This is a genomic window from Frankia alni ACN14a, from assembly GCF_000058485.1.
Taxonomy (GTDB): domain Bacteria; phylum Actinomycetota; class Actinomycetes; order Frankiales; family Frankiaceae; genus Frankia; species Frankia alni.
Genome location: NC_008278.1, coordinates 863,028 through 920,698 on the forward strand (window position 1 = coordinate 863,028; position 57,671 = coordinate 920,698).

The 57,671-nt window shown below is 71.9% G+C and carries 42 protein-coding genes, 1 tRNA gene, 1 pseudogene and 1 riboswitch (2 of these 45 cut by a window edge); of the genes and pseudogenes, 18 read left to right on the plus strand and 26 right to left on the minus strand.

What is annotated here, in order from left to right; translation table 11 throughout:
• Nucleotides 1-688 carry the 5' portion of an ABC transporter substrate-binding protein gene (locus FRAAL_RS03420; protein ID WP_041938772.1) on the minus strand. Its footprint begins 548 nt before the window's first position, so 688 of the gene's 1,236 nt are visible here — the first part of the coding sequence; its start codon is at nucleotides 686-688; its stop codon lies beyond the left edge, outside the window.
• Between the two features lie 147 nt (nucleotides 689-835).
• On the opposite strand from FRAAL_RS03420, the gene FRAAL_RS03425 reads away from it, so the two are divergent.
• The 6 genes from FRAAL_RS03425 (at nucleotide 836) to thiC (ending at nucleotide 12,958) form a co-directional block, all read left to right on the plus strand.
• Nucleotides 836-2,992, plus strand: a complete 2,157-nt coding sequence (locus FRAAL_RS03425; protein ID WP_041938773.1) for a branched-chain amino acid ABC transporter permease — start codon at nucleotides 836-838, stop codon at nucleotides 2,990-2,992.
• 20 nt (nucleotides 2,993-3,012) lie between these two features.
• Nucleotides 3,013-4,659 carry an ATP-binding cassette domain-containing protein gene (locus FRAAL_RS03430; protein WP_011602030.1) on the plus strand — a complete coding sequence of 549 codons (1,647 nt, stop codon included), beginning with the start codon at nucleotides 3,013-3,015 and terminating at the stop codon, nucleotides 4,657-4,659.
• 828 nt (nucleotides 4,660-5,487) lie between these two features.
• Nucleotides 5,488-7,494 carry a glycosyltransferase family 2 protein gene (locus FRAAL_RS35715; RefSeq protein WP_011602033.1) on the plus strand — a complete coding sequence of 669 codons (2,007 nt, stop codon included), beginning with the start codon at nucleotides 5,488-5,490 and terminating at the stop codon, nucleotides 7,492-7,494.
• 83 nt (nucleotides 7,495-7,577) lie between these two features.
• The gene (locus tag FRAAL_RS03440) at nucleotides 7,578-9,026 is read left to right on the plus strand and encodes an acyltransferase family protein (protein WP_011602034.1); all 1,449 of its coding nucleotides are present in this window, start codon (nucleotides 7,578-7,580) and stop codon (nucleotides 9,024-9,026) included.
• A gap of 139 nt (nucleotides 9,027-9,165) precedes the next feature.
• Nucleotides 9,166-10,749, plus strand: a complete 1,584-nt coding sequence (locus FRAAL_RS03445) for a glycoside hydrolase family 30 beta sandwich domain-containing protein (RefSeq protein WP_085949655.1) — start codon at nucleotides 9,166-9,168, stop codon at nucleotides 10,747-10,749.
• Between the two features lie 139 nt (nucleotides 10,750-10,888).
• Nucleotides 10,889-10,995: riboswitch (TPP riboswitch) on the plus strand.
• Complete coding sequence (gene thiC, locus FRAAL_RS03450; protein ID WP_011602036.1) at nucleotides 10,988-12,958, plus strand: phosphomethylpyrimidine synthase ThiC; 1,971 nt, start codon at nucleotides 10,988-10,990, stop codon at nucleotides 12,956-12,958. (Overlaps the previous riboswitch by 8 nt.)
• Before the next feature lie 132 nt (nucleotides 12,959-13,090).
• On the opposite strand, the gene FRAAL_RS03455 is transcribed toward thiC, so the two are convergent.
• Nucleotides 13,091-14,725, minus strand: coding sequence for a toll/interleukin-1 receptor domain-containing protein (locus tag FRAAL_RS03455; protein ID WP_041938775.1), 1,635 nt, complete (start codon nucleotides 14,723-14,725; stop codon nucleotides 13,091-13,093).
• A gap of 482 nt (nucleotides 14,726-15,207) precedes the next feature.
• On the opposite strand from FRAAL_RS03455, the gene FRAAL_RS03460 reads away from it, so the two are divergent.
• A tRNA-Arg gene (locus FRAAL_RS03460) sits at nucleotides 15,208-15,280 on the plus strand.
• Nucleotides 15,281-15,340: 60 nt separating this feature from the next.
• Here FRAAL_RS03460 and FRAAL_RS03465 read toward each other — a convergent pair.
• Nucleotides 15,341-15,610, minus strand: coding sequence for a hypothetical protein (locus tag FRAAL_RS03465; RefSeq protein WP_041938776.1), 270 nt, complete (start codon nucleotides 15,608-15,610; stop codon nucleotides 15,341-15,343).
• A 414-nt stretch (nucleotides 15,611-16,024) separates the two neighbouring features.
• Here FRAAL_RS03465 and FRAAL_RS03470 point away from each other — a divergent pair, with 414 nt between their 5' ends.
• Nucleotides 16,025-16,432 carry a helix-turn-helix domain-containing protein gene (locus FRAAL_RS03470; protein ID WP_011602040.1) on the plus strand — a complete coding sequence of 136 codons (408 nt, stop codon included), beginning with the start codon at nucleotides 16,025-16,027 and terminating at the stop codon, nucleotides 16,430-16,432.
• Between the two features lie 687 nt (nucleotides 16,433-17,119).
• Here the strand turns inward: FRAAL_RS03470 and FRAAL_RS03485 are convergent.
• Nucleotides 17,120-17,563, minus strand: a complete 444-nt coding sequence (locus FRAAL_RS03485) for a hypothetical protein (protein WP_041938778.1) — start codon at nucleotides 17,561-17,563, stop codon at nucleotides 17,120-17,122.
• Between the two features lie 801 nt (nucleotides 17,564-18,364).
• Here FRAAL_RS03485 and FRAAL_RS30190 point away from each other — a divergent pair.
• Genes FRAAL_RS30190 through FRAAL_RS32730 form a run of 3 tightly spaced genes read left to right on the plus strand, consistent with a single transcriptional unit; the run spans nucleotide 18,365 to nucleotide 20,824 of the window.
• Nucleotides 18,365-19,507 (plus strand): P-loop nucleotide/nucleoside kinase family protein, encoded by a 1,143-nt coding sequence (locus tag FRAAL_RS30190; protein ID WP_011602045.1) that lies wholly within the window; start codon nucleotides 18,365-18,367, stop codon nucleotides 19,505-19,507.
• Nucleotides 19,497-20,084 carry a guanylate kinase gene (locus tag FRAAL_RS03495; RefSeq protein WP_011602046.1) on the plus strand — a complete coding sequence of 196 codons (588 nt, stop codon included), beginning with the start codon at nucleotides 19,497-19,499 and terminating at the stop codon, nucleotides 20,082-20,084. The genes FRAAL_RS30190 and FRAAL_RS03495 overlap by 11 nt, the downstream gene beginning before the upstream one ends.
• Nucleotides 20,085-20,089: 5 nt before the next feature.
• A complete protein-coding gene (locus FRAAL_RS32730; protein ID WP_041938779.1) occupies nucleotides 20,090-20,824 on the plus strand; it encodes a beta/alpha barrel domain-containing protein in 735 nt (244 codons plus the stop codon).
• Nucleotides 20,825-20,962: 138 nt separating this feature from the next.
• Here FRAAL_RS32730 and FRAAL_RS34130 read toward each other — a convergent pair whose 3' ends face one another.
• From FRAAL_RS34130 to FRAAL_RS03515, 5 genes are all read right to left on the minus strand, one after another.
• Nucleotides 20,963-22,351, minus strand: a complete 1,389-nt coding sequence (locus FRAAL_RS34130) for a S8 family peptidase (protein WP_197537243.1) — start codon at nucleotides 22,349-22,351, stop codon at nucleotides 20,963-20,965.
• Nucleotides 22,352-23,183: 832 nt separating this feature from the next.
• Entirely contained in the window at nucleotides 23,184-24,350 is a 1,167-nt protein-coding gene (locus tag FRAAL_RS31290; protein WP_011602053.1) for an AAA family ATPase, read from the minus strand.
• A gap of 675 nt (nucleotides 24,351-25,025) precedes the next feature.
• Entirely contained in the window at nucleotides 25,026-25,385 is a 360-nt protein-coding gene (locus FRAAL_RS03505; RefSeq protein ID WP_231861490.1) for a hypothetical protein, read from the minus strand.
• 201 nt (nucleotides 25,386-25,586) lie between these two features.
• A complete protein-coding gene (locus tag FRAAL_RS03510; protein ID WP_083866697.1) occupies nucleotides 25,587-26,366 on the minus strand; it encodes a response regulator transcription factor in 780 nt (259 codons plus the stop codon).
• Entirely contained in the window at nucleotides 26,363-28,195 is a 1,833-nt protein-coding gene (locus FRAAL_RS03515) for a sensor histidine kinase (RefSeq protein ID WP_050997001.1), read from the minus strand. The genes FRAAL_RS03510 and FRAAL_RS03515 overlap by 4 nt, the downstream gene beginning before the upstream one ends.
• A gap of 219 nt (nucleotides 28,196-28,414) precedes the next feature.
• On the opposite strand from FRAAL_RS03515, the gene FRAAL_RS03520 reads away from it, so the two are divergent.
• From FRAAL_RS03520 to FRAAL_RS34555, 5 genes and pseudogenes are all read left to right on the plus strand, one after another.
• Nucleotides 28,415-29,449: a hypothetical protein gene (locus FRAAL_RS03520; RefSeq protein ID WP_011602061.1), complete on the plus strand. Its 1,035-nt coding sequence runs from the start codon at nucleotides 28,415-28,417 to the stop codon at nucleotides 29,447-29,449.
• A 764-nt stretch (nucleotides 29,450-30,213) separates the two neighbouring features.
• Nucleotides 30,214-30,516: a hypothetical protein gene (locus tag FRAAL_RS34550; protein ID WP_041938782.1), complete on the plus strand. Its 303-nt coding sequence runs from the start codon at nucleotides 30,214-30,216 to the stop codon at nucleotides 30,514-30,516.
• Nucleotides 30,517-31,246: 730 nt separating this feature from the next.
• Nucleotides 31,247-31,522 (plus strand): annotated as a pseudogene (locus FRAAL_RS03535) (DUF1152 domain-containing protein); the annotation flags it as partial.
• A gap of 908 nt (nucleotides 31,523-32,430) precedes the next feature.
• The gene (locus FRAAL_RS03545; protein WP_041938784.1) at nucleotides 32,431-32,868 is read left to right on the plus strand and encodes an ATP-binding protein; all 438 of its coding nucleotides are present in this window, start codon (nucleotides 32,431-32,433) and stop codon (nucleotides 32,866-32,868) included.
• A gap of 395 nt (nucleotides 32,869-33,263) precedes the next feature.
• Complete coding sequence (locus FRAAL_RS34555) at nucleotides 33,264-33,656, plus strand: type II toxin-antitoxin system PemK/MazF family toxin (protein ID WP_231861491.1); 393 nt, start codon at nucleotides 33,264-33,266, stop codon at nucleotides 33,654-33,656.
• A 754-nt stretch (nucleotides 33,657-34,410) separates the two neighbouring features.
• Here FRAAL_RS34555 and FRAAL_RS34135 read toward each other — a convergent pair.
• From FRAAL_RS34135 to FRAAL_RS30915, 7 genes are all read right to left on the minus strand, one after another.
• The gene (locus FRAAL_RS34135; protein ID WP_041938785.1) at nucleotides 34,411-34,911 is read right to left on the minus strand and encodes a universal stress protein; all 501 of its coding nucleotides are present in this window, start codon (nucleotides 34,909-34,911) and stop codon (nucleotides 34,411-34,413) included.
• Between the two features lies 1 nt (nucleotide 34,912).
• Nucleotides 34,913-36,370, minus strand: a complete 1,458-nt coding sequence (locus FRAAL_RS03560; RefSeq protein ID WP_231861492.1) for an MFS transporter — start codon at nucleotides 36,368-36,370, stop codon at nucleotides 34,913-34,915.
• 785 nt (nucleotides 36,371-37,155) lie between these two features.
• A complete protein-coding gene (locus tag FRAAL_RS30195) occupies nucleotides 37,156-38,202 on the minus strand; it encodes a hypothetical protein (protein ID WP_011602072.1) in 1,047 nt (348 codons plus the stop codon).
• Nucleotides 38,203-38,454: 252 nt separating this feature from the next.
• Nucleotides 38,455-39,120 carry an FHA domain-containing protein gene (locus FRAAL_RS03570; protein ID WP_162137455.1) on the minus strand — a complete coding sequence of 222 codons (666 nt, stop codon included), beginning with the start codon at nucleotides 39,118-39,120 and terminating at the stop codon, nucleotides 38,455-38,457.
• Nucleotides 39,117-39,872, minus strand: a complete 756-nt coding sequence (locus FRAAL_RS03575) for a 4Fe-4S single cluster domain-containing protein (protein ID WP_197537244.1) — start codon at nucleotides 39,870-39,872, stop codon at nucleotides 39,117-39,119. Before FRAAL_RS03575 ends, FRAAL_RS03570 begins: the two co-directional genes overlap by 4 nt.
• Nucleotides 39,859-41,931, minus strand: coding sequence for an AAA family ATPase (locus FRAAL_RS03580; protein ID WP_050997003.1), 2,073 nt, complete (start codon nucleotides 41,929-41,931; stop codon nucleotides 39,859-39,861). The genes FRAAL_RS03575 and FRAAL_RS03580 overlap by 14 nt, the downstream gene beginning before the upstream one ends.
• A gap of 286 nt (nucleotides 41,932-42,217) precedes the next feature.
• The gene (locus FRAAL_RS30915) at nucleotides 42,218-43,849 is read right to left on the minus strand and encodes a glycoside hydrolase family 3 N-terminal domain-containing protein (RefSeq protein ID WP_063822595.1); all 1,632 of its coding nucleotides are present in this window, start codon (nucleotides 43,847-43,849) and stop codon (nucleotides 42,218-42,220) included.
• A gap of 86 nt (nucleotides 43,850-43,935) precedes the next feature.
• On the opposite strand from FRAAL_RS30915, the gene FRAAL_RS03590 reads away from it, so the two are divergent.
• The gene (locus FRAAL_RS03590; RefSeq protein ID WP_011602078.1) at nucleotides 43,936-44,712 is read left to right on the plus strand and encodes a hypothetical protein; all 777 of its coding nucleotides are present in this window, start codon (nucleotides 43,936-43,938) and stop codon (nucleotides 44,710-44,712) included.
• A gap of 38 nt (nucleotides 44,713-44,750) precedes the next feature.
• On the opposite strand, the gene FRAAL_RS03595 is transcribed toward FRAAL_RS03590, so the two are convergent.
• The 4 genes from FRAAL_RS03595 to FRAAL_RS03610 all read right to left on the minus strand — a co-directional run bounded on the left by FRAAL_RS03595 (nucleotide 44,751) and on the right by FRAAL_RS03610 (nucleotide 50,516).
• Nucleotides 44,751-46,409 carry a hypothetical protein gene (locus FRAAL_RS03595; RefSeq protein ID WP_011602079.1) on the minus strand — a complete coding sequence of 553 codons (1,659 nt, stop codon included), beginning with the start codon at nucleotides 46,407-46,409 and terminating at the stop codon, nucleotides 44,751-44,753.
• The gene (locus FRAAL_RS32310) at nucleotides 46,406-47,224 is read right to left on the minus strand and encodes a hypothetical protein (protein WP_011602080.1); all 819 of its coding nucleotides are present in this window, start codon (nucleotides 47,222-47,224) and stop codon (nucleotides 46,406-46,408) included. Before FRAAL_RS32310 ends, FRAAL_RS03595 begins: the two co-directional genes overlap by 4 nt.
• Nucleotides 47,211-49,175 carry a protein kinase domain-containing protein gene (locus FRAAL_RS33450; RefSeq protein WP_011602081.1) on the minus strand — a complete coding sequence of 655 codons (1,965 nt, stop codon included), beginning with the start codon at nucleotides 49,173-49,175 and terminating at the stop codon, nucleotides 47,211-47,213. The genes FRAAL_RS32310 and FRAAL_RS33450 overlap by 14 nt, the downstream gene beginning before the upstream one ends.
• 354 nt (nucleotides 49,176-49,529) lie before the next feature.
• Complete coding sequence (locus tag FRAAL_RS03610) at nucleotides 49,530-50,516, minus strand: hypothetical protein (RefSeq protein ID WP_011602082.1); 987 nt, start codon at nucleotides 50,514-50,516, stop codon at nucleotides 49,530-49,532.
• Nucleotides 50,517-50,926: 410 nt separating this feature from the next.
• On the opposite strand from FRAAL_RS03610, the gene FRAAL_RS03615 reads away from it, so the two are divergent.
• The gene (locus FRAAL_RS03615) at nucleotides 50,927-51,448 is read left to right on the plus strand and encodes an RAD23 family protein (protein WP_011602084.1); all 522 of its coding nucleotides are present in this window, start codon (nucleotides 50,927-50,929) and stop codon (nucleotides 51,446-51,448) included.
• A 34-nt stretch (nucleotides 51,449-51,482) separates the two neighbouring features.
• Here FRAAL_RS03615 and FRAAL_RS03620 read toward each other — a convergent pair whose 3' ends face one another.
• The 6 genes from FRAAL_RS03620 to FRAAL_RS03645 all read right to left on the minus strand — a co-directional run.
• Nucleotides 51,483-52,973 carry a hypothetical protein gene (locus FRAAL_RS03620; RefSeq protein WP_157891979.1) on the minus strand — a complete coding sequence of 497 codons (1,491 nt, stop codon included), beginning with the start codon at nucleotides 52,971-52,973 and terminating at the stop codon, nucleotides 51,483-51,485.
• Complete coding sequence (locus FRAAL_RS03625; protein ID WP_011602086.1) at nucleotides 52,970-53,755, minus strand: hypothetical protein; 786 nt, start codon at nucleotides 53,753-53,755, stop codon at nucleotides 52,970-52,972. The genes FRAAL_RS03620 and FRAAL_RS03625 overlap by 4 nt, the downstream gene beginning before the upstream one ends.
• 86 nt (nucleotides 53,756-53,841) lie before the next feature.
• Complete coding sequence (locus FRAAL_RS03630) at nucleotides 53,842-55,581, minus strand: hypothetical protein (protein ID WP_157891980.1); 1,740 nt, start codon at nucleotides 55,579-55,581, stop codon at nucleotides 53,842-53,844.
• The gene (locus tag FRAAL_RS33455; RefSeq protein WP_011602088.1) at nucleotides 55,578-56,228 is read right to left on the minus strand and encodes a ubiquitin-conjugating enzyme E2; all 651 of its coding nucleotides are present in this window, start codon (nucleotides 56,226-56,228) and stop codon (nucleotides 55,578-55,580) included. Before FRAAL_RS33455 ends, FRAAL_RS03630 begins: the two co-directional genes overlap by 4 nt.
• A gap of 70 nt (nucleotides 56,229-56,298) precedes the next feature.
• Nucleotides 56,299-56,853 (minus strand): hypothetical protein, encoded by a 555-nt coding sequence (locus FRAAL_RS35515; RefSeq protein WP_041938789.1) that lies wholly within the window; start codon nucleotides 56,851-56,853, stop codon nucleotides 56,299-56,301.
• A protein-coding gene (locus FRAAL_RS03645; RefSeq protein WP_011602090.1) for a ThiF family adenylyltransferase crosses the window boundary here: on the minus strand, nucleotides 56,853-57,671 show its 3' portion. The gene runs 378 nt beyond the window's last position; the window shows 819 of its 1,197 coding nt (coding positions 379-1,197); its start codon lies off the right edge, out of view; its stop codon occupies nucleotides 56,853-56,855. Before FRAAL_RS03645 ends, FRAAL_RS35515 begins: the two co-directional genes overlap by 1 nt.

Sequence of the window (57,671 nt, forward strand, 5' to 3'; positions counted from 1 at the left end):
GTGCCGGCGCGAAGTCCGCCGCGTCCGATTTCTCAGCGATCAGCCGGACGTCGGTGACACCTTTCTTGCGCAGGATGTTCTGGGATCCCTTGATGGCGGCGGTGAGCAGCCCGGGGAGATCGACATACAACGCGTGTGCGCTGCGGATGTGTCGGGTCGCGGTGAGGTAGTCGGTGATGCCGAGCAGCTCGGCCACGCTGCCACCGGAAAGCGCGAACGCGTTCTTGGAGTCGAGTTCCCCGCTGAGCTGCGGAGAGCCGGTGACATAGGGGATGCGGGCCGCCTCGTATATCGGCATGGCGGCCTGCGTACCGAAATCGATGCCGCCGACCACCGCGATCGGCTTTTCGGCGACCAGTCGGTTGGCGCAGTTCTGGGAGGATTCTGGGGAACCGTCGGTCACACAGGTCGCCAGCCGCAGGGGTCGCCCGCCGACGCCGCCGAGCGCGGCATTCGCATGGTCCACGGCAGCCTGCGCCGCGCGCCGGGTCTCCGGGTATGACCCGAGAGTGCTGTTCTCGACGGTGACGAAGCCCAGGGTCACCGGTGGCCCGCTCAGGGGGGTCGACGAGGCGCCGGCTGCTGCGCCACCCGACGAGCCACCGCGTTGGCTCGTGCATCCGGCGCCGGCGACGGCGACGGTCAGGGCGACGGAGAACGCGAACAGGACGCGGGAAGCTTGTCTCACGGGCGCTCAAGCTACACTCCATCTCACCCGGTTCCTGGGTGAGACCGCCGGCCGGCGGGACGGGAGTGATTCGGTGACCGCGCGCCCACACTTCCGAGCCACCGCCCGGCCGTCGGCTTCGATGCTGGACATGTGCTCGGGAGCCCCGTGACCACCTATGTAGCCGCAATGCTGCTGGGCCTTGGCCCGGGCGCGGTGTACGCGGCGCTCGGACTCGGCCTGGTGCTCACCTACCGAGCGTCCGGTGTCGTCAACATCGCGCACGGTGCCTTCGCCATGTACGCCACCTATCAGTATGCCGAGCTGCGCGAGGTCGGTGATCTCGTCCTGCCCGTCGTCGGCCTGCCACCGCGAATTCACCTTACCGACACCCCCACGTTCGGGTTGGCATTGTCGGTATCCCTCGCGATGGCCGCCCTGCTGGCATTGGCGTCCTATCTGCTGGTCTTCCGGCCGTTGCGGCGCGCCCAGCCGATGATGACCGTCGTCGCGGCCGTCGGCCTCACCATCGCGTTGCAGGCCGTCGCCGTCGTCCAGTTCGGTTCGGACAACCGCTTCCTCGCCCCCGTACTGGCCCAGTCGCCGCTGCACCTGCTGGGCGTCACCGTGCCGAGTGACCGGCTGCTGCTGGCGGGCCTCGTCGTCGTGGCCGCGGCCGGCCTGTGGGCGATGTCGCGCTGGACCATGTTCGGCCTCGCGACCCGGGCCGTGGCGGACGATGCGGAGACCACCGCGCTGCTCGGCCGCCGGCCGGGCTGGATCGCCGCAACGAACTGGATGCTGGCGGCGGTGCTCGCCGCCCTGGCGGGCATCCTGGTCGCCCCGATCAGCGCGTTGAACCCGACGAGCTACTCGCTGTTCGTCGTGCCCGCGATCGCCGCGGCCCTGCTCGGCGGGCTGTCCTCGTTCGGCCTGACCGTCGCCGGTGCGCTCGGCCTCGGCGTCGCGCAGGGGTTCCTGCTTCCGTTGCAGCAGGACGTGGGCTGGCTCAACCAGCCGGGGCTGCGGGCGCTGCTGCCGATGATCCTCGTGCTCGCCGTGGCGGGTCGGCGCGGGACGCTGATCCCCGGCCGCGCGGCCGCGGCGGTCGTGTCGGTGCCGCTGCCCGTGGTCGAGCCCGCGCGGCGTCCGCTGGGCGGGCTGCTGCTCGGCGTGCCCGTCGGGGTCGTCGCGCTGCTTCTGCTCACCGGCTCGTGGCGGCTCGGGCTCGAGCGCAGCCTCGCCGGCGCCGTGGTGTGCCTGTCCTTCGTGGTGCTGACCGGCTACGTCGGCCAGCTCTCGCTGGCGCAGATGTCGCTGGCCGGCGTCGCCGGCTTCCTGCTGGCCCGGCTGGAGGGTGAGCTCGGCGTGCCCTTCCCGATCGCTCCCCTGATCGCCACGTTCGCGGCCGCGGTCGCCGGACTGTTCCTCGGGGTGGTGTCGCGCCGGCTGCGCGGCGTGGACCTGGCCCTGATCACGCTCGTCGCCGGGGTCGCGATCCAGGAGGCGGTATTCGGCAACCCGCTGGTCACGGGCGGGCTCGCCGGCTCGTCCGTGCCCAATCCGAAGATCTTCGGTCTTGACCTCGGGCTGTCCGGGGCCGGCTTCCCCCGGGTCCAGTTCGGCCTGCTGGCGCTGTCCGTGCTCGCCGCCGGCGGCTACGGCGTCGCCCGCCTGCGCACCGCCGATCTCGGGCGGCGGATGCTCGCGGTGCGGGCCAACGAGCGCTCGGCGGCCGCGGCCGGGATCGACGTGCGCCGGACGAAGGTGCTGGCGTTCACGTTGTCCGCGGCGCTCGCCGGTCTCGGTGGCTGCCTCATCGGGTACGGCCAGGGCCGGTTGTCCTTCGACTCGTTCGGGGTCACCGCCTCGCTGTTCTTCCTCGCCATCGCGGCCGTCGGAGGGGTGACCAGCGTCGGCGGGGCCCTGGTCGGCGGCCTGCTCGCCCCGGGCGGGCTGGCCTTCACGGCGCTGGACCGCGTCGCCGGCCTCGGCGAGTACCAGCAGTTGCTGTGCGGTCTGGCGGTGGTGGTGCTGGCCGTCCTGCGGCCGGCCGGGCTCGTCTACCGGCCCGGCCGCGCCGGCCGCCCGGCGCGGCCGGGCCAGCCCCGACGCAGCACCGGCCGGACCGGCGGGAGCCTTCGGAGACCGCGCAGGCTGGCGCCCGGCGGGGGTCGGCGGCCCGGCGGGGACGGGGGGCCTGGTGGGGACGGGGGGCCTGGTGGGGACGAGGCCGAGGGCGTCGACGGCAGGCCGCCGCGTCCCGCGGAGGGGAACCGGCCGGGCCTGACCGCGTTCCCGGTCAACCCCGGCGGTGTGCCGTGACCGCAAGGCTGTCCGTCGACATGCTCGCCGCCGGGCAGGGCGGCACCCGGATCGTCGAGGACGTCTCCTTCGGCCTTGCGGCGGGCAGCGTCACCGGCCTCATCGGGCCGAACGGGGCCGGCAAGACGACGCTGATCGACGCGCTCACCGGCTTCGCGACGATCTTCGCCGGCAGCGTGAACCTGGACGGCACCGCGCTGACCGGCCTGCCGGCGCACGAGCGGCAGCGGCTCGGGCTCGCCCGTACCTTCCAGGCCCTGGAGCTGTTCGACAGCCTGGCGGTGGCGGAGAACATCGCCGTGGTGGCGCGTCCGACGTCCGGGTCGATGGATGCCGATCGGCTGGGACTCGCGGCGATCGCCGACCGTCTGCCCGCGACGCTCAGCCATGACGAGCGAGCCGCGGTGGCCCTCGGCCGCGCAATGGCGGCCACGCCGAAGGTCCTGCTGCTCGACGAGCCGGCCGCGGGGCTCGATCCCGGGGACCGGCGCGAGCTCGCCGCGCGCATCCGGCGCATCGCCGGCCACGGCGTGGCCGTCCTGCTCGTCGATCACGATGTCCAGCTCGTCTTCGACGTCTGCGACCAGGTTCTCGTCCTGGACGGCGGTCGGATCGTCGCCCGCGGGCTCCCCGCACAGGTCCGGGCGGATCCGGCCGTTCGCGCGGCCTACCTGGGCGGCTCCGACGGCCCCGAGCCTGCCGCGCCGGTCGAGCCTGCCGCGTCGTCCGAGCCTGCCGCGTCGTCCGAGCCTGCCGCGTCGTCCGAGCCTGCCGCGTCGTCCGAGCCTGCCGCGTCGTCCGAGCCTGCCGCGCCGATCGAGCCTGCCGCGCCGCCCGAGCCGACCGCCTTGGCCGCGCCGGGCGCGGTGACCTCCCCGGCCACCTCCTGGATGCCCGCAGGGCCGCCGGGGGCGGCCACGGCGCCGGCGGCAGGCCCCGAACTGCTCGTGTTCGAGCGGGTGAGCAGCGGCTACAACGAGGGACCGGTGCTGCGGGAGGTGTCGCTGGTCGTCCGGGCTGGCGAGATCGTGGCGCTGCTGGGGGCGAACGGCGCCGGCAAGACGACCCTGATCCGCACGGCCGCCGGCCTGGTGCCGGCGAGTGCGGGCCGGGTCGGGATGTTCGGCGAGTGGTTCCGGCGTCCCGCGCCGAGCACGCTGGCCCGGCGGGGGCTGGCCGTCGTTCCGCAGGGGCGGGGGGCGCTGGGCCGGCTGACCGTCCGGGAGAACCTGCGCCTGGCGGCCGGCCGCAGCCACCGCGGCGAGATCGAGCGGGTCCTGGGCTGGTTCCCGGCGCTCGGCGGCCTGCTCGACCGGCCGGCCGGGGAGCTTTCCGGCGGCGAGCGCCAGCGGCTCGCACTGGCCGTCGCCCTCGTGCGCCGGCCGCGGTTGCTGCTGGTGGACGAGCTGTCGTTCGGCCTGGCGCCCGGCGTCGCGCCGCGGCTGCTCGAGCTGCTGCGCGAGATCGCGGCCGAGACGTCGACCGGTGTGCTGCTCGTCGAGCAGTTCGCCGCTCTCGCGCTGCGGGTGGCCGACCGCGGCTACGTGCTCGACCGCGGTCGGGTCGCGCTTGCCGCGCCCGCCGCGCAGCTCGCCGCCCGCCCCGACCTCATCGAGGCGAGCTATCTCGGCGAGGCACCGGCCGCGCCCTGCGAGTCGCCCTCGTAGGACGTGTCCTTACCGGTGCTCAGGGGCTGGTGTGTGGGCGCCGCGTGGTGGCCGGTTTCTGTCGTGGTTGCGTCGGCACGTGCAGGACGGCTGCCCCCTGACGGCCTGCGCCTGCCGCCGGCCATGACCGGTCGGCCGCAGTCGTCCTACCATGCCTGGGCCGCGGCCGTCAGCGACAACCGTATCAGAATCAGTACCCTGATCAATCCGTCATACCTGCCCAGTTCGTGGACGGCCTAACGTTCATCCAGAGTGACGACGGCCATATGAAATATCTGGGTGCCGGCCTCGGCGGCCTCGTAACGACATGGGAACCGCGGGCAGTAGACGCGTCCGTCCCGGTCGGCACGAGGAAGGTGCTCGGAACGAATATCTGACGAAAAGCAAAGGATTCTCGCCGGGGTGCCCGGCTGGTTCCTCCCTTCTTTCTGCATGGCAGCGATCGCCGAGATCATCCGGGGCCGCCGGAAACGTGCGCGGACTCCCGCCGGGGTGCGCTGTCGTCGACCTCATCACCTGCGTCGAGCCACATCACCTGCGTCGAGCCACATCACCTGCGTCGAGCCACATCGTCCATGTCGACCTCGCCAACTGGTCGACAAGGGTTCGACACCGGCGTCCCTAGCGAAGGTCAGATCGATGGCTGTCAATTTTGCCAACCTGTTCACAAGAAAGTCCACCCCGGCTGACGACAGATCCTCGGAGGCGCGTCACCCGCCGTTCGCGGAGCAAACCCGGAGGCGAACGTCGGGCGCCGCCGAAGAAAGCCGGGACGGCGCGTACGGACCAGATCAGGCGGTCCGCCCGCCCGGCTTCCGCCGGGATCGCGTGGACCCCGATGACGCGGCGGTCGAGACGCTGCGGGAGGGCCGCCGCCGGCTGCGGCCGCTCGGTGGCGACTGCATCGTGGGTCTGTTCTACCTGCCCGAACTCGACCCGCCCGACGGCGACCCGCCCGACGGCGACCCGCCCGACGGCGAGCTGCCGGACAGCGACAGGACGAGCGGCGACCGGGCGCGCAGTGACGTCCCGCGGGCGGCGCCGACCTCGGCCGGGCAGCGGGCGCTGCTCGACCAGGTCATCGCCCTGGTGGGCGCCCGCCACCGGCGGCGCGGCGCGACGGTCGGCCGAGGCGGCCCCGGCGAGGTGATCGTGGTCCGGCCCGCCCGGGCGGGCCGGTCGGCCGAGGGGGCGCTGGACCAGATCGTGCGGACGATCGCCGGCCACGAGTTCGCCGTCGAAGGCCGGCGGCTGCGCGTCACCCCGGCCCCGGGCTACGTCCAGGTCGACGAGGCCGCGGACGACGTGATGGTGATCCGCCGGGCCCGGCTGGCGGCCCAGCACGCCGCCCGGCAGCTCGACCTGGTCCCCGTCGGCTACCACCCGGCGATGGAGGCACGGGCAGGGCGGTTGCGACGCCCGCTGCGGGATCGGCTTCGGCCCGGCGAGGGCCTGCAGATCCTCCTGTCGACCGCGCTGTGCGTCGGCGTGCCGTTCCTCGTCTACAGTGCGCTGTTCGCCCACGGCATCGACCCCACCGCGGTGGTCTTCGGCTTTCTCGTCGTCGCCCTGGTCGGCACCGCCCTGACGATCTACCTGGAGCAGTTGGCCGCGCTCGAGGCCGAGCGGTGCCCGGCCGCGCCGGCTGCGCCCTTCCCGCCGGCCAGCGCCGTCATCGCCGCCTACCTGCCCAACGAGTCGGCCACGATCGTCGACACCGTCCGAGCGTTCCTCCGGCTCGACTACCCGGGGCCCCTGCGGGTGATCCTCGCCTACAACACCCCTCGGCGGCTGCCGGTCGAGGACGTCCTGCACCGCATCGCCGCCGCCGATCCCCGCCTCCTGCTCGTGCACGTCGCCGACAGCACATCCAAGGCGCAGAACGTCAACGCGGCCGTTCCCCTGGTCACCGGCGAGTTTGTCGGGATCTTCGACGCCGACCACCATCCCGCGCCGGACTCGTTCGAGCGGGCCTGGCGCTGGCTGTCGAACGGCGCCGCCGTCGTCCAGGGCCACTGCGTCATCCGCAACGGCTCGGACTCCCGGGTCAGCCGCACCGTCGCCGTCGAATTCGAGTCGATCTACGCGGTCAGCCATCCCGGCCGGGCGCGCATGCACGGCTTCGGCATCTTCGGCGGTTCCAACGGATACTGGCGTACCGACCTGCTGCACCAGATCCGCATGCGTGGCTCGATGCTCACCGAGGACATCGACGCCAGTCTGCGCACGGTCCTGCGCGGTGGGCGAATCGTCTCGGACCCGGAGCTGGTCTCCTACGAGCTTGCCCCGACGACGGTACCGGCGCTGTGGCGCCAGCGAATGCGCTGGGCGCAGGGCTGGTATCAGGCGTCGCGGCGGCATCTGCACCGGGCACTCGGTTCGGGCGACCTCAACGCCCGCCAGAAAGTCGGCCTGTTCTGGCTGCTCGGCTGGCGGGAGATCTACCCCTGGCTGTCGCTGCAGATCTATCCGCTCATCGTCTTCAGCCTCCTGCACCCGAAGGCCGGGCAGGGCTTCCGGCTGAATATTTCCCTGTATGTCGTGGCCGCCTTCTTCTCCACCCTGGTAGGCCCGATCCAGGCGGTGTTCGCGTTCGCCCTCGCCGATCCGTCGATCCGGCGCCATCCGGGCTGGTTCGTCAGGTTCGCCATGGCGAACATCGTGTACAGCGAGTTCAAGAACGTGATCGCCCGGCTCGCCCCGATCAAGGAGTTGCTGCGAGATCGGGAATGGCATGTCACACCCCGTACCGAAGCGGCGCCGCACGGGGCCGGCGAGGGCGCCGGGTTCCCGTACGCCGACGAGGCCGAGCGGTACGCGCAGGCCCCGTCGTGACCGCCTCGTGGCCGCCGCCACCCCCACCGCCGCCACCGCCGGGGCCGGGGCCGGCTGCCCGCGGCGAGACGGAGCGGGCCACGGTGGCGACGGCGCACGGCGATCGGATCCCGCCGCGACCGCGCACGCCGCCTCCCTCGGAACGCCCGTCCACGCCGGACGCGGCGCACGGCGATCGGATCCCGCCGCGACCGCGCACGCCGCCTCCCTCGGAACGCCCGTCCACGCCGGACGCGGAGGTCACCGGCGGGGACGGCGCGGCGCCGAGCACGCGGGTCGCCGCCGGAGACGGCGCGCAGCCGGGCAACGCCGCGGCGGAGCTGGCGGACCTGGGCGGCTTCCGTGGAGTCGCCGCCGTGTCCGTGATCGTCTTTCACGCGTACCAGTTCTGCCGGGGAGGCGGCCGGACCCCGTACCAGGGCACGTTCTTCGGCCACGTCCTGGGCGCCTTCGACGGGATGATCAGCTGGTTCTTCCTGGTCTCCGGCTTCCTGCTGTTCCTGCCGATGGCCACCCGCGTCCGGGACGGGCGCACCCAGCGCTCCGCCCGGCAGACGCTGCTGCGCCGGGGCCTGCGGATCCTGCCCCTCTACTACACGGCGCTGATCGTCGTGTGGGCCGCGCGGAACCCGGGTCTGCCGGGCGACTGGCTCGACCTGCTCGAACATCTCACCTTCACCCAGGTGTTCGACAGCAGGCGGGTGTTCTACACGATCGGCCCGGCCTGGTCGCTCGCCGTGGAGGTCTTCTTCTACCTCTACCTGGCCCTGGTCGCCGCCTGGCTGCGCCGCCGGCGGACCCACCGGGTGCCGCTCGAACACCGCTGGCGCCTGCTCCGCCGGCCGGCGTACGTGCTGATCGCGGTGTCCGCGGTCTGGCTCGGCTACGCGGCCTGGATCGTGCACGCGCAGCACGATCAGTGGGCGTACTGGTTCTGCCCGCAGAACTATGCCGACAACTTCGGGTTCGGGATGCTCACGGCGATCGCCTACGTCCGGTGGGGCCGGGAGCGGCCGCTGCCGGCGGACCTGGCGTGCGCCCTGCGGTTCGCCGCCGGCGGGATCATCATCGTGGCGGCGTTGGTGCGGGGGAACGACGCGGCGTCGTCGGCGGCGTTCTCGACGCTGAACTCGGTCGGCTTCGCCCTCCTGTTCGCCGCGTCGGTGCTGGCGCCGCGCGAGTCGCGGTGGCGCCGGTTCTTCGCCACCCCGGTCTTCGTCTGGCTGGGCATGATCAGTTACAGCGTGTACCTGTGGCACGAGCCGATCCTGTTGCTCGTGCTCGACCGGTACGGCCTGGTCAGCCACGCGCCGTCCGCGTTTCCCTGGGTGGCGGCGGTCCTGGTGGCGGCGGGCGTCCTCGGCGGCTGGCTGAGCTACATCGTCCTCGAACAGCCGGGACGGCGACTGGCCATCCTGGTGAGCAGGCTGCGCTGGGGCCCGCCGAGCGGCAGGTCCGGCCCGCCGAGCGGCAGGTCCGGCGCGGCGGTCGGTGGGGCAGGCGGCGCGAGACCCGTCCAGCCCGTCTCCTGACGTGCGCCGTCCTGGTGGGCCTCGTGCCGGTGGGCCTCGTGCCGATGGGCTTCGTGCCGGTGGGCGTCGTGCCGGTGGACGTCGTAGTGGTGGACGTCGTGGTGGTGCGCGTCGTCGCCTCGTCCTCGCCGTCGTGCCGATGGTGCTGTTCGCGGTCGCGCTGACGGTCACCGTGGTCGTCCGCCGTGGGGGAAGCTCGGTCGGCCCGACGCCCCCGCCGCGGCCACTCGGCGCCGCCGATGCCGGCGGACCGGCGTTTCCCGCGGCCCGGCCGATCGCGGCGGTACGCGGCCTGGCCGGCTGGTCGACAGCGCCGGACGGCAGGCGGCTGGCCATCCTGGACGCTGCCCAGGTCACCGCCGACGGGGTTGCCGCCGGCCCGGGCACTGCCGGCCCGGGCACTGCCGGCCCGGGTGCTGCAGGAACGGGCACCAGTGTCGGCGCCGGCGGGGCGGGCGGCGGGTCGGGGGTGCGGCTGGCCGTCGATCCCGCCGCCCGGGGGCAGCGCATCGACGGCTTCGGTGCCGCACTGACCGAGTCCTCGGCGCGGCTGCTGTGGGGGCTACCCCCCGACCAGCGGGCCGCGGTGCTGCGCAGCCTGTTCGACCCGGTCGCGGGTGCCGGCCTGAGTGTGGTGCGGGTGCCGATGGGCGCCAGCGACTTCGCCACCGGCCAGTACACCTACGACGACGTGGCCGCCGGCACCGCCGACCCGCGCCTGGCCCGGTTCTCGGTCGCCCGCGACGACCGGGTCGTGGTGCCCGTGCTGCGGGAGATTCTCGCGGTCGACAGCCGGGTCCGCATCGTGGCGAGCCCCTGGAGCGCACCCGCCTGGATGAAGTCCTCTAGTCGGCTCGGCGGCGGTTCGCTGCGGCCGCGCTGGTACAGAGCCTGGGCCGAGTACTTCGTGCGGTTCGTCCGGGCCTACGCCGCCCGCGGGATCACGGTGTCCGCGGTGACGGTCCAGAACGAGCCCGGCCACGGCGACCCGTCCTACCCGACGATGACCATGTCCGCGGCCGAGCAGGCGCGGTTCGTGGCCACCGCGCTCGGGCCGGCGTTCGCCGCCGCCGGGCTGACCACCGACATCGTCGGCTACGACCACAACTGGGACACCCCGGCCGTCCCGACGCAGGTGCTCGGCGACGCCGCGGCCGGGCGTTACCTCAGCGGCATCGGCTGGCACTGCTATCGGGGTGACCCGTCCGCGCAGTCCCAGGTGCACGCGGATTTTCCCGGGAAGGCGACCTGGCTGACGGAGTGTTCCGCGGGGGACTGGCACGGCCGCCCGGCGGACGGGTTCGGCTGGTTGGCGGACGTCGTGGTGGACGCGCTGCGCAACTGGGCGTCGACGGCCCTGCTGTGGAATCTCGCGCTGGATCCCGCGGGCGGCCCGCACCTGGGGGGCTGCGGCGGCTGCCGCGGGGTGGTCACGATCGCGCCCCGGGCGGGGACGGACCTGCGCGAGGTCGATCGGTCGCCGGAGTTCGACCTGCTCGGTCTCGCGGCCCGGGCGGCGCCGCGCGGGGCGGTGCGGATCGGCGCGCGGGCATCCTCCGGGGCGGTCGGTGCGGTCGCCTTCAGCCTGCCCGACGGCCACCGGTCGGTGCTGGCGCACAACCGGACCGACGACGAGGCCGTGCTGACGGTGGACGACGGCGGCGGCGCGTTCACGGTGCGGCTGGCCCCGCACGCGCTTGCCGCGTTCCGCTGGCGGCGCTGACCGGCGCACCGGCGCACGGGCGCACGGGCCACGCCCACCGGCCCTCGGCCCTCGGCGCATGGCGCATGGCGCATGGCCGCGGCGCGATGGGCGCAATCGACTGACGGCCGATAGTCGGGTGGTTTATGGTGACCATGCGCGAATTGATCGCGGGAGCTCCACCGAGGGGCTGAGAGGGTGGCTGGGGCCGCCGACCGCAGAACCTGTCCGGGTAATGCCGGCGTAGGGAGTTCCAACGATGTCGCCATTCAACCGTGATGTGTCGTCCCCTTCTTCCGGGAAGGGCCCCGATCTCGACGGGGAAGATTCCCGGCCGGAATCCGAGCCCGTCTCGGTGGAAATCCCGAGTGTTTTTCCGGCGGCCTCGCCAGGCGGGACACCGGGCCAGCCCGCGTCCCAGGCGGCGCCCGGCGCGCCCCAGGGGTCGCCTGCCGCGCCCCGGGCGACGGCCGTCTCGACCGGGCCGCTGGCGGGCAGTCGCAAGACCTGGCTCGTCGGCGCGGATCCCGACCTGCGGGTGCCGATGCGGGAGGTCGTCCTCACCACCGGCGACAGCGTCGTGCTCTACGACACCTCCGGCCCGTACACGGATCCGGCGGCGGACGTCGACGTGCGCCGGGGCCTGCCGCCGCTGCGGGCACGGTGGATCGCCGAGCGGGGGAACACCGCCCCGGCCGGCGGGCGGGGCGCGCTGCGGGCCCGGCCCGGCGGGGGAGCGGTCACCCAGCTCTCCCACGCGCGCCGGGGCGAGATCACCCGGGAGATGGAGTTCGCCGCCCTGCGTGAGGGGCTGCCCGTCGAGACCGTGCGGGCCGAGATCGCCGCCGGGCGTGCCGTCCTGCCGGCGAACGTGAACCATCCCGAGTCCGAGCCGATGGTGATCGGCCGGTCCTTCCTGGTGAAGATCAACGCGAACCTCGGCAACTCGGCCGTGACCTCCTCCATCGAGGAGGAGGTCGAGAAGATGGTCTGGGCCACCCGGTGGGGTGCCGACACCGTCATGGACCTGTCCACCGGCGCCGACATCCACCGGACCCGCGAGTGGATCCTGCGCAACGCCCCGGTCCCGGTCGGCACGGTGCCCATCTACGAGGCGTTGGAGCAGGTCGGCGGCCGGCCCGAGGCGCTGACCTGGGAGGCCTACCGGGACACCGTCATCCGCCAGTGCGAGCAGGGGGTGGACTACATGACGGTCCACGCCGGGGTGCTGCTGCGTTACGTGCCGCTGACCGCGCGGCGGCGGACCGGGATCGTCTCGCGCGGCGGTTCGATCCTGGCGTCCTGGTGCCTCGCCCACCACGAGGAGAACTTCCTCTACACCCACTTCGCCGAGCTGTGCGAGATCCTCGCCGCCTACGACGTGACGTTCTCGCTCGGCGACGGCCTGCGGCCCGGCTCGATCTCGGACGCCAACGACGACGCCCAGCTCGCCGAGCTCGCCACCCTGGGGGAGCTGACCCGCGTCGCGTGGGAGCACGACGTGCAGGTGATGGTGGAGGGGCCCGGCCACGTCCCGCTGCACCGCGTCGAGGAGAACGTCCGCCTGCAGCGGGAGATCTGCCACGACGCGCCGTTCTACACGCTCGGGCCGCTCACCACCGACGTCGCGCCCGGCTACGACCACATCACCTCGGCGATCGGCGCCGCGGTGATCGGCTGGCACGGCACGGCGATGCTCTGCTACGTCACCCCGAAGGAGCATCTCGGTCTGCCCGACCGCGACGACGTCAAGGCCGGCGTCATCGCCTACAAGATCGCGGCCCATGCGGCGGACCTCGCCAAGGGGCATCCCGGCGCGCGGGCCTGGGACGACGCGCTGTCGGACGCCAGGTTCGAGTTCCGCTGGGCCGACCAGTTCCACCTGGCGATGGACCCGGACACCGCCCGGTCCTACCACGACGAAACCCTGCCCGCCCCCGCCGCGAAGACGGCCCACTTCTGCTCGATGTGCGGACCGCACTTCTGCTCGATGAAGATCTCCCACCAGGTGCGGGCCGCCGGGGACGGCGCCGCCCCGGCCGTCCGGACCGGTCCAGCCGCCGTAACCGGTCCGGCCGCTCTGACCGACCCGGCCGCTCTGACCGACCCGGCCGCCCTGGCCCCGCACCCGGCCACGGCGGACGAGGAGGTCGCCGCGGGACTTCGGGCCAAGGCCGCGGAGTTCGCCGCGGCCGGCAACCGGATCCACCTCCCGATCGCCGGCCCCTGAGCGTCGCGGCGGCAAGCCGGGCGAGCGACCGTCGCTCTGGGTCGTCGCCGCGGGTCGTCGCCGCGGGTCGTCGCCGTTGGCGGTCGCCATCGGGCGGTCGCCATCGGGCGGTCGCCACTGAGTCGCCGGGGGTCAGGTCCGCGCGGGCGAGCCGGGGAAGGGCGGCGGCGTGGTCGGCCGGTAGCTGCCCTGGATCGCCCGCTTGATCTGCTCGACGAAGGTGCGTCGCGCCGTCTCGTCGTCCAGGTTGACGAGGTCGATGTAGCTGATGCCGCGCAGCAGCCCCTGCGTTTCCGGGGGGCACACGGCGACCCGCACCGGAATCAGGCGCCGCTTCATTCCGGTCGGGTCCGCCCACCATGCCGCGTGCCACTCGGCCTGGACCTTCGCCGAGGCCAGGTAGTTCTCGGAGAGGACCACGAGGGTCCGTTTCGAGTGGGACACGGCCTCGTTGAGGCGCGCCACCAGATGATCCCCGGCGACGACGTCCCAGGTGTCGAGATGCACCTGGAAGCCCTGCTGTTCGAGCAGCCAGGCACACCACTCACCCCAGGCGCCGTCCTCCTCCGCGGCCGAGACGAGAAAGTCCCATCCGGCCGTGGTGCGCGGCTCCTCGGCGACGATCGGCGCCGCCGTCGGCGGAACCGACTGCTGCTCCGCCTCGGGCACCCGAGGGTCGCCGGCCGCCCCGTCGCCCGCTGCCCGGTTGTCCGCCGGGGGCAGCTGGACCCAGGCGGGGCCGGTAAGGCCGGGAACGTCGGTCTCGACCCGCCGGAACGAGTCGGGATCCAGCTCGCGCTGCCGCTGCTGCCGCCGCCGATCGACGGCGGTCGCGAACAGTGCGCCCGAGATGATGACCCCCATCTCCGCGGTGGGGAACTCCCCGAGCAGGCGGCTGAGGGCGGGCGTGTCGACGAGGCGCGAGGCCGCCTGAGCGGCGTCACGCAGGGCGGCGTCACGCAGGGCGGTGGTACCTCGGGCGGTGTCACCTCGGGCGGCGCCGGAAGCGGCGGGAGCGGCGGCGGTGTCGTCGGCGACGGCCCGCCCCTGGTGCAGCGCGACCCGCAACCGCACGCGACCGCTGTCGTTGCGCGGCCGGTTGTAGGCGTGCAGCATGCCCCCCAGCTCCCGCACGAGATCCGCGACGACCCGTTCCGCCGGCACGTCGTCGCGGACCACCCCGAGCAGCCCGCCGCCCCGGTCCTGGACGCGGACCGCGTCGGCCGGCAGGTCGCAGCGCTGCGCGGCGAGGCCCACGAGCTGGCGCAGGCCATCCCGCCAGGCCACGGGCACCCCCACCCCCGCCGGGCCGAACCGAACCGGATCGATGGCGAACAGGACACTGCCCGCCGGCGCCCGGACCCCCTCGGAACCCGTCCCGGACGGGCCCGCCGCCGGCGCTGCCTCGACGCTCGGGGAGCCCGCGCCGGCCGCCGATCCGCCCGCCGCCGTTCCAGCCGTCGCCGACCCGGCCGCCGCCGTTTCGCCCTCTGCCGTTCCGGTCGGCTTGGTGGCCGCGGTGAAGACCTTGTTGGCGGGGTAGGCCGCCGCCGCCGCGGCCAGGATGTTGACCCGACCATCCGCCAATATGCCCAGGTGAAGGTAGTGGTTGATCTCGTCCCAGAACTCCAGCGGGGTCTGCGTCGTCCAGGACGGCTGCCGCCCACGTTCCAGACCGGCCCGTTCGAGTATCGCCATGGCGTTGGATGGACGGTAGAAGGCTCGCGCGAGCATCTCCACCTCGATGTCGGTCAGCCGCTCCGTCACCGCTCCCCCAGAACCGTCCCGCCGCACCGGCAGCCAGACCTGACGAGCGCCGCGCCGCCGCCGTCCGCACCGGGTTCCGCGACTCCCGCCGGATGCTGCTGGCCGATCTTACGTTGCGACCGACTCGGGCGCGCATAGCGTGCGTTCACCGGCACAATCGGTCAGGCGTCAGGCGTCAGGCGTCAGGCGTCAGGCGTCAGGCGTCAGGCGTCAGGCGTCAGGTGGCGGTCGGCGCGGTCCTCGCGTGCGCGGGTTCCGCAGAGGGGACCCACCGATGCCACGCCGGCGTCGTGCCGTGCGCCGCAGGAACAGCGCGAAGCGACCCGCGGCTGCGTCCCGGCACCGGCCAGGCAGGGATGCCCCACGACCGCCACTCACCACGAGCATCAGACGAACTACAGATGGTCCCACCTCGACGCGGCCCGTGAGTCGCTCCGGCGGTGCTGTAAGCTGGCACCGCCGGCCACCACGGTGGCGGGCGCGCGCTCGTAGCTCAACGGACAGAGCATCTGACTACGGATCAGAAGGTTGGGGGTTCGATTCCCTCCGAGCGCACGCAAGGTTGAGACAGGCCGGAGCCCCGCACCCCCATCCAAGGTGCGGGGCTCTGCCGCTTCAGGAGCCAGAACGACCGGCCATGCGCCCGAGCGCGACCAGCGCCAGGCCGCCGAGCAGCAGGCCCAGGCCGAGCAGGCCGAACCAATCCACGAACAGCAGCACGCCGATGGTCGCGGCGACCACGCCCCGATGCCGCCAGCAGCCCCGCACCGCCAGCCACAACCCCTTTCCGGCCACCGCCGCCACCAGCATCCACACCGGCACGTGTATCTCCTCGGCCCGTGTCGGCATCCGCTGGAAACGCTGGTCACCGTCGATTCTGGACATGGCAACACCACCCGCTTTTCGGACGTGCGAAATCAAGGGCAGGAGAGGTAGGGAAATCTCGGGCGGCCCGGATCCCGGAGAAACGATCCGGCTCCCCCGATTGGACCGGCGGGGTCGAGCTACGACGCCCGCGGACCCGTCACGCCGGCGGCATCCTCAGCGGCGAAACGGATTTGCTCCGCCACGGATCCCCCTTCCTGAGATCGTCCCCACCGGCCGGACCAGCCCCACCGGTTGGGTACGGATCGAGAATGCTCCGCCAGAAGAGCGCTTTTCAAGCGGTATATCGGCGGTGCATGAGCAGTCGGGATCGAAAAAGGCCGTGACGGCATGAAGCTATGCACGCCATGCCGGGTCGATATGGCCATTGACCAGGTCAGCTACGGGCAATGCGAATTCGCTAGCATGCCGTGCATGACTGATCGTTCCGGTCCCGTCCGTGTTCCCGATTCCGGTCGGGACTCCGACGGCGAGGATTGGACGGCCGTAGCGCAGGCCATCAACACCAGGATGACCACCCGCCGTATCGGGCAACAGGAGCTCGCCGACCGGGCCGGCATCGCTGTGTCCACGCTGCGGCTGGTGCAGCACGGCGCGACCCGCCGCGTGCGTACCAAGACCCTGTCGGCCATCTCCCGGGCTCTCGACTGGCCCGACGATCACCTTGTGCGTGTTCTGACCGGTGACCACGTGGCAGCGCCCGCGGCAGTGGACGAGACCGCGGCGCTGGGGCGGCAGATCCTCGAAGGCGTCCGCGACATCCGCGACGACCTACGGGCACTCGTTCGCCGCCTGGACGACCTCGACGGGCTCCAACGCTGACGTGCCGCCGCGGCGCTCACTCCCGTGGACTTGTTGCCCGCCGGAGTCCTGGCGCACCGCGGACGTCCGCGCACAGGCGAAGACCCCGGACCTCGGTCGGAGGGGAGAGGCCCGGGGTCTTCCTGTGGCCGGCGGTGTGCGACCCGTCGGATCACCGGCCACGTTCAGGGTGGGAGGACCCCACCGCCCCCGGATGGGAGGAGGTGGAAGGGCAGGGCCCTCCCGGGTGACAGGTCGGACGGTCGATTCCGGCCGGTTACCGGCTCAGGTGGGGAGTGTCAGCTCCCACACGGTGTGTTCGGTCCAGGACCCGGCGGCGCTCACCCGCACCTCATGCGGTCGGCCTCGATACCCACGCTGAAACCGGGACGCGGCGACGACGGGAGCGCGTTGGCCGATCGGACCGCGTCGGATCGATGGCAGATCCTGGGCGTAACACAGCGCCACGGTCGTGCTGGCGAACGGGGTGCCCTTCCGGTGGATCGTCACGGTCGCGGCGGTCCCCAGGACCGCGGCCGCACCGCGGCATCTTCCAGGAACGGCGCTATGACGGGCTGGAACTCGGCCACGAGAGCCACCAACGGCCCGCCCCGCGTGGACTCCACGGCCTCTGACGGCTCCGCGATCAGCAGCCCGTCCACGTCCGGCACGCCCAGCGGGGGTAGAGGGCTCCCCAAAATCATGATCTTAGGCACCGGGCAGCAGCTCCCACGCCGTGTAGTCCACGGTCCGACCGCCGGTCTCCATCCGCATCCGGTGCGGCACCGGTGTGACGGCAACATCGAGATCCTCCGGCCCGGGGGCCACGCCGACCGTCACCACGGTCAGATCCCGATCACCGGCCCACTCCCGCTCCCCGCGGATGTACCGGCCGATCAGGAACGCCACCCCGGTCTCCATCACCGTCGCCCCCGACGGCCACACCGTCACCGTCCCCCCGCCGGTATCGGCCACGGTGCTCAGCGCCCAGCCGACCAACCGCCTCCCACCACGCGCCGGCAGGAAGTCGGTGTGCACGCGACCGCCGCTGTCACGGGCCACCAACGGCCCGGCGACGAGCAGCCCGGCGCGGCCGGGATGGAGCAACCGGGGGATGTCCTCGGCCGGCACCTCCCACGTCCGCGGCCCCACCCGAGCTCCACTCACCGTGCCGTCCCCGCGGCAACAGACAGGCCCGGCAGCACGAGCGCGTTCGCATAGCCCTGTTCCCGCGCGTAGTCTCTCGCCTCTGTTCCGGACAGAAACCAGCCGATCACGCCCGCCAGGGTTCCGCGGGGACTGCGCACCACCAGCGCCCACCGGATCCGGTGCACCCTGGACGCCGCGTCGGCGGTGTTTTCCCGGCCCCGCCGTCCTCCCTGTGGCCGGCTTCCGCGGCAGGAACAGGTCCCGCCTGGAACACGTCGAGCTCACCCGGACGGGCGTAGGCGCGGCATCCGCAGCCGCATCGCTGACGCTGCCCGCCTCGCCACACAGATCAAGACGCGGCAGCGCGGCAATCGGCGTGCCCGTCCCGCGTGCCCGTTGCCTGCCGTTCATCGCTGTCCCCTTCGTCGTCTCCTCGCCCACGCCACCCACCCCGACGGGTCGGACGCCCGCAGGGTCGCCCGGCGACCAACCACGGATCGGCGCGGATGTCGTGACCGGCACTGGTGTCGACGCCGCCCGCGGAGGAACACTCGGCACGGACGGCGCCGACTGCGGACAAGACTCACCGGAACCGGGCAGCCACGGAATGTCGAGACGGCATGGAGCGACGGCATTCCAGCGCCGCCGTCTCCGCAGCACTATGGGCAGCTCAGCGCCGGTCCGGCGCCCTTTGACCGCTCGAGCCGGACTTGTGATGCCGAGACGACATCGGCCCAGCTATGCTCACCGTGCTGATCTGCTTACGCGGCTTGCCCTGATCTGCCACCGACCGAAGAGCGATGCATGACCGCCGATCCCGAATCCGCCTGGCAGCGCTACACCGTCTCCGCGGAGCTGCTGCACCGCGACGACATGGCCGACGCCCTGCGCGGCCGGGACTTCGGCGCCGCGTTCCTGCTCATGCGCAAATGGGATCACGTCAGCCAGGACCGCATAGCCTCCTCGATCGAGGGCTTCAGCCAGTCCAGGATCAGCCGCATCGCCGGGGGCAAGGCGAAGGTCGAGGAAGTCGAGGTCGTCGAGCGCATCGCCGACGGCCTACGCATCCCCGGTGCCATGGTCGGCCTGGCGCCTCGCCCCTGGGAAGTCCCCGGCGCCGCAGGCGTCGCACCGCGACCGCCGCGGGAGACGCTGCGGGTGCCCACCCACCTTCGGGAACAGGCGGGTGGGGCGTTCGGGGCGCCGCCGGTGATGCCCCGGCGCGACGAGGTCACTGACTCCATCCGCCAGCTTCTCGCTTGCATCGAACCCCCCGCTGCCAGCCGAGGCCGCCGGGTCGAGCTTCCCCCGATCGACCTCGAAGCGAAGATCCTCAATGCGTGGAGTTCGGGTCGGCCGCGGGAGGGCTCCCCGGTCCTGGTGATGGTGGCGGGGTTTCCTGGGTCGGGGAAGACGGAGTTCGCCCGGTTCATCTGCGAGATCACCGGCTGGTCGCTGCTCGACAAGGACACGATGAGCCGCCCGCTGACCGAGTCCCTGTTGCTGTCGATGGACACCGACCCGAACGACCGCCAGGGCGAGGTCTACACGGGCCGGATCCGCCCGTTGGAGTACCGGGCGATGTTCGACACCGCGTTCGACAATCTGCGCTTGGGCCTGCCCACGGTCGTGACCGCCCCGTTCGTGCGTGAGCTGACGGACGCGGCGTGGATGGAGCGGATGAAGAAGCGGTGCGCGAAGGCCGGCGCGGCGATCGCCGTGGTCTGGCTACGCTGCGACATCGACTCCCAGCGCGACTACCTCGAATCCCGCGACGCCGCCCGCGACACGTGGAAGCTGTCCTACTGGGACGAGTACGTGGCCACCATCGACCCCGACCAGCGTCCCGTGTGCACCCACTATGTGGTCGACAACAGCCGCCACGCCCGCAGCAACCTTGCCGAACACGCCCGCCGCCTGGCCAGCCGGATCCGCGATGCGTCCTGACGCCGTCATCCTTTACGGCCCCCCCGCCGCAGGGAAGGACACCGTCACCGCCGCCCTCACCGCGCTGGACGATCGGTATGTGCACTTCGACCGGCTGAAAGTCGGTGCCAACGCCGGTGCCCCCTACCGGGCGGCATCCGCCGACGAACTTGACCGCCTCCAGGCCGAGGGGGCGATTCTCTATGCGAACGAGCGGTACGGGAACGTCTACGCCATCGACCGGCCCCGCCTCGACGACCTCACCACCGCCGGCCGCGTGCCAGTCGTGCACCTCGGCCAGGTCGCCGGCATCCACACCCTGCATGCCGAATATCCAGCCCGGTGGGTGACGGTCCTGCTTTGGTGCCCCCGCGAGGTTACCGCCACCCGAGCCCGCCAGCGCGGGAGCACCGACGTTGCCGAAAGACTGACCGTCTGGGACGAGACGAAAACCGATCTCGCCGCCGCGGACATGGACGTGTTCGACGTGGTGCTACGCACCGACCAGCGACCGCCCGACGAGGCTGCCGTTCACATCCACCGCGCTCTGACGGACCGGGCCCGAGCCGTCCCGCCGGTATGGGACAAGGTGGACTGACCGCGATGCAGCTTGTCCTTCCCGCCCTCACCTTCCGCACCCCCGACGGCGCCATCGACACCGCCGCCACCGTCGCCTACGCCCGGCGTGCCGCGGGAACATGGGCGCACCGCTTCATCCTGTCCGGCACCACCACCGGCGGACACCAGGCCAGCGAAGCCGACCGCGCCGCGGTCGTCGACCTGTGGGCGGACACGATCGGAGTGGACCGGCTCACCGCATGCTGCTGGACTCCCGCCGACATCACCCACGCCACCCACGCCGGTGTCGTCCCGATGGTCGTCCTGCGAGACCTCGCCAACGACGCCGAGGCCCTGAGCCTGTTCGCCGCTTTGCCGAGGCCGAGCTACCTGTTCAGCCACCCGGAGTTCAGCCCGACCACCCTGACACCCGAGCTTGCCGCCGCCGCCCGCGCCGCCGGTGTCCTGCCCGCAGCCGCGAAGGTCTCCAAGGTCCCACCAAGCGGCATCGCTGCTCTCCGCACCGCGACCGGCCCGGACTTCACCCTGTGGGACGGCACCGCCCGCCACATCAGCGCCAGCCTCGACGCCGGAGCCGACGGCATCGTGACCGCACCCCTCAGCCACCTACCCGACCCGTTCCCCGCCACCCAGGCCGACCAGCTCCAAGCCGCCATCGACGCCGCCCAACACCACCTCGACACCCAGACTGGCCGAGACGCTCGGACCGCCGCCCTGTTCGTGATGGCCACGGCTGGACACCCGAGCATCGGCACCTGACGTCGTGTCTGCCGAATTGCTCGTTTTAGGATCAAGTCGCGGTGCGGGCCCGCGCCGCGCGGCCGCCTGCGCGCGGCCGTGAACGGCCGTGCTCGCCGGGCGCGTCGCGGCCCCCCCAAAAATCTCCCTAAGCCAAGTTCACGTACGAACAGAGATCTCCACAACAGGCTGGAGCACCTCAAGCCTTCCAGCATATGCGCGAATTACGGCATCATAAATGTCGGTCTTAGTGCTGCGAACTGCAACAACAAGTGCATACCTAATCTTATTAGCCGAGTTAGTGATTCCACCACCCATGCGCGCATTATAGTGAATATCGAACATGGGGCGATACAGGGTGTTCCCGCGAAATCTCTGCTTTGCGTTGAGGACCGTGTCCCACTTCTGCGCATCCCGGCGCAGAGTTTGCTCCGAATCATAATTAGTACGTTTAAAGAAGGACTTACTCTGAGGATCGGTACTTTCGTCCTTCGCGAAGCGACGAGCATCGGGCCGGAACGTCACCTCGAGCCCACTCCGGGTGTAGCTTCCTGGATCTTGTGGATCTACAGCTGTCGCATAGCAGAAAGTTGCGCTAATTTCTACCATTCCATCCAGCTGCTCATCGGGCATCGGAATCAGCGCGCGAAGATACTGGCTCGGCTCCAGCTCGCCCTGATAGATCACGCGTACAGTGTTCTCTGGGCAGGTGACAAGGCTTTCCAAATCGCCTCTTAGTCGGCCCCAACCGACCTCAGACCTATCGTTCATAGCCCCGTCTGCACCATGGATAAGGAGGGCCTTCAGCGCAAGAGGATTCAAACGACTACCAAAGTGTGCGCGAATTCCGGAGGCCAGACGTAGCGCCGCAGGTGCTGCGAACGACGTGCCGCATGTCGACGCTATTTGCGGAGAACGATCCGTGGCGTAGACCATGAAAGGCTCACGATCTTCGCCCCCAAAATGTAGGAGATCCGGCTTCACTCTACCGGGGCTGCGACCAGGACCAAACGCGCTGTAGCTGGCGCGCTGCCAACCCTCTCGCACACTATCCGCAGCGCCTACACCAAGGGCATTGACGCAATCAGAGGGTACTTGGATCTGCGCCTCACCAAGGTCGGAGTCGCCCTCCCCATTGTTTCCGACCGCTACCGCTGCTAGTGCGCGACCGTCGGCGAGATACTCATCCAAAAGCGCCGTCCATGCATGAACTTCGTCGTCCTCAACGGGGAGAGCTGGACCGATGCTGAGGCTGAAAAGTTCATAGCACTCCTGCTTCAGCACACTCTCAATCCGTTTCAATACATCGTAAAGCTCGTAGGGGTCACTATCAGTCTTCTCGTCAAGGACCCGATAATGATCAATTCGACTGTACGGCCGCGGCGCCGGTTTACCGACCACAAGACAGCCGAAGAGAGCAGCTGAAGTGACATCATGGCCGTGTTGTAGAAGCATAGGTCGGGAGGTAGACACCCCTTGAGTGTCTAGAGCGGTTACCCATCTACCAAGCTCACTCGTTTCGTCAAATCCTCCATCGAAGATCGCCATTCGGAGATCGGGGTCAACCGGTCCCTCGGACGGCAAGGGGGAAATCGGTGAGTTCGGGAGTGGGACCGATCGTTCTATGGGCATCAGCCTGCGCAGTCGAGGCATAGCGCGTACAACCCGGAGAAACGAAAATCGTGCAAGATCGGAAACCGCATGAATCGGGGCCTCGACAGGCATGAAGCACAGACCACCTGCGTACACTCTACGATCTAGATCGGGCTGTACACCAAGCGACAACGCGTATTCTTCGAATGCCAAAATAATGTACTGTGCCGCAGGAGAGTTACTTGCATGTAGGCCGACTTCGAGTACAATTGCTTCGGCCGAATTTATCTGGGGAGCTCCAGAAGTGTTGCGTATCTTCTCAACACTGGTGGGCGCACGGAAGTCTTCCAATCGTTGGATCTGTTCACTAATTCGATGTGGGGAATGACCAAGATCGATGGCCCAACGCTCGAATGATTCACGTTTCCCTGCGACAAATATATCCGTGCTTGGCAGCGGCTGAGGATTCCCCTCTCTAGTCCATCTTTCCGGCTGGACAGTGACAGGACGGCTTCCTACTTGTCTGAGATTAAACTCGTCGAATAGCTGCTGCGGATGATACGATTTTGCGATAGACTGAGGATGGAGTGTTACTATTCCGATAGCTTCATTCTCCGGACATGCCGAGCGTGGCAATGCATCCAAGATCGCTGCAGCTTCCCTAACCCTCGGGTGCAAACGCTCTATTGCCTCCTGGTAAGAGTAAGCGGGTTGCGGACCCCCGCCGCCACCAGGCGGAGGGATACGTTCCGTCAGGCGCTCACCGTAACCGAGGAGAAAGCGCGGCTCATCCGGCATCCCCAATTTCCTCTCTTTTAGCGCTGCTACTTGACTGATTTGCCATATATTTACGAATCGTATCCCTACTTACGCCAGTCATTTCACTTGCTCGCCTTTGAGACATTCCTGTACTTCTGATTATTTCGGCTACAAAGCGTCCGCGCTGGGCGGCTGGCAGCGTTCGGATGCGAATCTGGGCTATCTGGAAAAGCGCCTGCTCGATGGAGGTCCCGTCCAAGACGGCCGCTCGACGGGCTCGCATGACCTCACGTTCTACGTCATTGAATGACGATCCCACATAAAGTTGTGCAAGCATGGAAAGTGTTTCGTTCCCGATTTCATTTCCGTCAAGATAGCGCTGAATCGCCGCTGCAAGTTTCTCTGGCTCAGGTAGAGGGAATTCGACGAGAAGCTCAAATCTTCGCCACACTGCCGGGTCGAGTAGTTCGGGGTGGTTAGTCGCGGCTAGAAGAAGAGATCCCCCCGGCCAGGAATCAACTTCCTGCAGAAGTACCGTAACCAACCTCTTTAGCTCACCGACATCCGTTACGTCATCACGCTTCTTTGCAATAGCATCAAGCTCATCGAGAAGTAGAATACTCTTCGTGCTCTTGGCGTAATCAAGAACCTTGCGAAGATTATTTCCTGTCCGACCCAGCAAACTACTAATAACGGTCGAAAGATCGAGCACTATCAAGGGGACGCCAAGTTCCCTGGCTAGCCAACGCGCAGCGAGAGTTTTTCCAACACCAGGAGGACCCGTAAAAAGTGCAGTTCGGGTAGGAGCTATACCCGCCTCGAGTAGAGGTTCGGGCATTCGATATTCCCGAAGAAGTTGTTGCAGCGAGGCATTTGTTTCCGTATCAAGTACTGGCTCAACCGAGAGTACTACATGCTCCTCTTCGCGAACGAGAGGAAGGCGTGACTCCGTGTCGATCGGCTCCGCCATTACCGTTGCGCGACCAGCACTACTTCTAAGGGGGCTTTCGCGAAGGAGCATGACGAGGTCCGATGCCAGCGCCGGCCTTCTGTCCCTGTATCGCCGAGCAAGGCGCCGGAGCGTGACCTGCGCGTGGGAGGAGTTCGAGGCGAGGGCAAGTCGCGCCACATGGACTAGATCTGTCTCTACCTCCGAGAGCTCGTCCGTCTGAGGGTTGGATGGGTTCGAGGGCATGGCATCAGCCTACCGGGCTGGTGGACTAGCAAACAGGGTCAGGACAACAACTAGTCCACATCGTAGCAGTCTCCTTGTGATCCGGTGACGATCACCTGACCCTGCCGATACGGCGGGCACTCACTGCACGGCAAGGATCAAGACCTTCCTGATCTTTGGCGCGAACGAGACGCCCCCGGCGCTGTGGCGTGACAGTCGGGCAGCCAACACTTAATGATCTTCAGGTGATCGCGTCAGCGAACGCTCGGTGACTGCAACAGGCAGACGATCCGTACTGCAGTCGTACTGCAACCGGGACAGACACCCGCAGACGTCCGTGGACATCACGCAGCCTCTGACCTGCTCCGATGGACACCTGTGGACGTCCGTGGACGGTGCGCCGAGGGCTACGGATCAGAAGGTTGGGGGTTCGAGTCCCTCCGAGCGCACGCAAGGTTGAGACAGGCCGGAGCCCCGCACCCCCATCCAAGGTGCGGGGCTCTGCCGCTTCAAGAGCCAGAACGACCGGCCATGCGCCCGAGCGCGACCAGCGCCAGGCCGCCGAGCAGCAGGCCCAGGCCGAGCAGGCCGAACCGATCCACGAACAGCAGCACGCCGATGGTCGCGGTATCAGAAGCGGCCCGAGCGCCAAGAAAACCGCCGGTACGTTAGGGTTCGCGGAAAACGAAGGAGCGGCTAGGACTGCGCTGCCATCCCGAACTTCTCCACGGCCAGACGGCGGGATTCATACTCGTCGAGCCACCGCAGGTGGTAGATTTCGCCGACGAACCTGAGGCGCCCCAGATCCCAGTCGTCGAGCTCCTCAGGGAGGTCGTCGGGTATCACGATCGTGTCCGTGAACGAGATCTCGCTTCCCGGCAGCACCAGGTACAGCATGGCTGCATGGCGGCCCGCTGACCACCGACGCCACCATAGGGCGCCGCCGGTCTGCTCCGAATAGACCTCCGGCACGACAAGCAGGAGTCCGATCTCGACCGGGCCATCGCAGATCCGCGCCACGCGGTGGCTGTACCGTTCCAGCCGCGGGTCAGCCACAAGGGACTCACGCGGCGGGCGCCAAGGCACCGGCTGACCTTCCTTCCGGATCGGATGAGAGACAGGCCGTGGACAATCCTCGGACGAACCGGTGACTGCCGCCAGCAGGCCGAGCGGCGGGAGCGTACGCCCCGAGACATCCGACTTCCGGACGGCTGGAAATGGAGAGGTTCCAGTGGGGCCTCATCAGGACGACCGACGTCACGGGTGGGCTCGCAGGTAGGCGAGGACCGCAAGGACCCGGCGGTGATCGTCAGCTTCCAGGTGCAGGCCCAGCCGGGTGAAGATGCTGCGCACATGGGAGTCGACCGTCTTCTCCGCGAGGTGAAGCCGCCGGCAGATTCCCTGGTTGGATCGACCCTCGGCCATCAGGGCAAGGACCTCGCGTTCCCGCCGGCTCAGACTGCCGAGCTCGCGGCGCCGGGCCCGCATCAGCAGGTCGACGATCGCGGGGTCGACGACATGGCCGCCCCGGGCGACGCGGCGCACTGCGCCCACGAAACCCATGCTGCTGACCCGCTCTTTGAGCAGGTAGCCCACGGACCGCGGGTCGTCGCCGAACACCGCGTCGAGATAGTCCGACTCCAGGTACTGGGAGAGCATGAGCACGGCAGTGCCGGGATGGGTCCGGCGGATCTCGACCGCCGCCTGCAGCCCTTCCGTCGTGCCGGTCGGCGGCATGCGGACGTCGACGACGGCGATGTCCGGCCGAACCGAACCGACCGCTGCCAGCAGGCTGACCGCATCGCCGACCTGCGCCGCCACGTCGAAGCCGTGGTCGCGCAGCAGGACAGCCACCGACGCGCGGATCAGCTCCGCATCGTCGGCGAGCAGCACTCGGATCGGCCCGTCCGGCGGTGTGGGCGGCATCAGGTCATCATCGGGTGTCACCGTGACGGACGCCGTCGGGTTGCGGGGCGCCGTCGGGTTGCGGGGCGCCGTCGGGTTGTGGGACGCCATCGGGGCCGGGTACGTCGTCATGTCGCGCGTCCCCTCTGTCGTGGCTCGGATTCCCGGCGTGCCGGCTGGACTTGGGCGCAGGGGATGACCGCAGCGATGCGGGTGCCGGCGCCAGGTTCGCTGCGGACGGTCAACGTCCCGTCCAGGGCAGCGACGCGATCGCGCAGGCCGAGCAGGCCGGAACCGGAGCCGGAACCGGAACCGGAACCGGCGCCGCCGACCCCGTCGTCGGCAATCTCGACCCGCAGAGCACCGCAGCTGTAACCAACGGTAATCCACACACCGGTCGCCTGGGCGTGCTTCAACGTGTTGGCCAGCGCCTCGGCGACCACGAAGTAGGCAGCCGCCTCCGCCGACGGGTCCAGCCGTCCGAGCACCGGTGGAGGCGCGGGACGCAGGTGGACGTCCAACGGGCATCGCTCCGCCAGGCCGCGCAGCGCGGGTAGCAGGCCCGCGTCGGTGAGGATGGCGGGGTGCAGGCCGCGGGCGAGTTCCCGCAGCTCGCCGATCGCCGCGTCGAGTCCGTCGGCGCAGTCGGCGAGAAGCTGTGCGGCGCCCGGGTCGGTGGTGCCACCGAGGCGGTGCCGTGCCCGCATCAACGTCAGCGCGACCACCACCAACCGCTGTTGCGCGCCGTCGTGCAGGTCGCGTTCCAGTTCGCGGCGGGCGGCGTCGGCGGCCGCGACGATCCGCCCGCGAGACGCCCGCACCTCCACCAGCTGGGCGCGCGCCTCGGCGGTCAGCCGCTGGTTCTCCAACGCCAGGCCCGCGACCGACGTCACCGCGTCCAGCAGGGCGGTGTCCTCCCGCAGCGCCGGGTCGTGCAGCAGCACGGCGACCCGTCGGCCGCCGCGCTCCACCATCCGGGTGCAGCGCTCGGCGTCCGCCGCGGGCAGCGTCATCGGCTGGCCGTCGCCGTCGACGAATGTCCCCGTCTCGGTCTGGGCGTACCCGACCTGCAACGACAGGTCGCCCAACGCCTGGGCCAGCTCGGTGCGCAGCTGCGCGGCGCTGACCGGCTCCCGCAGCCGGACGAGCAGCCTGTCGACCGGGCTGCGCCCCATCCGCAGCCGCAGCACCCCGACGACGAACCCCAGCGGCAACAGCCACAGAGCCACCAGGGAGATCCACATCGACTGTCCCCGCCACGGGTGGCCAGGGCCGAGCAGGCCACCGGCGGCCGTCGCCGCGCCGCCCAGCGCGGTGGCCAGGTAGACCGGCGCCAGCACTCGCCGCAGCGGCCGGCCGGCCCCCGCCCATTGACGGGCCAGCATCACCAGCACGGCGACGGCCACGGCGGCGGTGAGCAGGCTAGCGGCCCGGTCGAGCTGCCCGCTGAGCTGCTCGCTGTCGACGACGAGCAGAAGGTTGCGCCGTGGGATCGGCAGCCCCTCGTTGTTGGTGAACAGTGCCCGGATCGGCGTGAGCCCGAAGGCCACGGCGTAGGCCGTCGCGGCCAGTCCGCGCCGCGTCCGGGTGGTGAGCCTTCCGGTGGGGAACGCCAGCACCAGGTGGGTCAGCACCGCACTGGACGCCCGGGGGAACAGCAGGCCGGCGGTGTGCACCCACGGGGTGGTCGACAACTGCAGGTCCTCCGCGGGCAGCGCGACGCCGACGAGCACCATGAGCAGTCCCATTCGGGTTTCCGGCCGGCGCAGATGCGCGACCACGCCGGCGCAGAGGAAAAGCATTCCGCCGGCGCCGCTCGCCACCGTGTCAGCCGCCGAATGATAGTGCTGGTCGACCTTGAACGTCAGCGCGGCAGCGGTGAGCGGCAGACCGACACCGGCCGCCAACCACAGCGGCGCAACGCCCCACCACTGCGATTGCCCCCGCGACTGCACCTGCATTCCCGCACATTCACACCGGGCCGGACGCGGTGTCAACGGGCCCTGCCCGGTCTGGTTGGTCTGGTCAGACTGATGGGTCTGGCCGGGAAACGGCCGCGGAAGACCGCGACCGCGCGGACGTTTTTCAGGGCCAGCCCTGATGCCGGGCGCCGTCTCCGCCGGCACGCTGAATCCGCATCCCAGCCGTCCTCCGCATCCCGTGTTCCCGGAAGGTGACAGATGGAGCTTTCCCGCAGGCAGTTACTGACCGCCGCATCCGTGGCGACGGCAGGCGCGTTCGTCTCGACGGCCGGACTCACCCCGGCAGCGGCGGCAGCGGCGACGGCGACGCTCATCGGGACGACCGTCGCCGCTCCCGCCATCGTCGGCCCCGGGCCGTCCGGGCAGCCGTTCCAGATCGCCTTCGCGGGCGGCGGCGGCTATGGCGCAGGCGCCCCCAACCATCTGATCAACATTGCTCACGGCAACGACCTGGCGCATCCACGGGTGCTGCCCTACCGGACCGGCGACGCCCTCGGCCTCGCCTGGGACGGCAGTGGCATGAGTACCAGCCTCACCCTCGCCTGGACGCACTACTACGACCGCACCCGGCGGCTCAACCTCGGCCGGTCGGCCAACGGCGCGACCTTCGACCTGTTCCCCGCGAGCAGTCACACGTGCCTCGGTGGGGTTGCCCTCACCCGGCACGACAACGCCGTCATCGTCGGGTGGGCCGGCGGCGGTGGTCCCGGTGGCGGCGCGCCCGACGGCCGGGTCAACGTCGCCGCCCTGGGCGGACGTCCGGTGACCCTGCCCTGGCGCACCCCGTCGGCGCCCGCCCTGGCGGGCGACCCGGGCGTCTTCTGGCCGGACGGACGGCCACGGCTCTACGTCTGCTGGAGGGACGCCGAAGGCTACCTGTACTTCACCTACTGTGGCTATCGCGATTTCGGCGAGTTGCTGGACCGCAGGCGCGTTCAGCGGGTGGAGACCCGCGGGAAAGCCGAACGGAGCTCCCAGAGCCCCGCCCTGGCATTCAGCGGTGACCGCCTGTATCTCGCCTGGCCAGCCGTCGACCGTGCACATCACATCAATGTCAAGATTATCGCCGGTGCCGGCGCCGGGCAGAAGATGACCGGATCGGAGACCGCCTCCTCCGCCATCGCTGTGCAGTCCCACTACCGAGGGTCGGCGAGGGGATGGACAGGACGATACGTCTACCGCGGCACCGACCGGATCGGCGGCGTCTACCTGACTGACGCGATGCCCCTGTGATCCACCGACCGGCCAGAACGGGCACGGACGTTGCCGAAGCCGCGGTCGGGGGTGAACACGACCACCCAGGCGGCGGCACCAGGTGAGGGAGGCGTTGTCGCCACCTCGGGTGCCTACGGCGGTTCGCGACCCCTGACGATGAGGCCGTGGCCGCCCGCGTCCGTCTGGACCACTACCTTCAGCTCGTCCGCGCGGAACTCCACCAGGCCATCAACGTCGGGAGGTCCATCGCCGACTGCGTGGCCCACGCCCGGGGTCGCGTCCCGTTCTGGTCCGACGACACGATCGCCGACGCCCTCACCGACCGCGGAGCCGACCCCCTGTTGCGCTGTCACCGCCGTCCTGCGCACCGCCTACCACCAGCCCCTCACCCTCGCCGACCTCGCCGAACTCTGGCCGGGTGGCCCGGTCCCGGGCAGCTCAGGCCCATGAACCGAATGACCGGGCGACGAAGCCGAAGACGTGCCAGCGGCAAGATTTTCCATGCCTACTCCGCGGAAGCAGCGACTATCCACAGCCTGTGGATAGTCGCTGTGCGTAATGAAAATCGATGGGATTGGGCGGGATGGTGCAGCGAACCGCCTATACAACGGTTGGCGGAGAGTGGCGCCGGTACTCGGAATTTCCGATTTAGAAAAAGTGCCGCGTGTGGTCAGTATCCACGCCGACTCGATGGCCTGACCTGCGTTCCGTGAACCCACTGGCTAGGGTTGCCCTCGCGCCATCACCGCACGAATAGCAATCATGACGAAAGGGTTCACGAGATGACTCAGCAGGAGCAGCAGCAGCAGCGTCAGCAGGTTGAGCAGCAGCTCCGCCAGAACTGGCGGCAGCTTCGCTACCGTCTGCTCGACCAGTTCGGTCAGGTCAGCAGCTCCGACCTGGACGCAGCGAGCGGCATCAACGACCTCATTGCGCGGATCTCCGACAAGACGAACCACAGCGAGCGGTACGTCGAGAACCGTCTCCGGGAACTGGTTGGCGTTGGCGCTGGCCAGGGCGGGCAGTTCGGTGAGCGTCTCGGCGGGCAGCAGGCCGGTCAGGGCCAGCCTTTCGGCGCCCAGTAACAGCCACTCTCCACCGGGCAGGCGCAAGCAGGGAAACCACGGCCCCCACCCGGCGCGCCTGCCCGGCCTTCGCCCGTTGAGAGCAGCCGGGTGCTGACCCGTCCCGAGTCGGCGGCGGGTCGGAACCGATGCTGACGGATGGCAGCCACAACGGCAGTCAAGGCCACGCCCGGCGGTGGACGGGCGACGGCACTCGGCGGACGAGGCTGAGCGTGCGACCGCAGCGGCGGACGCTGGCGGACGAACCTCCGACGATGAGCTGGCTCACGAAATGACGGGGCAGCCCAACCGGATGTCTCGCTCGAAAGCCGCTCCAGGAGGGACGCGCACGGTTGAGAAAGGCCAGAGCCCCGCACCCCGATCCAAGGTGCGGGGCTTTGCCGCTTTGGGATCTTCGGTACTGCAATCAGGGCTGCAATGGCGGCACGGTAGTCAGCCGTCCTCGCGGCGGATGCGGAGCAGACCGCCTCGATCGCCGAGATCACCGTGCGGGCTGCCTGGTCGTCAACGCGGAATACCACGATCCCACGATGGGACCCGGGCGGATAGGCACGGACGTTGCCGAAGCCGCGGTCGGGGGTGAAACAATCCGGCCATCGTCGCCTGCAGCGGCGAGCATCTCAGGGTTCGTCCGTCCCGCACGCTGCTCGCTGAACACGGTGTCGGCGTCGATTTTGAACGTGGCGAGCCGTTCGGCCAGCGAGACCGGTAGGGCGAGCAGGCCGCCCCGGCGGCCGACGTGCTTGTCTGGCATCCCTCCGAGGCAACAGCCCTGGCCACCGCGGCGGCAATGGGCGCACGGGGCCGGGTCGAGATCCGTGACAACGGCACACCCATCGACCTGACCGACCGCAGCGCAGGCATCGACTACCTGACCTTCCGCCGTCTCGCCGAGGCACTGAACGTCAGCCCCGGCAAGCTGGACCAGCTACGCGCCGAGCTCCACCAGGGCCAGCCCGCCGACGAACGCTTCCCCCTCTGGCCAGTCCAACCCCGAATATGCTGAGAGCGGGCTGGAGCCGGTGGAAAGACCGCGGCCGAACAGAAGGCCACTGTCATCGCAACGCCGCTACCAGGCCCCCTCAAAACAGGCGGCCGGCAGGTCACAATCGGCCGGCAGGTCACAATCGGCCGGACGTCTTCCGGTCATCGCGTGAAACGCCGGCGGGGGACCTGGAGACGTACCGCCGTAGCCTTTCCGGCCCGCGAAGGACAGGGCTCCCGGAGCCCAACCGCCAGGACTCTGGACCTGAGCAGGGCCGCCGACGACCCTACAACGGGTCACCAGTCATGACGGCGAGCTACCTTGCCGAGGCCCTGGTTTGTACTACCTTCGGTGGGCGCCGTCGTGCCCAGGTCGGGGTTGGTGCAGTTGAGACGAGAGGCGCAGAGTGAGAACTCGTGTCGGTACCCTCGCGGCGAGCGCACTTCTGGTGTGGTCGGAGCCGACTTCCTGGCCGGTCAGGACATGGCGCTGGAGGCGCCCGGTGTTCTCCTGGCAGCGATGGGGCCTCAGTGTCGTCGTCGGATGCGCTCTCCTCGGTGGGGCCATGGCGCCGGCGGGCGCCCGTTCGAGCCGGCAGGCGACGTGATCAAGCGATGAGGAGTGCGGGTACGCAGCAGGAACCGGATCCCGAGCGGGGACTGACCGAGCACCAGCGCGAGTTGTTCCAAACCCTGGTCGACAGGTGCATGGATTTCGGCATGCCGACCGACGAGACCTTCCAGGCGCTCCGAGCCTGCGTGCTCAGCATCAGGACCGACATTCAGGGAATGACTCGCTACCAAGTCACGAAAAGTGACCGGTAGCGGGAAATGCCACGGCTGCCACCCGAGGGGTGGATAGGGGACGACTCGAACTCAACGCCGGCGACGAGTCTCGGAGCCGGAACGACCCAGCACCGGGGGTAGAACGTGGATCCGACGCCTGCAGTCGATGGCACCGGCGACTCCGGCGATGCTCGAGGTGGCGGCCTACGCGACGTCGTGCGGCTCACCATCCCCGCCGCCGGCGCCTACCTGGTCGTCCTGCGCACGGCGACCGCGTCTCTGGCCGCGCGGGCGGACTTCACCCTCGACGACATTGAGGACCTGCGGATCGCGGTGGACGAGGCCTGCGCCCTGCTGCTGGTCTCCGCGGTCCCGGGATCGGCCCTGGAGTGCGTCTTCACGCTGTCGCCAGGCCTCCTGCGGGTGACCGTCTCGGTCGACAGCTTCGACGGCGAGCCGCCGTCGAAGGACACGTTCGCCTGGACCGTGCTGAGCGCGCTGGCCGGCGAGGTCGCCAGCTCCACCGGGCCGGGCCGGCGAGTCACGATCGCGCTGGCGAAACGGCGCGGCGACCGTGGCTAATAGCTGATCCCGCGGCTGCCGTCCAGCTTCCCGGTCGCCGTCGCGGCCTCGCTCGCTCGCGCGAGCCGGCGACCTGACGGCGTTGAGCTGCGAAGGCGGCAGCGCCGTCCGATTATTGTGGCGGCATGGGATTGCTGGGGGATCTGGTCAGGATCGTGTCCGACCTGGTGACGGGCGGCCGGCGCCAGGGTGAGGCACCCCCGCGGGAGGCGGGACGGGAAGGCCGGCGGCGGTCGGTACCCACATCGAAGGCCCCTTCCCCCGCCCCTTCCTCCGCTTCGCCCTCCCCTTCGTCCTCGGGGGCGGCCGCGCGCAGTCACCCGGCCCGGGAGCGGGCGCGGTCGTCTCGCGCGAACGAGGAGGGCTCGCCGGGTGAGTTCGGGCCGGATGCGACCGTGGAGGTCGATCCGGGGCGCATCGGGTCGGTACGGATGAGCTACGCGCCGCAGTCGGACGGGGCCCCGGATCCCGGTGAGATCGTCTGGACGTGGGTGCCGTTCGAGGAGAACGACGGGCGGGGCAAGGATCGGCCGGTGCTCGTGGTGGCCGTCGAATCCGCGGGCACCTACCTGGCCGTGCAGCTCACCAGCAAGGAGCATGACGGCGAGGGCGACTTCGTGCCCGTCGGCGCGGGCGGGTGGGACAGCGAGCGCCGACCGTCCTGGGTCAACCTGGACCGGGTGATCCGGGTGCACGAGGGCGGGATGCGCCGAGAGTCGTCGGCCCTGCCGCGCGAGCCGTTCGAGCGGGTCACGGACCGGCTGCGTCAGCGCTACGGCTGGCGCTAGGCGCTGTCGGGTTCTCGGCCGCCAGGTCACCCTGACAGCCTTACCCCCGAGTCATTTTCGACTCAGTATTAAGGATTGTCTCCCTTTGTCCAGAAGACCTGAGGTGTTATCGGCGCCGGTCGACTTACGACGATGCCACTGACATAGTTCAAGCAGCCTTCCTGTCGGATGCCGACGTGCAGACTCGCCACCATGAGGTAGCTGCCCGCCGAGGGGTGCCTGGCGTGGAGTCATTATGGCCGAAGTGGCCGCGAGCTGGCACAGCGGCTGAATCCCCGGGCCGCATCGTGATCTCCTCGCCGAGCGCGAAGAAGCCGCCGGCGCCGGCCACCACGCAATCACCGCCGACGGAGAGCAGCGTCACGGTGGCATCGCGGGCACGAACGACGCCCATTGCCCTCGAATTCCGGCGAGGTCGTCGGAACATCGCGAGCACCTCCGTCGGCCATCGTCACTCTCGGAGTTCGACTGATCGCTCCTGTGGTGTGCCGTACGTCTGCGGCGTATCTGAGATCACGAAAAGGTACAGGGGTGCAGCGAACAAGGCGTGCCGTCCCTTCACGCCAGACCCTGAGCGGGGACGTGGAGAGACGCACCACGAGGACTCCCTCGCTCGGGCCCGGACAGCACTTGCGACACAACTCGGTCGCAGTCAGTTTGACCCTGCCTTGGACGCCGCTACCCGCTTTGACAAGCCATACGATCCGGCGCAGGCAACAGTGCGTCCTGGACTGCCTGCACCGACCGGCCCGGATCAGTCGCGCTGGTGGACGACCAGGACCGCGCCGGGGGCGTGGGCGACGACGGAGGTGGCCACGCTGCCGAGCAGGTGGCCGGCCAGCCGGGAGTGCCGATGGGCGCCGAGAACGATGAGGTCCGCCTGGCGCTCGGCGGCGGTGGCGATGATGCCCTTCCAGGTCGGTGCCGCCTGGACGGTCGCGCTCTGGGCGCGGAGTCCGGCGGCGTTCGCGAGGTGAGCACCGTGCGCGGCGATCTCGGCCGCGGCCTTCTCGACCTCGGCGGCGCTGTTCGCGTCGAAATGCTGCGAGCCGACCGGGGTGAAGCCGACGTCGGCCGGCTGCCAGGCGCACACGATGAGCGCCTCGCGTCCGGGCGGAAGCTGCGTCGCGGCGAACTGGATGGCGTGGCCGGCGACGTCACTGCCGTCATAGGCGAACAGCACCGGACCGGGGCGGCCGGCTCGAGCACCGGGCTGCACGGCGTCGGCGTTGGAGTCGGCGTGGGGTGAGGACATGTCAGTCGACGCTTTCCGGGACGGGGAGGGCGATGTCCAGATCATCGAGATGGGGGGTTCGGCGGACTCTGGCCAGCAGCGGGGGAGAGTACCAGGCCGGACGCAGGGCCCCCAGGAACGTGTCGACGTCGGGAGTCTGCGGGCGGGCACCGCTCAGGGCGTAGATTGCCACGCCGATGGCGGCGCCGGCGAGGGCCAGGCCAAGGCCGATCCACAGGGCGATGTTCGTTCCCTCGTTGAGGTCGCCGGTCACCGTGGCCGCGAAATGGGCGAAGATCGGCGCAATCATGAAGGCGGCGACCGCACGTAGCAGTTCGACCAGGGCGAACACGCGCTGAAGGTTGGCGGACGGCAGGGAGAAACCGGCCACGAACAATGCCGGGGCGACCGTGGCGCCGAGGGCGAGCCCGGTCAGTCCCGAAGCGACGAGCGCCAAGGGCTGGCTCGCCGGCATCGCGAACCAGAAGACCAGGATTCCGGCGGCGAGCAGGACCATGCCCACGAGCGGCATGTAGTGCACGGAACGCCGGGTGACGACGAAGCCGAACGTGACCGCGGCAATGACCGCGCCGCCGAGTTCGGGCAGGTAGAGCAGCCCGACGCGCACCGGGCCGTAGGTCTCCGCGAGCACCGAGGCGGTCAGTCCCGTCGCGGACACCGACGCCGCCGCGGCGAACAGCGCGATCACCACGCCCGCGACCGGAATCGAGCTGGTGAGCATCTCCCGGACCATCAGCAGCGGCTGCGTGGCCCGGTACTGGTAGACGACGAGGACGACGATCAGTGCCAGACCGCCGAGCAGCGGTGCGATCACCTCGACGTCCAGGAAGCTGTGGCTGGTCAGTTCGGACGCGCCCAGGAAGGCCGCCAGGCTGCCGACCGCGGACAGCGCGATCGCCGGCAGGTCGCGCGGGGCGTCGGGGTTCGCCGGCGGTGCGTCCTCGAAGGTGAGCACGACCAGCAGCAGCGCCAGCACCGAGACCCCGGTGACGATCCAGAACAGCGGTCGCCAGGCGTTGGCGTCGGCCTGCAGACCACCGATGAACGGGCCGAGTGCGACCGCACCGAAGATACCCATATTCATGATCATGACGGTGGTACGCAGCTTCTCGCGCGGGTAGCCGATTGCCAGCGCGGGGGCCGCGGCGATCAGCAGCATGCTGGTGGCCAGGCCCTGCAACAGGTGGCCGATGATGAACATGGCCGCGTCCTGCGCCGCCGCCGTCAGCACGGATCCGACGACGAGCACGACCGCGTAGACGAGCAGCATCCGCCGTTGCGGCAGGTGCAGACCCAGCTGGACGGCGAGCACCGTCCCCAGCGCGTAGGCCGCGTTGCCCAGGCCCGAGCTGATGCTCATCGTCTGCGCGCTCATGTGCAGTTGTTTGGCGACGATCGGCGCCAACGGCTCCAGCGCGGCCGACAGCGCCAGGTAGGGAATAAGCGCGAATATAACCATGGCTGCGGACGCCGCGTATCTGCCAGCAAGAGGACCTTGACGCATCAATACCTTCTGATTTAGGCGTGCGGAATCCGGGGGAAGGATCGGGGCGTGGGACTACGGACTTTCCCTCCGATACCTTTACTCGTTCCCCGCCGGACGAACAGAGGGGCAGACGGACTGTGAGAATCGTTACCATCGGCTAAATACTGGCTTTGCCAGGAATACCGAACGCGCCGCCGGTGTCGCCTCCGGCCCGGGGCTCGGCTTCGGTCCTCGCTCTGGTCGGTCCGGACCTCGGTCCATGTCCCGGCTCTGGCCTTGGCGCTGGATCCGGCTGCCGCGCTGGATCCGGCTCTGACCTCGGCTTCCGTTCGGCCGTGCCGTCGCCTCGGCGGGACGGGAGTCGTACGACTGGGCGGCCGGTGGACGGACTGGGTGCCGTCTGCGTCCGCCGGCGTGGTGTCGGCGGACCGCCGGGTGGTCCCGGCCGACCGGGCCGATGTCGCCCGGAGTGTGGTCCCGCGCGTGACGTACGGCCAGCGGTGATCGAGCGTTACGGCACGTTCACCCAGTGATGGGGAAGGTCGCCCAGGGGTCTTGATGATCTTTAGATCGTCGTCGCCTGGCGGTGAGAATCCGGTCCGGGTAGCACGGCGGGGTTGGACGCCCCTGCGCGCGCCGGCGCGCACCGCCTACTGATGCCGCTGCAGAGCCGGCCACCACGTCCGGCGATCGTCACCGCCTGACCGCCCGACCGCCTGACCGCGTGCCGCAGGACGCGCGGTCAGGCGGCTCAGGCATCAGGCGATGTTGCAGTTGGTTCCGGCTGCCGCCGCGGTGTAGACGGCGGGAATGAACACCAGTCCCCCGCCGGCAGGTGCCGGGGCAGGCAGCGCAGGCAGGGGCAGTATGCCCAGGTCGGGAGCCGGGGCGGGAGCGGGAATGATCCCCCGGTTGCCCTGGCGGTCACACTCGTCCGACTCGTAGTGATGGATGATCACATCGATGCCCTGGTCGGTGAGGTAATCTCGCAGTGGCTTCGAGGGACCCAGCGTGTCCTTCTGGCCGGGGAAGAAGTGCCATTCGACGTGGAATCCGTAGGCTGCCACCAGCTTCCCGTCGGCGGTTGCCTGCGGTTCGACCTCCTGTGACTTCGAGACCTTCCCGCTCTTGACCTCGTAGGCGATGCGCTGTGCCGTGTTCGCGAAGTCCAGGATTCGCGCCTCGTTCGCACCGCAGGTCTGGCCGCTGTTGCGGGGCAGCGACGTGTCGACGTGGCACTGCCGGGTGAAAGTGGGGGAGGCGTGCAGCACGGTCGCCCAGAAATAGTCCTCCGCCCAGGTCCCGCGGTTTACCGCAAAGGCCTCGTAGGCGTTCCGGCTCACGTCGGTGACGTCGTGCACCGCTCCCTCGATTGCACCCAGGTAGACCTCGTCGATCTGGAGCCACACATCGGTGCCGGGAGCCCAGAATCCGCTGTAGACGGTGACCGACGTGTTGTCCTCTGAATTGAACTTGACGACAAGATCGATATATCTGCCGCCGGTCGGCCCGAACTGCGTCTCGGCGATCGTGGCTCCCGACTTCGTTCGGACACCGAAGACGCCGGTAGCAAAGTTGTCGGAGGTGCGTACCTTGACGGAGATCGCGTAGGCGTGGTGGCGGTCGACGGAGGCGCTCTGGGTGATGGCGTTCCAGTCCTTGCTGGCGGCCCGGATCCAGGCGTTGTTGTCGCCGGCTGCGGAAAATCCCTTACCGCGGTCAATACCCTTGCTGTCCGGCCCTTCGGACCCCCAGGGCCTGGATACGGATCCGCTGTGCTGGCTTTCGAACCCACCGTCCTTCAACAGCTGCTTCGATGCCGCCGAAGCGGCGGGGACGGCGACGAATGTCGCGGACAGTAGAAATCCGAGGACGGCGACCAGGATGACGGCCGGGCGTGCCCTCGGTAGTTTTTGGAACAATCTTCCCTCCGTAGTAATCTCGCTGCGAACAGTAGTGGATTTGACAGAATGCCGACATCCTGGTCGCGAACGGCTAACCCGGCGCGATCGGGGGCAGACCACGACCCGGCCGGTGTGTCGCCGACGCCGGTGCGGTCATGACGCTGTCCGACGGGCGCTGCCGTACCGCACGGTCGCCGCGGTCGCGGAACCCAGGCGCAGCTGGGCGCCGTCCGGCAGGTTCGACCAGGTCGTGCCGAGCCGCCGGCCGTCGACGAAGGTGCCGTTGGCGGTCGGGTTCTCCTCTCGTCCCTGGGCGGTACCGTCCGCCGCCACCCGGATCAGGACGTGCCGGCGCGAGACGTAGACCCGGCCGTGCAGCACCCGGCCGCTGTCGTGGGTGCCGTGCCGACCGATCACGGCGGTCTCCCCGGCCGGGATGACGACCGTGCCCCGGTCGAACCGCAGCTCGACGCCGCCGGGACCGCCACCCCCACCGGCCGCACGGCGCAGATCGGAGGCGCAGAACGGGCAGACCAGCTCGCCGGGCCGGATCGGCGAGCGTTGGCAGGTCGGACAGGCTGCCTGCGGCCCTGGCTCGGCCGACGTCGCGACCTCGAGTCGAGTTGCCGGGGGAGCGTCGGCCGCCGGGGGGCCGCCGGATCCCGGCGAAGCGTCGGGCGGTCCGGGACTGTCCGCCGGCGGTGGGTCGTCGCGGATCCGGGACTGGTCGGTGAGAACCGTGCCGCACCCGCCGCACACCACGGCCGTCCGCGACACGGGCGACCGGCAGACCACGCAGACCCAGCCGGGGGTGCTCACGGCCGCGGCCGCCACGACACGTCGGCCAGCTCGACGCCGCGGCGGGCCAGCGCCTGCTCGATGCGGTTCAGGTCACCGGGGGCGGGGACGCCGATCAGCCACCAGCGTCCGTCGTCCAGCCCGACCTGTAACGGACGCGCGGCGCCGGCGCCTTCGCCGACGGCGCCGAAGCGCTCGCGGCCCAGCGGGGTGAGGATCTCCAGCCGCTGGTTGGCGGAGCCGCGCCACGCCCCGCCGGGAGCGCGCCGGGCAACATACGGGCCGGTGACGACGACGTCGCACCACTGCATCGCCGCCGCCCGGCGTGGGCTGCGGCGCAGCGCGGCGGTGGTGTAGCCGGAGTAGACCAGCACATCGACCGCGGGCAGCTGCGCCCGCAGTCCGCGCAGCAGCGCGCCGAGCGGCTCCGGCTGCTGGAACGGTTCGCCGCCGGAGATGGTCACGCCGGTCAGCCCGGGCCGCTCGCACAGCCACGCGAGCAGCTCCGCGATCGGCGTCGTGCTGCCGCCGGCGGGATCCCAGGTGTCCAGGGACATGCAGCCGGGGCAGCCGATGGTGCAGCCCTGCACCCACAGGCCGGCGCGGATGCCCGGCCCGAGCGACGTCACCGGGAAGTGCCGCCGGCTCATCCGCAGCGTCGCCCCCGACGGGCCGAGCCCCGGCTCCGCGCCGGACACTCCGGGGCCGGACGGTCCAGGGCCGGACGGTCCAGGGTCGGACGGCGCAGGGCTGGGCGGTTCAGGACTGATCACGGTGGCGCACCTTCACCAGGCCGGCACGGAGGGGGCCGCCGCCCTGGGATCCCGTCGGGCCGGCGTCCGGTTGCGGCGGAGGCCCGGACCGGCGCAGGGTCAGCGTGCGCCGGCCCGAGCTGCCGCCGAGCTCGGTGACCTCGACGACGGTGCCCCGCGGGAACCCCTCCCGGAACAGCGCGTGGGCCAGGGGGTTGACGAACGCCGACTCCAGGAACGACCCGATGCCCCGCCCGCCATAGGCCAGCACCGTGTCCGAGGTCGCCTCCCGCACGAGCGCGGCGCGCACCGCGGCGGACGGCCGCACGTCGACGGCGTGCTGCTGGCGCACGCGCGCCAGCACCCGGGCCAGCTGTTGCTCGAAGATCCGCGCCCCGGTCGGCTCGTCGATGAAGCCGAACACGACGATGTTGTCGCCGAGGCGGTTGAGCAGTTCCGGACGTCGCAGCGTCTCGACGAAGTGCCGGCGGATCTCCGCCTCGACCCGCCGCTCCAGCTCCGCGCGGTCGGTCTGCGGGGTCAACGGCGGCCCGTCGGACGCCTGCATCCCGAGATTCGAGGTGAAGACGATGATGCTCTCGCTGAAATGGACGGTTGACCCCGTGCCGTCCGTCAGTCTGCCGTCATCGAGAACCTGGAGGAACTTGTCCAGGATGCGGGGAGCGGCCTTCTCGATCTCGTCGAACAGCAGCAGGCTGAAGGGGCTCTGGCGTACCGCGTTCGTCAGCTCGCCGCCGGCGTCGTAGCCGACGTAGCCGGGCGGCGCGCCGGTCAGCCGGTCGGCGGAGTGCTCGGCGGCGAACTCGCTCATGTCGAAGCGGATGTAGGCGTCCGCCTCGCCGAAGACGAGCTGGCTGATGGCCTTGGCGAGCTCCGTCTTGCCGACGCCGGTCGGCCCGGCGAGGAACAGCACCCCCCGCGGGCGCACGACACTACTCGCCTGCGCCCCGGACAGGCCCATCACCGACCGGACGAGGATGTCCACCGCCCGTCCGACGGCCTGCTGCTGCCCGAGCACCGCGGCGTTGAGGGTTTCCTCGGCGTCGCGCAGCCGGCCGCGCAGCTCGTGCTGGCCCCACGGGTTCTCCCGGACACCGAGGCGGTAGCTGCGGGCCGCCGCCTCCATCGAGGACACCTCGGGGATGCCGGAGCGGCTCAGCTCGACGATCGCCGGCAGGCTGTTCAGCGGCAGTCCCTGAACGCTGTCGGCGAAGCGCCGGGCCAGCGCCGCACGCTGCTCACCGGTGAGCCCGGCCGACTCCGGTAGCAGCGGCAGCAGCGCGGTGGTGGCCGTCAGCCGGTCGTCGAGCTGCGGGACCGGCACCGCGATGCGGCGCAGCGGAACCGACGGCGACATGAACGACGCAGGCAGCTCCTGTTCGTTGTGCACCAGCCAGATCAGCGGGTTGTACCGGGCCCGCTCGTCCGGCCAGACGAAACGCATCGCCTGGTGCGCGAGCTTCTCGGCGGCGGTGAAGAACGCCTGCTCGTTCTCCATCAGGTTCGCGGGATTCGTCACCAGCCGGCCGGCGTAGTCGATGATGAGCGCGACCGGGGTGTCGACGATGCCGGGCGGACGGATGTCCGGCCCGTCCTGCGCCTCGGCGCCCTCGGCGCCCTCGGCGCGGTCGGGATCCGGGCCGTGGACGACGTGGCGCATCCGGTCCGCGAGGGCGGCCAGGTCGAGTTCGCGCTGCGGGGCGCGGATGCCGTACCGGGCGCGCAGCACCTCCTGCTGGGCGCGCAGCCGCTCCTCCCGCTCGGGCCGCGGCATGGCCCGTGGCAGGTGCAGGCGCAGCCCGTCCACCGGGTCGGCGACCAGGACGTGGTGGTAGCCGCTGGCGTCGAGGGTGTACCAGAGTCGGTCGAGCAGCGACAGGAACTGCATCGGCCCCCGCGGCGGTGTCCACAGATGCTGGTCCCGGACATTGCCGTGCAGGACGAACTGCGGGTGCGTGAACACCGAGGACTGCAGGTCGCGCAGCCAGCCGGGGACCCGTGGCCCGTCGACGTCCGTCCCGGCGTTCCTCGGTTCGGCCGCCTCGGCGCGTTCGCTCATGTGCCTTGCAGCGTGCTCGCCGCGTGGGTGTGACACGCGCGTACCTCCTGCCCGTACGACCCGGCCGGCCGGGTCGTGTCCGTCAGTGCTTCAAGGGACGGCCGGTGCGTCCCGGGGATGTCCGGTGCTTCCGAGGGGAGGCCGGTGGGCTCCCAGGGATGACCGGTGGGGTCACAGGGACGGCTGCGCGTCCGGGAATGGAACCGGCGCAGACAGACCGGATCCGGGGTCGGAGGAGGGGCGCTCGATGGCGAGCGAGCACGATGCGCCGCGGCCGGCACGCCGGTCACCTGGTCGGGACCGGGGTTGGCGTCGGCGCTGGTGCTGGTGCCGGCGTCGGCGCTGCGGCCGGGCAGTCGAGCAGGCCCTGCCGCTGCTTGCTTGCGAGGACGGCCGTCGCGGCGTCCGCCAACCGGCGGGCGAACACCGGCGAGCGGTGGGCTTCGGCGGCGAGCGCCGCAGTCATCGGTGCGGCGTCCGCGCCGCGGACGGACAGCACGAGGTCGCCCCCGGCGGCGACGAACCGGACGGCCCGTTCGCCCACCGGCACCGACTGCACCGCGACGGCCGAGCCGAGGTCGTCCGACACGATGACGCCGCGGAACCCGAGCTGGTCGTGCAGCAGCCCGGTGACGACCGGCGCGGAGAACGCCGCGGGCGTGGCCGGATCCAGCTTCGGGTAGCGGGCCAGCGAGACCATCACCGCGGCCGTTCCGGTGGACACCGCGACCCGGAACGGCTCCAGGTTCGGGTCGGTCGTGGTCGCCGCATCGTCGACGGCGGCGGCCGACGTGTCGGTGTTCTGATGCACCCGGCCGAGGCCGGGGAAGTGCTTGGCCGTGGCGAGCAGGCCGCTGTCCTGCATCGCCGGGACGACGACGCCGATGTCGCCCGCGACCGCGCTCGCGGCGGTGCCGAAGTTGCGGCCGTAGGCGCCGATCGGCGGGTTGGACCGCGCGGTGCCGGCGGCGACGGTGTCGGCGACCGGGGCGAGGTCCAGGGTCACCCCGGCGCCGGCGAGGACGCCGGCCCAGGCGGCGGTGCGCGAGCGCAGGGTCGCCGCGTCCCACCGGCCCTGCTCGACGGCGCTCGGGATCGTCCCGAAGCCGGGGCCCTGCAGCGTCTGGACCTGCCCGCCCTCCTGGTCGACGGCGATGTGCGCGCCGACGCCGACGTCGCGGCGCGCCGCGTCCTGCACAGCCCGCAGGTCGTCGCGCAGGCCGGCGGCCGACTGGGTCGAACGGCCGGCGAGGAACACCCCGCCGAGGCGCGACTGGCGGATGAGCGCGATGGCGGAGCGCACGTTGGTGACCGGGACGCCGATCATCATCACCTGGCCGGCCTGCTGCTCGATGCTCATCGCGGCGGCCCGGGCCGGGGCGCAGGACGCCGTCGGGCCCGGTCTCGCCCCGGACGCGGCGAACCGGTCGGCGACCGTCGCCGCCGGCGCGGTCGGGCCCGGGCGGCCGCCGGTCCCGTCGCTCGCGCTGCTCCCGCCGGACTCGCCGGACAGGGCACCCAGGGCGTCGAGGTCGGCGTCGAGGCCGGTGGGGAGGCCGGCGGGGAGACCGGAGCCGGACGGGTCCGGCGCGAGGGTCGGCCTGGTCGCCGTGGCCCGGGTGGCATCGCCGTCGCCGGGCGAGCCGTGTGCCCTGGCGACCACGACGACGAGGCCGAGCACCGTCGCGAGCAGCGCCGGCAGCAGCAGCCGGAACGGCACCACCTCGCCCAGCCCGTACAGCCAGTCCGGGATCGGCAGGTACCACCGCCGATGCCGGATCCCGGGCGCGCTGGCGCGCCGGCTCAGTCCGAACACCGCGACCTCCACCTCGCTGGCGACCTCCACCTCGCTGGCGACCTCCACCTCGCTGGCGACCTCCCCCTCGCGGGCGACCGCCACCTCGCTGGCGACCGCCACTTCGCGGGCGACCTCGGACGCGCGGATGCACCCCCTGAGCCCAAGGGAGTTGATCGTGAAGGACGTGACGACGAAGGAGGCACAGCGTGACCGAGGGCAAGCCGTATCCCGGGTACCCCGCCGGGCCGAGGCCGCAGCTCGCGCCGGGTGTCGCGGCGCTCCTCGCCGCGGCCCTGTTCCTGCTGGTCGTCGGCGGTGGCTACCTCGTGGCCCGGACGACCGGCGTGATCGGCGGCGGCTCCGGCCGGACCGCCACGCCGAGCGCGGCGCCCGTCGCCGCGGTGCCGTCCGGGGCATCCGGCTCCGGTGGTCGGGGTGGGTCGTCCGCCGTCCCCGCCCTGCCCGGCTTCGCCACCCCGGCCCCGCTCACCCGGACCCCCGTCCCCCCGGCCACCAGCACGCCGGACGAGATCGCCCTGCTTTCCGAGACGCGGGCCGACGCGGTGCTCACCCAGCAGGCGGCGCTGGACCGGCCCCGGGTGGAGGCACTGCGCGGCTGGTGGGTTCCGCAGGTCTCCAGCAAGTGCGTCGGCCTGCAGGTCGACATCGAGCCGGACTGGACCCCGGACGGCACCCCCGACGTCCCGAGCGTGACCGAGGCTCAGATCGCGGCCTTCCACGTCGCGCTGCAGCAGCGCTACCGCACGCTGACGACGAGGCAGACCACGCTCGGCATCGACGGCGACTTCGCCACGAAGGGCCCGTGCAGCGGCCGGATGGTGTGGATCAGCATCGTGCCGCAGGGCTTCAGCAGCGCGGCGGGAGCCAACCAGTGGTGCACCGACAGGAACATCCCGCTCGTGGAGTGTGATGCGCGGCTGGTGGCACCGGGTGGCGACAGCTACCAGGTGCCCCGCGGCTGACCCGGCCCGGCCAGCCGCGGACGGCCGCCCCGGCAGGGTCACGAGCCGGGCAGCCGGCGCCGCAGCGGCTGCGGCGCCTCGTTGCGCCGGCGCCGCTGCGCGCGGCGGCGGGCCGCGGCCTGCTCGCTGGTCTCCGTGCCCCGGGTCTGCTCGGCGTCGACGGGCAGTTCGGCGCCCGGCGCCCGGCGCGTCTCCTCCTCGTGCTCGACGCCGACGACGGCAAGGCGTTCGGCGACCCGGTCCACCTCGTCCGCCGCCGCCGCGCACGCCACGCTGTCCGCCGCCAGGACGGACGGCTGCCGCCCGCCCGGCGACCCGATCTCGCCGGGAACGACGGTCTCGCCGGGAACGACGGCCTCGCCGGCCACCACCGTGCGCACCGTCGTCCAGGCCAGCGTCGCCTGGTGCGGCCGGCCGTCCCGGCGCAGGGCCATCCGCAGCTCGTGCTGGCCGCCGAGCTCGGCGCGGACCTCGACCGTCCCGTCCTCGGCCGTGACGACCTCCAGATGCTCGGGGTCGTCCGCGAGTTCGCGGATCGCCTCCCGCAGCGCCTGCGCCTGATGGCGCCGGGCGACCTCGGCGAGCATCGCGTCGACGGCGGCGATCGCCCGGCCGCGCAGCGGACCGTCCAGCGCCCGGCGGCCGGCCAGCACCGCCAGCAGCTCCGTGCGCACCTCGGCGCCGGCCGAGTCGACGGCGCTGGCCCCCGGACCGTCCGGCAGCAGCGGCTGGATGAGCACCGCGGCGTCGGCGGCTGCCGCCTGACGCCGCCGGACCGCGTCCCACACGTCCTGCGCGGTGGCGTGCAGCCCGGCCAGGCGGGCGTCGACATCACCGGGCAGCCGCCCCCGCGCAACGGCCGCCGCGGCAGGGGCGGCCGCGGCGGGGTTGGCTGCGGCGTCGAGCGCTCGGCGCAGTGCACGGTCGGCGGCGGAGGCGGCGTCGGCCAGGGCCGCCCGCTCGTCCACCGAGGCGAACGCGATGCGCGCGTCGGTCAGGACGGAGCGCATCTCGGCCTGGACCGAGGCTGCGAAGTCCGGCACCCCGGCGGGGGCCGCCGGGGGAACTCCGGCGCCGCCGGCACCGCCGGTGGCGCCCCTGCCGCCGGCCGGCTGGGGGAGCAGCCGCACCCGGCTGCCGCCTGTCACGGTCCCGCCTGTCACGGTCCCGGCCGCCACGGTTCCGGCCGTCGAGGGGGCGGCCAGGGGGCTCACGGCGGGGGCGTGCAGCCGGGACAGCAGCGCCGCGCCGCGACGGCGGGCGAGCTCTCCTTCCAGGTCGGCCAGACGCCGGTCCAGCTCACCGCAGCGGCCGAGCACCGCGTCGGGCTGGTCGCTGCGGCCGAGGGCGACCAGCGCCAGGTCGACCGGGATACCCTCGGCCACCGCCGCGGCGGTGAGCTGGCCGATGCGCGCGTTGCGTTCGGCGACGGCGTGCACCGTCGACTCCCAGCGGCGGGCATCGGCGACGGCGGCCTCGCAGGCCGCCGCGGTTCGCGCCGCCCGGTCGGCGCCGAACCGCAGGCTCTGCGCGACGGCCCAGCTCATCCCCGCGCCGGCGGCACCGGCGACGGCGACTCCGGCGGCGACGACCACCACCGTGCCGGCCGCCGCCACCGCCGCGGTCTGCGCGGCGCCGAGCGCCGCGTGCGCCGATATCGTTGGGGCGACGCTGACAACGCCGATTCCAGCACTCATGATCCTTCTCCTGTGGACCGTCGGACGGTGGATTGCGTGCCGCCGGGGCGCGGGCCGCCGGAGGGGACGCTGCCGGTCGGGATGCCGCCGGTTGGGATGCCGCCGGTTGCGATCCGGACGACGCGGGGCCGCATCCGGCCGGGCTGGTCGCCCTGGGCGTTGCGCCGACGCTCGCGGTAGTCGCGGGACCAGTCCGCGCGCCGGACGGCGACCCCGCGGGTGGCGACGACGAGCTCGACCGCCTGCCACAGCGGCGGCACCGCGACGACCAGGACGATCACCACGGCCAGCGCCGCCAGCATCGCCAGCCCCGCGAGGACACGCGGACCCGTGTCCATGTCCTGCAGCCGGCGGGAGGCGTTCGCCCGCCGCACCTGCTGGGCGCGGGCCCGGGCGGCCCCGGCATCGCCGCCGGAGCCCGGCCGCCGGTAGTCGCCGGCGAGTTCCGCGGCCAACCCCAGCTCCCGGTAGACGTGGACCGCGAGCACCCCGGCCGCGACCGTGGCGAACAGCAGGAACCACGGCAGTGACCAGGGTCCGCCGCCGCGGGCGGCGCCGGCCCACAGATGCAGGCCGAGCAGGACGAACGCGCCGAGTGCCCACGGCACCATCCGCCCCGCCGCACGCCGGCGCGCCGCGGGACCGCCGGCCTGTCGCCGCGCGTCCTGGCGCTCCCACTGCTCGCGGCGCGCCCGAGCCGCCGCCGCGTCGCGTTCGTACTGGTCCCGGGCGGCGTCGGCGGCCAGTCCGGCGGTGAGTGCGTGCAGCAGCGCGGCCGCCAGGTCCACCGCGCGGCGCAGCTCACCCCCGGACACCGGACTCACCTCCGGTGGCGGTTCCGCGCACGCGGACCCGCGACGACGTCCCGGTGGCGCGCACCCGGCGCTGCGGGCCGGTGGATGCGGCCGGCGAGGCGGAACCACCGGGCGGCATCACCCCCACCGCCCGCATCAGACCTGACCATGCGCGCGGCGCCCACGGGCCGAAGCGGGCGGTCTCGGCACCCAGCACGTCGGACAGCTCCGCGGCGGCGGCCGTCGGGTCGGCGGCAAGCCACAGCCCGGTCGCGTTCGCCCATTCGGGCAGCCAGGTCGGCAGCGGCCAGCCGGAGGGCGCCGGGGCCAGGTCGTGGGCCCGGCGGGGCAGCGTGCGGGCGGCGAGGTCCCAGCCCTCGGCCACCGCCGCGAGCCGCCGCCGCGCGGCGGCGACCGCGGGCCCGGGATCGACGACCCGCCCGTCCGCCGCGGTGAGGACGGGCTGCGCCAGCAGCGGCAGGACGCGCTCCCGGCGCAGCTGGTCGACGAGCTGGCGTTCCTGGCCCTGCCGACCCCTGGCGATCATCCCGCGGGCGTCGTAGGCGATCGACCGCAGGGACTCCGGAGTGATCGCGATGCCGCGGAAGCTCGGCGGTGCCGCCGGGTCCAACCAGCGCACCAGGTGCAGCAGCCGCACGTCCGCGGAGATGCCGGTCCGGCGCAGGCGATGGTCGAGCAGCTCCGCGAGGTCCTCGTCGCTCCAGCCGGCGGCGGTCCGCGGCCGCACCGCGCGCAGCCACTCGACCAGCTGGCGCCAGCCCTCGCCGCTGTCGTGGCCGCCGTCCACCGGCAGGAAGCGGCGCCGGGCCGTCGCCCAGGTGACCGGATCGGCGCTGATCGCGGCGGCGAGGCCGGCCGGCTCCTGGAAGCGGCGGGCGCGCAGGCTCAGCGTGACCTGCTCGGCGTCCGCGGGACCGGCCGCGGGCGTCCCGCCGGCCAGCCACCGCGAGATCTCCTCGTGGCCCCAACGGTCGGCCTGGTCGCGGGTGAGCAGGCCCTGGCAGAGCAGCCGGACGCGGTCGTCGACCACCATGGACACGTCGACGCCGCTGCCCGCGAGCTGCCGCGTCCAGGCCGCGTCGTGCACGCGGCGGTAGCCGCGCACCCCCGTCGTCAGTTCCAGCACGACCATGCCCAACGCCCAGTAGTCGCGGGCCGGGGAGTCCCACACCAGGCCGGCGACATGTGCCTCCGGCGGCATGAACCGCGGCGTGCCGAGCCGGCTGGTGAACCGACCGGCGCCGTCGATCAGCAGGGCGATCCCGTAGTCCCCGAGCACGACGTGCAGGGGGTCGCGGCACCGCACCAGGATGTTGCCCGGCTTGACGTCACGGTGGACCAGGCGCGCGGCATGTAGGGCCGCCAGGGCCGAGTCGAGCTGGCGGACCAGCTCGCGGATCGCCGCCGGCTGCCACGGTTCGAAGGTCTCGCCGTGGGAGTCCACCGTGGCCCGCACGGCATCCTCCAGGGAGCCGTCCGGCCAGTACGGGGAGATCTCGTAGTCGTGCCGTCCGGCGGTGCCGGTCTCCCCGAGCGTCTGGACGTGATCGTGGCGCACGCTGCTCACGGCGGCCCACACGGCCCGCCGGTCCTGTTGCTGCTCCGGGTCGTCCGGCCGGCGTTCGGGGTCGTAGAGCTTGAGCACCCAGCGGCGGCCCGCGTCACCGACGAGACGGATCCGGCCGCCCGGCGCCTGCGCACGCGGGCGGACCAGCAGCAGGCTGGCCTCGCCGCCGGCGGGAAGCCGGCCGCAGAGCTGCCAGCTCACACCGAGGTCGCCCGGCAGCCCGTCGGTCAGGGTGATGCGAGGCCTGCCGCCGGCCCGGCCGAGCAGCGCGGCGGCCTCGGCGCTGCTCGGCTCGATCCGGGTCACGTCCTGCTGCTGCGCCGCGGCGGACTCGACCCGCGTCAGGTCCTCGCCCGCCGGCGCGGCCGGGTCCAGCCGGGTCACGCCGGAACCCGGCGGCGCGGAAGGCTCGAACCGGGTGGCCTCGGACGCCGGCCCGCGCGGCTCGAGGCGGGTGACCTCGTCGTCTGCCGCCGGTTCGGCAGGGGCGTCGTCGGGTTCACCGGAGCTGGTCAGCGCGCACCTCCTCGGCCTTGGGCGCCACGGTCACGGTGCGAGCGCCGCATACGGGACAGACGGACCAGAGCCGTCACCGGGGCGCGTCCGTCCGTCCGTATCCAGCGGCGGGGGAAAGCGGGCCCGCGGAGGCATCCGGACGGGGAGGGATGCGTCATGGTGTTGGCACCGTGCGGGCGGCGGCGCGGCCGCGCCGGCGACGGGTCGTCCCGGCGGCGATGTTCACGCGAACGGGCCTTGCGGCGGTTGCGCGGAACCGTCCGGGTCGTCGGGCTCCTCCGGACCGGCGTCGGGTTCGCCGTCGGGTTCGGCGTCGGGATCGTCGTCGAGGTCCGGGAGATCCTGCACATCCCGCGGCGGGCGGTAGCGGCGCCGCCCCACGTCCTCGTTGTAGAGCTGGCGGGCGATCACCTCCCGGAGGAACCACTCCCCGGTGACGGGGTCCGCCAGCATGTCCTTGATCAGTGCCTCCAGGGTCGCCCGGTCCCCCGGCGTGGATCGGGCGTCCGCCAGCACCTGGGAGTAGGGGTCGACGGAGCCGCGATCGAGGTGCCGCAGCACCTCGAGCAGCAGCTGGATGCCGCGCGGGTGGCGCTCCCGCAGTCCGTGGAACAGGACCCGCTGAGCCAGATCGCGTCCGGGCTTGACGGCCCAGCCGTGCCGCTGCGCGAGCACCGAACGGCGCGCGTCCCCGACGAAGTCGCAGGTCCGCCGCATGGCGTGGACGTCGCCCGCGGACGGCAACAGCTGCGTGGCGACCGCGTGCACCAGCGGCAGCAGCGGATCGTCCCCGGGAAGGTGCCGGAACAGCGCGGTCCGGACCGCCACCACGGGCGTGTCGTCGTGCGGCGGGCTCTGGACCCAGGCGAGAATGCGGACCCAGTCCCGCACCGGCTCGCCGCGGGTGGTCGGCGGCCCCGTGCGCAGGCACCGGTGCAGCTTGTTCGCCGCCCACGCCGCGTGGTGCAGCGCGATGTCCCAGCACAGGTCGCAGGACCGCCGGCAGTGCGGGCCCAGGTGCAGCTGTCGGGCCCGCTCCGCCCGGGTGAGCGCGAGGAAGCGGCGCGACAGCAGCTCCACCATCGCGTGGTAGGCCTGGTCGGACGGTCGGTCCGGACGGGCCGGGTCCGATTCGGCGAGGTGCCGCAGCCGCCAGTCCGCCGTCGGCCCGCGCGCCGTCCGGTCGTCCCCCGCCGACCGATCGTCCATGGTCGAGCTCCTCTCCCAGCCCTGCCCCTGCCGGTGCCACCGTTGTGTGTGCGATGCCGTCGGGTGGCTCCGCTGTCAGGTGAGCGTCGTCGGGGGGACAGTTGTGACTTCTAGGGACAGGCCTACCGGCCGAAATGGGAACCGACGATGACGGTGCACAAGATGTCGCTCATCTGTCCTGTTCGCGGGTGCTGGCCGGCCACCGGAGCGGCGCCGGCCCGGGTAAGTAACAGTTCTGCAGGCGACAGGCGACACGCCATCGGGCGCTGCCGACCGGCGCTCCACGGACACCCCGGCGCGCAGCGCCACCCGCGCCACCCCGGCGCGCAGCGCCACCCGCGCCACCCCGGCGCGCAGCGCCACCCGCGCCACCCGGCGCGCAGCGCCATCCCGGCCACAGGGAGCGGACGATGGATCGGAACGAGTCGCGCCACGCGTCACCGGCTGGAGCAGAGCCGCCCGGCCCGGCGGAACCATCGGGACCGTCCGGCGCCGCGGAGCCGCCCGGTTCCGCGGAACCGCCCGGCTCGGCGGTGCAGGAGGACCTCGCCGCGGTCGTCTGGCGGCTTGCGTGGACCAGCCGGCCAAGCCTGCGGGTGGACGTCAGAGCGGAGGCCGACCGGCTGCTGGTGACCGGCCAGCCCGGGCCGCCCGACGTCGAGGTGGAGGTGGGCGACCGGCTGTCGGCGGGTTTCCGCGCCTCGGTGCTGACCTCGCTCGGTTTCGCCGGCCTCGCCGACTGGCACCAGCACACGGCTGAGGTACTGCTGGCCCACCGGCTCGTCGGACCGCGGGCCGCGCGGACCATCGGCGAGCTGCTGCCGGGCGGCGGGGGCGCGCGGGTGGACCTCGACACCGCCGAGGGCGCGGACCTGGTCGCCGTCTGGACGGGCTACGTGCACGACGTCGAAGCCGGCCACGGCCCGGACTGACCCGGGCACGGCGGCCGGTTCCAGCACTCGCGGGTCACCAACGGTCGTCGGCGTCGAGGAGTTCTGCGTCGAACTCCATCGGTTCCGGTTCAAGCCGGCCGAGATGCTCGAAGATCCACGGCTTCTCCAGTCGTTCGGCCTGCTCGTAGGCGGAGCGGTCGGTGGCGGCGGCGACGGCGTGCTCGCCGAGCGTCCGCCAGCAGGCCGCCGCCCGGCGCCGGGCGAGCGCCGCCATGTCGGGTCGGTCGGCGTCCATCCAGCCGTCGTCGCAACGCATCCACGCCTTCGCGGCCAGCTCCCACTCCCGGCGCCGCTCGTGGGAGCCCGCCCGCCGGCCCGCCGCCAGCGCCTCGAAGCGCGCCTGGGACGTCGAGGACACCACCCGTTGCAGCGGCCGGTCGGTGACGTCGAGGCGCAGCCGGTGGGCCGGCACCGCCGGCGGCACGAGCAGCCGGGCCACGCCACCGGCAGCCGCCGTGTCCGGCTCGGGCGCGAAGGCGCCCAGGTGTCGCACCCGTGGCAGCGCGTTCGGCACGTCCTCGTGCGCGCGAGCCCAGTGGCCGGTGACGTCCGCACCGGTGACGACGCGTACCCGCACCTCCAGGATGCCGCGCTGGCGCGACCAGGCGATCTTCGCCCCCTGGCGCCACTGCACCACGTCCGGGTCGACGAGGCGTTGGTCCAGATCCACCAGGTAGCGTTCGACCGGGTCTGCCATGCCGAGCCTCCCGTTGCTCGCGGCCGCCGGGCCGGGCGCCCGCAAGCCGGAGGGCCCGTCGCCGTCCTCGCCGTCGCCCCGGTCGCTCGCAACCCGCGTGCTCGCGCCATGAACCTCGCCCGCGCGCTTGCGTTCGGCGTCCAGCAGGTCGGCGAGCTGGGCCAGCCGGCGGACGGCACGCGGGCGGGAGCGGTGCGGCACCCCGTCGAGGAGATCGCCCTCACCCCACGCACGGACGGACGACCTCGCCTGCGCCCCAAGTCCCGCGGAACACTCGCCCAGTCCGACCGACGCGGCGAGCAACGCGGCCTCCAGGGGCCGCCAGGGGGCGTCCACCATCACCGGCATGGACGACAGCAACAGGCACAGCCGGCCGGCCCGCCACTGCGCGGCGAGCACCGAGCTCACCGCGCAGACCACTGCGGACGGCTCGGCGCCGGCGGGCGGCCGCCGGCAGATCAGCCGGGCCGTCTGGGCGCCGAACAGCCGCCCGACCAGCCGGAGCGCACCATGGCTTGGCGCTGCGTCGGGATCCCCGCCGGGCAGCTCGACGGAGATCCACAGCAGCCTGGGCGAGGTCCCCGCGTCGGCGCTCGCGACGACATCCGGCAGGAGCCGCGCGGCCGCGAGTCCCGCGGGACCGGCCCGGCCGTCGCCGACGACGAGGTCCCAGGCGGCGCGTTCCTCGTCGAACTCCAGGGTCAGGTCCAGCCGACGCACCGGGACGTGCACCGTCTGCTTCTTGGGTTCGGCGCCGACGGCGGCCCGGCGGGGACGCAGGCGGGGGAGCAGGCGGGGGAGCATCACGCCGCCCCCAGCACGCTCGCGTGCACCTGGTGCAGCAGATGGCGGCTGCAGTCCCGCAGCCGTTTGCCGGCCTGGCGCGCCGCGGCGCTCTGCGGGGCGGCGTCGAGGGGGAAACTGGTCGGCGCGGCCACCGCGGCGACCAGCCGCCTGGCTGTCCGGGGCGGGTACTCGTCGGCCAGGCCCGCCGCGGTGACGGTGCCGAACGCGATCGAGAACACCTGCTCGGGATGCGGGCAGCCGCCGGCGTGACGCGGGCACCGCGGCCCGGCGGCGGTGAACATCAGGCGGGTGAGCTCGTCGAGGCAGGCCGCGTCGAGCGCCGGGTCGTTCCCGCGGGCCTGGTCGGCCGGGTCGGGCACGGTTCCGCGGCCGGCCGCGTCCTCGGGCAGCTCGTCCGGGAGGACCTCCCGGTCCTCGACGTTCCACGTGCGCCGGCGGGCGCGAAACTCGTCGACGACGGCGTGGCGCAGGGCCCGCAGGCCGAAGGCGCGCAGGTTGGCCTCGTGCCGCGCCGGGCCGTTCTGGAACGTCCGCTCCAGCCGCGGGTAGAGCTCGCCGATGGCCTCTGCGGCGACCTCCCGGTCGCCGTCGGCGAGCCGCACGGCCACGCCCCAGGTGCGTCGATACCGTTCGGCCGCGTGCGGGTGCTCGCACATGCCGAGCTCACAGCAGACGATGCGCAGGTGCTCCCGTCCGTCGAGTTCGGCGGTGGGTGCGGCGCTGTCGGCCGACGCCGCGGTGGTCGCGCACGAGGCGGTTCCGGCGGTGTGATGGGTCGTCACGACGGGACCTCCGACGGCGGGGCGGGCGCCGCGCGGGCGCCGGGCTGCCGGGCCTCGGCCCGGTGGTCGAGCCGGCGTGCACAGGGTCAGTACAGGGAGCAGGCGTCCGACGGGGTCCCGGCCTGGTCCTCGAACGGGTGCGCGCGCGACGGGTGGCAGGCGGCGGGCGGCGGCGTGGGGGACCGGGGCGAGAACGAGTCGTCCGCGCCGTCCCCGAATCGGGAGTAGGCCCGGTAGGTGACGTAGGCGAGCAGCAGGAGGGTGAGGACGGCGGCTGCCAGCACCGTCCACTCCCAGCGCCAGCGGCGGGAGCGCGCGCCGACGAGCCGATCCGGACCGGCCGGTGCCGCGGAACCGGGCGCACCACGGTCGGCTTCGTCGGGGTAGGGCGCGACGGGCCGGGCGGACCGGGTAGGCAGGCCGAGCCGGCGTCGCCCGGCCGGTGCGTTTCGGCGGCGTAGCCGAGGCCGTCGTCGGACACCCCGCGGACGCCCCTGCTCGGCGGCGATCTCTGCGGAACCGTGGGCCGCGGAGCCGTGGGCCGCGGAACCATGGGTCGCGGAACCGTGGGTCGCGGGGCCGTGTGCCGCGGGGCCGGGCGTGTCCGACCTGGCCGGGCCGGATGGGTCCGCCGGGACCAGCGGGTCGAGGGATGCGGGGTGCACCCGGGCCGGGTGCGGCTCGGGCGGTTCGGCGGTGCCGTCGGGCGACGTCGGGTGACGTTGCGACCCTGCGTCGCGGACGCCCCGCGCGTGGCTGCCGCCCCCGTACGGCCGGCCGCCCCCGTACGACGGGCCGCCGCCGGGCTGCGGGCGTCGGACCTGGCCGAGGCGGACGGGTGCCCGGTCATCCGTCGACGGTCGCAGCGCGATCTGAACATCGGGCTGGTACGGCCGGGTCGGTGCGCCGCCGCGCGGGCCGGAGGTGAACACGCCCAGCTGGCCCGCGTTCGGATCGGCCACGAGCGCGACCTGCCCGGGCAGCCCGAAGAAGCTCCCGTGCAGGAACGTGTCGTATGCGGACAGGAAGATCCCCAGCCCGGGGTGCGTGTGGTACCAGCCGACCAGGCACTGGTCGGGGCGGTCCTCCAGCCAGTGCTGCAGGTCCACGAAGGATTCGGGCGGGATCTCCAGCCGCGCGCGGTTGCCACGGGCCTGCAGCGCTGGATGCGCCTGGCGCACCGACGTCCAGGGCCCGTCGACGTCCTCGCCGATCTGGCCGGTGAGGAAGCCGCCCACCTCGTCCGTGGTGGTGAAGGCGTGATCGCTGATCGTGACCAGCGGTCCGGCCGTCAGGTAGAGCGCGCCGCGCCCGGCCGGGAGGCTCCAGACGGGCGAACTGGTGTCGGCCGCCGGCCGGACCGGGGCCGGGGCTGCGGGGACGGCGGGACTGCGGCGCGCCTGCACCCGCACCCGCCGCCGTGCCGGATCCGGCGGTCGGTCCGCGGACGGCGGCCGGTAGGCGCGCCCGAGCAGCTCGGATGCGCCCTGCTGTGAGATCGGCCCGATGTCCCGCGCTGACCCACCACCGCGCGCGCCGCCGGTGTCGCGCGTCGTCGCGGCGCGAGGAGGCGGCTCGGCGTCGGGAGGCAGGCCGGTGAGCGCAGGCAGGTCGGTGCGAGGGGGCGGGTCGGTGCGAGGGGGCGGGTCGGTGTGAGCAGGCGGGTCGGTGCCAGGAGGCGGGTCGGCGTCGGGCGTCCACCCGTCGTCGCCCGCCGCGCCGGTGCCGAGGGGTGGGCCCGCGGGGCGCGCGGGGCCGGCCTTCTCGTCCGGCCAGGGGCCGCTGACGGTCATCTCGTCGCGTTCCGGGGGGCCAGGACGGGTCATGGCTGGCTCCGGGAGATGCGGATGCGCGGGGTGGTCGGCGGGATCGGCGGCGTGGTCGCGGAGCGGACGCGGACCCGCGGCGCGGTCGTCGTCGGAGACTGGCCGGCGCTGTGGTCGGGGCGCAGCAGCGGGCGCGGATCGACGGGCCGGGACCTGGAGAAGTAGCCGGCGCGCTCCGCCTTCAGCGCCCACTTCGCCGCCTTGTTGTCCAGCGGGTACGGCGGCACCATCTCGGCGTGGTAGTTCTTGTACTGGACCATCTCGCCGAGCATCAGCACGACCGTTTCGAGGGTCCGGCCCACGTGCCACTGGGCGATGCAGACGCGCTGGGCGCCGTGGCCCTCGATGTTGGGATGCAGGATCGGGGTCAGCCAGCGCAGTCCCGGCGCCTGCCGCGGATACTCCCGGCCGAGTTCGATGCGCACCCGGTGGTAGTCGCCGTACACGGGGCGCCCGTCCCGCTCGGCGCCCACGATGCCGCGGCAGCGGAAGGTCACCTCCCAGATCTCCGGCGGCCGCCCGGTGCCGGCGTCCACGATCCGGGCCTCGATGAGGTCGCTGTTCTCGCTGAGCTCGAGCACCTTGCGGGCGTCTGCCGCGAGACGCCGGTCGCGGGGGCTCAGCTGTCCCCCGGCGGTCAGCTCCACTGTCTGCTCCGTTCGATCAGTCCGTGCTGTTGCGTCGATGTGGTGACCGCCGACCGCGCCCGGCCGCTGGTCAGCGGATCTCCGCCCCGCAGTGCGGCACCGCGCACTCGCGGGCGTACTGCCCGCAGGCGCGGTGATGGGTGTGTCCCGCGGCGCACCGGACGTAGGCCTCGCCGGACGTGATCGGGTCGGCGCAGACCGGACAGCCCGGCGTGCCGTGCTGCACCTGGATGTGCGTGCCGGTGCCGCCGGCGGCGCTGCTGCTGGCGGTGGGTGTGGTGCTGACGTTGGGGGTGGTGCTGGCGGTGTTCGGCCGGGGCGGCCGGGTGCCGGGCGGGGAGGCCGGGTCGATGATCCGGATCCGGCTGCCCGGGCGGGACCCCGCCCGCCGCCCCGTCGGTCGTTCGCGCCGTGCCGGCGGCGGTTCGGGCCGTCCCGGTGGTGGCAGGGGCCGTCCCGGTGGTGGTGTGGGCCGTGCCGGTGGTGGTGCGTACGGGGCAGGTGGCGGAACGCGGCCGCCCGGCCGCTGCGCGCCGCGTCCCGCCCGGGAGCGCTGGTAGCCGAAGACGGAGATGCCCACCAGGACCGTCAGGATGGCGATGACGACGGCGGCGGTGGCGTCCATCAGGGGTGGCTGTCCCTGTCGGTACCGGTGGGCACCGCCTCGGCACGGTCACCGGCGAGCTCCAGCCACGCCGAGCCGGCGGGCCCGCGGACCTCGACGACATCCAGGGGCGGGATGCCGACGGCGGCGAGCGACAGGCCGGCGTCCTCGGCGCCGAGCCGGTGGCGGAACACCGGGCGGCGTTCGGCGCCGCAGTCCGGGCAGGTCGCCGTCGAGTGCGGGACCAGCCCGCGGGCCCGCCGGACCGGGCTCGTCCGTCCGCAGCCGGCACAGTCGAACTCCCACACGCTGTCCCAGCGCAGCTCCACCGTGGCGGGCTCGCCGACCGTCGGGGCGGCGGCGGCGAGCAGATCGCCGACCGTCGCCGTGCGCGCCGACAGTGCGGTGTCGAGCACCGGTTCGAAGCGGGTGTGGGCCTCGCAGGCGGGGTTCTCCGGTCGACCGCTGACCATGAGGTCCGGGGCCTCCAGGTTCACCAGCAGCGATCGGCCGCCGACCACCGGGCGGCCGTGGAGCAGGTCCATGGCCAGGTGCACCTGGGCGGCGGCGACGATGGACGCCGCTGTCGGCGAGGTGGCCACCCGGCCGCGCACCGCCGCGTCCAACGCCAGCTGACGGCAGGAGGCCACGTCGTCCAGGGCACGCCAGTCCTGGTCGGTGAAAGTGCACTCGTAGCAGGGGCCGGCGCCCGGCAGGAACGCCATGGCGTGACCGTGCGGACCCTGGGTGGCGCCCTCGACCCAGGGCACCCCGAGGGCGCGCGCGGTGCGGTTGAGCCACCAGCGCACCCGGCGGCTGTCCAGCCCGGCGAGGATGAC

Bases quoted from the DNA above. Each gene is read 5' to 3' on its own strand.
- FRAAL_RS03430 (WP_011602030.1), top strand. From the start codon at position 3,013: ATGCTCGCCGCCGGGCAGGGCGGCACCCGGATCGTCGAGGACGTCTCC.
- FRAAL_RS03445 (WP_085949655.1), top strand. From the start codon at position 9,166: ATGGTGCTGTTCGCGGTCGCGCTGACGGTCACCGTGGTCGTCCGCCGT.
- thiC (WP_011602036.1), top strand. From the start codon at position 10,988: ATGTCGCCATTCAACCGTGATGTGTCGTCCCCTTCTTCCGGGAAGGGC.
- FRAAL_RS03465 (WP_041938776.1), bottom strand. From the start codon at position 15,610: ATGTCCAGAATCGACGGTGACCAGCGTTTCCAGCGGATGCCGACACGG.
- FRAAL_RS03470 (WP_011602040.1), top strand. From the start codon at position 16,025: ATGACTGATCGTTCCGGTCCCGTCCGTGTTCCCGATTCCGGTCGGGAC.
- FRAAL_RS30190 (WP_011602045.1), top strand. From the start codon at position 18,365: ATGACCGCCGATCCCGAATCCGCCTGGCAGCGCTACACCGTCTCCGCG.
- FRAAL_RS03495 (WP_011602046.1), top strand. From the start codon at position 19,497: ATGCGTCCTGACGCCGTCATCCTTTACGGCCCCCCCGCCGCAGGGAAG.
- FRAAL_RS32730 (WP_041938779.1), top strand. From the start codon at position 20,090: ATGCAGCTTGTCCTTCCCGCCCTCACCTTCCGCACCCCCGACGGCGCC.
- FRAAL_RS34130 (WP_197537243.1), bottom strand. From the start codon at position 22,351: ATGGCGATCTTCGATGGAGGATTTGACGAAACGAGTGAGCTTGGTAGA.
- FRAAL_RS31290 (WP_011602053.1), bottom strand. From the start codon at position 24,350: ATGCCCTCGAACCCATCCAACCCTCAGACGGACGAGCTCTCGGAGGTA.
- FRAAL_RS03510 (WP_083866697.1), bottom strand. From the start codon at position 26,366: ATGACGACGTACCCGGCCCCGATGGCGTCCCACAACCCGACGGCGCCC.
- FRAAL_RS03515 (WP_050997001.1), bottom strand. From the start codon at position 28,195: ATGCAGGTGCAGTCGCGGGGGCAATCGCAGTGGTGGGGCGTTGCGCCG.
- FRAAL_RS03520 (WP_011602061.1), top strand. From the start codon at position 28,415: ATGGAGCTTTCCCGCAGGCAGTTACTGACCGCCGCATCCGTGGCGACG.
- FRAAL_RS34550 (WP_041938782.1), top strand. From the start codon at position 30,214: ATGACTCAGCAGGAGCAGCAGCAGCAGCGTCAGCAGGTTGAGCAGCAG.
- FRAAL_RS34135 (WP_041938785.1), bottom strand. From the start codon at position 34,911: ATGTCCTCACCCCACGCCGACTCCAACGCCGACGCCGTGCAGCCCGGT.
- FRAAL_RS03560 (WP_231861492.1), bottom strand. From the start codon at position 36,370: ATGGTTATATTCGCGCTTATTCCCTACCTGGCGCTGTCGGCCGCGCTG.
- FRAAL_RS03580 (WP_050997003.1), bottom strand. From the start codon at position 41,931: ATGAGCGAACGCGCCGAGGCGGCCGAACCGAGGAACGCCGGGACGGAC.
- FRAAL_RS03595 (WP_011602079.1), bottom strand. From the start codon at position 46,409: ATGAGTGCTGGAATCGGCGTTGTCAGCGTCGCCCCAACGATATCGGCG.
- FRAAL_RS03610 (WP_011602082.1), bottom strand. From the start codon at position 50,516: ATGGACGATCGGTCGGCGGGGGACGACCGGACGGCGCGCGGGCCGACG.
- FRAAL_RS03615 (WP_011602084.1), top strand. From the start codon at position 50,927: ATGGATCGGAACGAGTCGCGCCACGCGTCACCGGCTGGAGCAGAGCCG.
- FRAAL_RS03630 (WP_157891980.1), bottom strand. From the start codon at position 55,581: ATGACCCGTCCTGGCCCCCCGGAACGCGACGAGATGACCGTCAGCGGC.
- FRAAL_RS35515 (WP_041938789.1), bottom strand. From the start codon at position 56,853: ATGGACGCCACCGCCGCCGTCGTCATCGCCATCCTGACGGTCCTGGTG.